Source organism: Rummeliibacillus stabekisii, from assembly GCF_007988965.1.
Taxonomy (GTDB): domain Bacteria; phylum Bacillota; class Bacilli; order Bacillales_A; family Planococcaceae; genus Rummeliibacillus; species Rummeliibacillus stabekisii.
In genome coordinates this window covers 57,672-115,342 of the sequence record NZ_BJVD01000006.1, presented here as the reverse complement: position 1 = coordinate 115,342, position 57,671 = coordinate 57,672, and the positions used below count along the sequence as shown (strand labels likewise).

Annotated in this window: 66 protein-coding genes (2 of these 66 cut by a window edge); 16 read left to right on the top strand and 50 right to left on the bottom strand. The window is 34.6% G+C overall.

Features of this window, described 5'->3' with window-relative positions:
- Positions 1-725 carry the 5' portion of a diaminopimelate epimerase gene (dapF, locus tag RST01_RS11340; RefSeq protein ID WP_147196888.1) on the bottom strand. Its footprint begins 247 nt before the window's first position, so 725 of the gene's 972 nt are visible here — the first part of the coding sequence; it begins with the start codon at positions 723-725; its stop codon lies off the left edge, out of view.
- Positions 726-1,331: 606 nt separating this feature from the next.
- On the opposite strand from dapF, the gene RST01_RS11335 reads away from it, so the two are divergent.
- Positions 1,332-1,880: a GNAT family N-acetyltransferase gene (locus tag RST01_RS11335; protein ID WP_066787918.1), complete on the top strand. Its 549-nt coding sequence runs from the start codon at positions 1,332-1,334 to the stop codon at positions 1,878-1,880.
- Between the two features lie 102 nt (positions 1,881-1,982).
- Here the strand turns inward: RST01_RS11335 and murG are convergent, their stop codons facing one another.
- Positions 1,983-3,065 (bottom strand): undecaprenyldiphospho-muramoylpentapeptide beta-N-acetylglucosaminyltransferase, encoded by a 1,083-nt coding sequence (murG, locus tag RST01_RS11330; protein WP_147196886.1) that lies wholly within the window; start codon positions 3,063-3,065, stop codon positions 1,983-1,985.
- A 75-nt stretch (positions 3,066-3,140) separates the two neighbouring features.
- Between murG and RST01_RS11325 the strand changes: the two genes are divergently transcribed.
- Entirely contained in the window at positions 3,141-4,499 is a 1,359-nt protein-coding gene (locus RST01_RS11325) for an MATE family efflux transporter (RefSeq protein ID WP_147196884.1), read from the top strand.
- 48 nt (positions 4,500-4,547) lie between these two features.
- Here RST01_RS11325 and RST01_RS11320 read toward each other — a convergent pair whose 3' ends face one another.
- The 7 genes from RST01_RS11320 to RST01_RS11290 all read right to left on the bottom strand — a co-directional run bounded on the left by RST01_RS11320 (position 4,548) and on the right by RST01_RS11290 (position 12,424).
- Positions 4,548-5,639 (bottom strand): Ger(x)C family spore germination protein, encoded by a 1,092-nt coding sequence (locus tag RST01_RS11320; RefSeq protein ID WP_147196882.1) that lies wholly within the window; start codon positions 5,637-5,639, stop codon positions 4,548-4,550.
- A complete protein-coding gene (locus RST01_RS11315) occupies positions 5,627-6,658 on the bottom strand; it encodes a GerAB/ArcD/ProY family transporter (RefSeq protein ID WP_147196880.1) in 1,032 nt (343 codons plus the stop codon). The genes RST01_RS11320 and RST01_RS11315 overlap by 13 nt, the downstream gene beginning before the upstream one ends.
- A complete protein-coding gene (locus RST01_RS11310; protein ID WP_147196879.1) occupies positions 6,655-8,073 on the bottom strand; it encodes a spore germination protein in 1,419 nt (472 codons plus the stop codon). Before RST01_RS11310 ends, RST01_RS11315 begins: the two co-directional genes overlap by 4 nt.
- 279 nt (positions 8,074-8,352) lie before the next feature.
- Entirely contained in the window at positions 8,353-9,159 is an 807-nt protein-coding gene (locus RST01_RS11305; protein WP_147196877.1) for a CAP domain-containing protein, read from the bottom strand.
- Positions 9,160-9,336: 177 nt separating this feature from the next.
- The gene (locus tag RST01_RS11300) at positions 9,337-10,236 is read right to left on the bottom strand and encodes a CobW family GTP-binding protein (protein WP_147196875.1); all 900 of its coding nucleotides are present in this window, start codon (positions 10,234-10,236) and stop codon (positions 9,337-9,339) included.
- A gap of 159 nt (positions 10,237-10,395) precedes the next feature.
- Positions 10,396-11,895, bottom strand: coding sequence for a lmo1851 family serine protease (locus RST01_RS11295; RefSeq protein WP_147196874.1), 1,500 nt, complete (start codon positions 11,893-11,895; stop codon positions 10,396-10,398).
- A 121-nt stretch (positions 11,896-12,016) separates the two neighbouring features.
- Entirely contained in the window at positions 12,017-12,424 is a 408-nt protein-coding gene (locus tag RST01_RS11290) for a DUF2512 family protein (RefSeq protein WP_184117463.1), read from the bottom strand.
- A 630-nt stretch (positions 12,425-13,054) separates the two neighbouring features.
- Between RST01_RS11290 and pgoN the strand changes: the two genes are divergently transcribed.
- Together pgoN and RST01_RS11280 are read left to right on the top strand one after the other, a co-directional pair.
- Positions 13,055-13,900, top strand: coding sequence for a glyoxal/methylglyoxal reductase (gene pgoN / locus RST01_RS11285; protein WP_147196870.1), 846 nt, complete (start codon positions 13,055-13,057; stop codon positions 13,898-13,900).
- Between the two features lie 156 nt (positions 13,901-14,056).
- Positions 14,057-14,851: an SDR family NAD(P)-dependent oxidoreductase gene (locus tag RST01_RS11280; protein WP_147196868.1), complete on the top strand. Its 795-nt coding sequence runs from the start codon at positions 14,057-14,059 to the stop codon at positions 14,849-14,851.
- A 410-nt stretch (positions 14,852-15,261) separates the two neighbouring features.
- Here the strand turns inward: RST01_RS11280 and RST01_RS11275 are convergent, their stop codons facing one another.
- From RST01_RS11275 to RST01_RS11250, 6 genes are all read right to left on the bottom strand, one after another.
- A complete protein-coding gene (locus RST01_RS11275; RefSeq protein WP_147196866.1) occupies positions 15,262-15,954 on the bottom strand; it encodes an aspartate/glutamate racemase family protein in 693 nt (230 codons plus the stop codon).
- 250 nt (positions 15,955-16,204) lie between these two features.
- Positions 16,205-16,642 carry a nucleoside 2-deoxyribosyltransferase gene (locus RST01_RS11270; RefSeq protein ID WP_147196864.1) on the bottom strand — a complete coding sequence of 146 codons (438 nt, stop codon included), beginning with the start codon at positions 16,640-16,642 and terminating at the stop codon, positions 16,205-16,207.
- Positions 16,643-16,837: 195 nt separating this feature from the next.
- Positions 16,838-17,335 carry a hypothetical protein gene (locus RST01_RS11265; protein WP_147196863.1) on the bottom strand — a complete coding sequence of 166 codons (498 nt, stop codon included), beginning with the start codon at positions 17,333-17,335 and terminating at the stop codon, positions 16,838-16,840.
- 135 nt (positions 17,336-17,470) lie between these two features.
- Entirely contained in the window at positions 17,471-17,620 is a 150-nt protein-coding gene (locus RST01_RS16020) for a hypothetical protein (RefSeq protein WP_184117462.1), read from the bottom strand.
- Between the two features lie 183 nt (positions 17,621-17,803).
- Positions 17,804-18,508 carry a purine-nucleoside phosphorylase gene (deoD, locus tag RST01_RS11255; protein ID WP_066788093.1) on the bottom strand — a complete coding sequence of 235 codons (705 nt, stop codon included), beginning with the start codon at positions 18,506-18,508 and terminating at the stop codon, positions 17,804-17,806.
- A gap of 101 nt (positions 18,509-18,609) precedes the next feature.
- Positions 18,610-18,831 carry a YozE family protein gene (locus tag RST01_RS11250; protein WP_147196859.1) on the bottom strand — a complete coding sequence of 74 codons (222 nt, stop codon included), beginning with the start codon at positions 18,829-18,831 and terminating at the stop codon, positions 18,610-18,612.
- Positions 18,832-19,133: 302 nt separating this feature from the next.
- On the opposite strand from RST01_RS11250, the gene RST01_RS11245 reads away from it, so the two are divergent.
- A complete protein-coding gene (locus RST01_RS11245; protein ID WP_147196857.1) occupies positions 19,134-22,097 on the top strand; it encodes an EAL domain-containing protein in 2,964 nt (987 codons plus the stop codon).
- 48 nt (positions 22,098-22,145) lie between these two features.
- Here the strand turns inward: RST01_RS11245 and msrB are convergent, their stop codons facing one another.
- From msrB to RST01_RS11185, 12 genes are all read right to left on the bottom strand, one after another.
- Positions 22,146-22,577: a peptide-methionine (R)-S-oxide reductase MsrB gene (gene msrB / locus RST01_RS11240; protein WP_147196855.1), complete on the bottom strand. Its 432-nt coding sequence runs from the start codon at positions 22,575-22,577 to the stop codon at positions 22,146-22,148.
- Entirely contained in the window at positions 22,570-23,103 is a 534-nt protein-coding gene (msrA, locus tag RST01_RS11235; RefSeq protein WP_066788102.1) for a peptide-methionine (S)-S-oxide reductase MsrA, read from the bottom strand. The genes msrB and msrA overlap by 8 nt, the downstream gene beginning before the upstream one ends.
- 14 nt (positions 23,104-23,117) lie before the next feature.
- Complete coding sequence (locus RST01_RS11230) at positions 23,118-23,699, bottom strand: YpmS family protein (protein ID WP_066788105.1); 582 nt, start codon at positions 23,697-23,699, stop codon at positions 23,118-23,120.
- Positions 23,692-24,507 carry a GDSL-type esterase/lipase family protein gene (locus tag RST01_RS11225; protein ID WP_147196853.1) on the bottom strand — a complete coding sequence of 272 codons (816 nt, stop codon included), beginning with the start codon at positions 24,505-24,507 and terminating at the stop codon, positions 23,692-23,694. Before RST01_RS11225 ends, RST01_RS11230 begins: the two co-directional genes overlap by 8 nt.
- A 74-nt stretch (positions 24,508-24,581) precedes the next feature.
- On the bottom strand, positions 24,582-25,421 hold the full coding sequence (locus RST01_RS11220; protein ID WP_066788113.1) for a DegV family protein: 840 nt from the start codon (positions 25,419-25,421) through the stop codon (positions 24,582-24,584).
- 223 nt (positions 25,422-25,644) lie between these two features.
- Complete coding sequence (locus tag RST01_RS11215) at positions 25,645-26,124, bottom strand: dihydrofolate reductase (protein WP_147196851.1); 480 nt, start codon at positions 26,122-26,124, stop codon at positions 25,645-25,647.
- Positions 26,125-26,136: 12 nt separating this feature from the next.
- On the bottom strand, positions 26,137-27,081 hold the full coding sequence (locus RST01_RS11210) for a thymidylate synthase (protein ID WP_147196849.1): 945 nt from the start codon (positions 27,079-27,081) through the stop codon (positions 26,137-26,139).
- Between the two features lie 414 nt (positions 27,082-27,495).
- A complete protein-coding gene (locus tag RST01_RS11205) occupies positions 27,496-28,077 on the bottom strand; it encodes a YpjP family protein (protein WP_147196847.1) in 582 nt (193 codons plus the stop codon).
- Between the two features lie 497 nt (positions 28,078-28,574).
- Positions 28,575-29,363: a class I SAM-dependent methyltransferase gene (locus RST01_RS11200; protein WP_147196845.1), complete on the bottom strand. Its 789-nt coding sequence runs from the start codon at positions 29,361-29,363 to the stop codon at positions 28,575-28,577.
- Positions 29,351-29,788 (bottom strand): BrxA/BrxB family bacilliredoxin, encoded by a 438-nt coding sequence (locus RST01_RS11195; protein WP_147196843.1) that lies wholly within the window; start codon positions 29,786-29,788, stop codon positions 29,351-29,353. The genes RST01_RS11200 and RST01_RS11195 overlap by 13 nt, the downstream gene beginning before the upstream one ends.
- Before the next feature lie 417 nt (positions 29,789-30,205).
- On the bottom strand, positions 30,206-30,745 hold the full coding sequence (locus tag RST01_RS11190) for an SMI1/KNR4 family protein (RefSeq protein WP_147196841.1): 540 nt from the start codon (positions 30,743-30,745) through the stop codon (positions 30,206-30,208).
- 525 nt (positions 30,746-31,270) lie between these two features.
- Positions 31,271-31,474: a hypothetical protein gene (locus tag RST01_RS11185; protein WP_147196839.1), complete on the bottom strand. Its 204-nt coding sequence runs from the start codon at positions 31,472-31,474 to the stop codon at positions 31,271-31,273.
- A 391-nt stretch (positions 31,475-31,865) separates the two neighbouring features.
- On the opposite strand from RST01_RS11185, the gene RST01_RS11180 reads away from it, so the two are divergent.
- A complete protein-coding gene (locus RST01_RS11180) occupies positions 31,866-32,105 on the top strand; it encodes a hypothetical protein (RefSeq protein ID WP_147196837.1) in 240 nt (79 codons plus the stop codon).
- A 75-nt stretch (positions 32,106-32,180) separates the two neighbouring features.
- Here RST01_RS11180 and RST01_RS16310 read toward each other — a convergent pair whose 3' ends face one another.
- The 4 genes from RST01_RS16310 to RST01_RS11165 all read right to left on the bottom strand — a co-directional run bounded on the left by RST01_RS16310 (position 32,181) and on the right by RST01_RS11165 (position 34,178).
- Complete coding sequence (locus RST01_RS16310; protein WP_221297961.1) at positions 32,181-32,318, bottom strand: DUF5776 domain-containing protein; 138 nt, start codon at positions 32,316-32,318, stop codon at positions 32,181-32,183.
- Between the two features lie 3 nt (positions 32,319-32,321).
- Positions 32,322-33,026 (bottom strand): glycoside hydrolase family 25 protein, encoded by a 705-nt coding sequence (locus tag RST01_RS11175; RefSeq protein ID WP_147196835.1) that lies wholly within the window; start codon positions 33,024-33,026, stop codon positions 32,322-32,324.
- Between the two features lie 457 nt (positions 33,027-33,483).
- Positions 33,484-33,657 (bottom strand): hypothetical protein, encoded by a 174-nt coding sequence (locus RST01_RS16015; RefSeq protein ID WP_184117461.1) that lies wholly within the window; start codon positions 33,655-33,657, stop codon positions 33,484-33,486.
- Positions 33,658-33,740: 83 nt separating this feature from the next.
- Entirely contained in the window at positions 33,741-34,178 is a 438-nt protein-coding gene (locus tag RST01_RS11165; protein ID WP_147196833.1) for a hypothetical protein, read from the bottom strand.
- Positions 34,179-35,210: 1,032 nt separating this feature from the next.
- Here RST01_RS11165 and RST01_RS11160 point away from each other — a divergent pair.
- The 3 genes from RST01_RS11160 to RST01_RS11145 all read left to right on the top strand — a co-directional run bounded on the left by RST01_RS11160 (position 35,211) and on the right by RST01_RS11145 (position 39,276).
- Complete coding sequence (locus tag RST01_RS11160) at positions 35,211-36,629, top strand: spore germination protein (protein ID WP_147196831.1); 1,419 nt, start codon at positions 35,211-35,213, stop codon at positions 36,627-36,629.
- Positions 36,626-37,654, top strand: coding sequence for a GerAB/ArcD/ProY family transporter (locus RST01_RS11155; protein WP_147196830.1), 1,029 nt, complete (start codon positions 36,626-36,628; stop codon positions 37,652-37,654). Before RST01_RS11160 ends, RST01_RS11155 begins: the two co-directional genes overlap by 4 nt.
- Before the next feature lie 1,091 nt (positions 37,655-38,745).
- A complete protein-coding gene (locus RST01_RS11145; protein ID WP_147196828.1) occupies positions 38,746-39,276 on the top strand; it encodes a GNAT family N-acetyltransferase in 531 nt (176 codons plus the stop codon).
- Between the two features lie 122 nt (positions 39,277-39,398).
- Here the strand turns inward: RST01_RS11145 and RST01_RS11140 are convergent, their stop codons facing one another.
- Positions 39,399-39,581, bottom strand: a complete 183-nt coding sequence (locus RST01_RS11140) for a hypothetical protein (protein ID WP_147196826.1) — start codon at positions 39,579-39,581, stop codon at positions 39,399-39,401.
- 282 nt (positions 39,582-39,863) lie between these two features.
- Here RST01_RS11140 and RST01_RS11135 point away from each other — a divergent pair, with 282 nt between their 5' ends.
- Entirely contained in the window at positions 39,864-40,097 is a 234-nt protein-coding gene (locus RST01_RS11135) for a hypothetical protein (protein ID WP_147196824.1), read from the top strand.
- Positions 40,098-40,228: 131 nt separating this feature from the next.
- On the top strand, positions 40,229-40,852 hold the full coding sequence (locus RST01_RS11130; RefSeq protein WP_147196822.1) for a LysE family translocator: 624 nt from the start codon (positions 40,229-40,231) through the stop codon (positions 40,850-40,852).
- Positions 40,853-40,968: 116 nt separating this feature from the next.
- Here the strand turns inward: RST01_RS11130 and RST01_RS11125 are convergent, their stop codons facing one another.
- Together RST01_RS11125 and RST01_RS11120 are read right to left on the bottom strand one after the other, a co-directional pair.
- Complete coding sequence (locus RST01_RS11125) at positions 40,969-41,481, bottom strand: DinB family protein (RefSeq protein ID WP_147196820.1); 513 nt, start codon at positions 41,479-41,481, stop codon at positions 40,969-40,971.
- Positions 41,478-41,729 carry a hypothetical protein gene (locus RST01_RS11120; RefSeq protein WP_147196818.1) on the bottom strand — a complete coding sequence of 84 codons (252 nt, stop codon included), beginning with the start codon at positions 41,727-41,729 and terminating at the stop codon, positions 41,478-41,480. The genes RST01_RS11125 and RST01_RS11120 overlap by 4 nt, the downstream gene beginning before the upstream one ends.
- A 567-nt stretch (positions 41,730-42,296) precedes the next feature.
- On the opposite strand from RST01_RS11120, the gene RST01_RS11115 reads away from it, so the two are divergent.
- Together RST01_RS11115 and RST01_RS11110 are read left to right on the top strand one after the other, a co-directional pair.
- Complete coding sequence (locus RST01_RS11115) at positions 42,297-43,286, top strand: zinc-dependent alcohol dehydrogenase family protein (protein ID WP_147196816.1); 990 nt, start codon at positions 42,297-42,299, stop codon at positions 43,284-43,286.
- Positions 43,287-43,319: 33 nt separating this feature from the next.
- Positions 43,320-43,499 carry a hypothetical protein gene (locus tag RST01_RS11110; RefSeq protein WP_147196815.1) on the top strand — a complete coding sequence of 60 codons (180 nt, stop codon included), beginning with the start codon at positions 43,320-43,322 and terminating at the stop codon, positions 43,497-43,499.
- Positions 43,500-43,647: 148 nt separating this feature from the next.
- Here RST01_RS11110 and RST01_RS11105 read toward each other — a convergent pair whose 3' ends face one another.
- From RST01_RS11105 to RST01_RS11095, 3 genes are all read right to left on the bottom strand, one after another.
- Positions 43,648-44,208, bottom strand: a complete 561-nt coding sequence (locus RST01_RS11105; protein WP_147196813.1) for a DinB family protein — start codon at positions 44,206-44,208, stop codon at positions 43,648-43,650.
- An 83-nt stretch (positions 44,209-44,291) separates the two neighbouring features.
- Positions 44,292-44,876: a GNAT family N-acetyltransferase gene (locus RST01_RS11100; RefSeq protein ID WP_147196811.1), complete on the bottom strand. Its 585-nt coding sequence runs from the start codon at positions 44,874-44,876 to the stop codon at positions 44,292-44,294.
- Between the two features lie 65 nt (positions 44,877-44,941).
- On the bottom strand, positions 44,942-45,331 hold the full coding sequence (locus RST01_RS11095; protein ID WP_221297918.1) for a VOC family protein: 390 nt from the start codon (positions 45,329-45,331) through the stop codon (positions 44,942-44,944).
- Between the two features lie 305 nt (positions 45,332-45,636).
- Here RST01_RS11095 and RST01_RS11090 point away from each other — a divergent pair, with 305 nt between their 5' ends.
- Both RST01_RS11090 and RST01_RS11085 read left to right on the top strand, forming a co-directional pair.
- Positions 45,637-45,936, top strand: a complete 300-nt coding sequence (locus RST01_RS11090) for a hypothetical protein (RefSeq protein ID WP_147196809.1) — start codon at positions 45,637-45,639, stop codon at positions 45,934-45,936.
- 147 nt (positions 45,937-46,083) lie between these two features.
- Positions 46,084-46,578, top strand: coding sequence for a GNAT family N-acetyltransferase (locus RST01_RS11085; RefSeq protein WP_147196808.1), 495 nt, complete (start codon positions 46,084-46,086; stop codon positions 46,576-46,578).
- Between the two features lie 191 nt (positions 46,579-46,769).
- On the opposite strand, the gene RST01_RS11080 is transcribed toward RST01_RS11085, so the two are convergent.
- Complete coding sequence (locus RST01_RS11080) at positions 46,770-46,961, bottom strand: hypothetical protein (RefSeq protein WP_147196806.1); 192 nt, start codon at positions 46,959-46,961, stop codon at positions 46,770-46,772.
- A gap of 228 nt (positions 46,962-47,189) precedes the next feature.
- Here RST01_RS11080 and RST01_RS11075 point away from each other — a divergent pair, with 228 nt between their 5' ends.
- The gene (locus RST01_RS11075; RefSeq protein WP_147196805.1) at positions 47,190-47,627 is read left to right on the top strand and encodes a VOC family protein; all 438 of its coding nucleotides are present in this window, start codon (positions 47,190-47,192) and stop codon (positions 47,625-47,627) included.
- 129 nt (positions 47,628-47,756) lie between these two features.
- Here the strand turns inward: RST01_RS11075 and RST01_RS11070 are convergent, their stop codons facing one another.
- The 12 genes from RST01_RS11070 to essC all read right to left on the bottom strand — a co-directional run.
- On the bottom strand, positions 47,757-48,266 hold the full coding sequence (locus tag RST01_RS11070) for a GNAT family N-acetyltransferase (RefSeq protein WP_147196803.1): 510 nt from the start codon (positions 48,264-48,266) through the stop codon (positions 47,757-47,759).
- Positions 48,267-48,605: 339 nt separating this feature from the next.
- Positions 48,606-48,842 (bottom strand): hypothetical protein, encoded by a 237-nt coding sequence (locus tag RST01_RS11065; protein WP_147196801.1) that lies wholly within the window; start codon positions 48,840-48,842, stop codon positions 48,606-48,608.
- A gap of 166 nt (positions 48,843-49,008) precedes the next feature.
- Entirely contained in the window at positions 49,009-49,260 is a 252-nt protein-coding gene (locus RST01_RS11060) for a hypothetical protein (protein ID WP_147196799.1), read from the bottom strand.
- Positions 49,261-49,427: 167 nt separating this feature from the next.
- Positions 49,428-49,820: a UCP033725 family protein gene (locus RST01_RS11055; RefSeq protein ID WP_147196797.1), complete on the bottom strand. Its 393-nt coding sequence runs from the start codon at positions 49,818-49,820 to the stop codon at positions 49,428-49,430.
- A gap of 187 nt (positions 49,821-50,007) precedes the next feature.
- Entirely contained in the window at positions 50,008-50,388 is a 381-nt protein-coding gene (locus RST01_RS11050; protein WP_147196795.1) for a hypothetical protein, read from the bottom strand.
- An 84-nt stretch (positions 50,389-50,472) separates the two neighbouring features.
- Entirely contained in the window at positions 50,473-50,868 is a 396-nt protein-coding gene (locus RST01_RS11045) for a UCP033725 family protein (protein ID WP_147196793.1), read from the bottom strand.
- A gap of 15 nt (positions 50,869-50,883) precedes the next feature.
- Positions 50,884-52,875 carry a pre-toxin TG domain-containing protein gene (locus RST01_RS11040; protein ID WP_147196791.1) on the bottom strand — a complete coding sequence of 664 codons (1,992 nt, stop codon included), beginning with the start codon at positions 52,873-52,875 and terminating at the stop codon, positions 50,884-50,886.
- Positions 52,875-53,183: a hypothetical protein gene (locus tag RST01_RS11035; RefSeq protein ID WP_147196789.1), complete on the bottom strand. Its 309-nt coding sequence runs from the start codon at positions 53,181-53,183 to the stop codon at positions 52,875-52,877. Before RST01_RS11035 ends, RST01_RS11040 begins: the two co-directional genes overlap by 1 nt.
- The gene (locus tag RST01_RS11030; RefSeq protein WP_147196787.1) at positions 53,180-53,848 is read right to left on the bottom strand and encodes a DUF5081 family protein; all 669 of its coding nucleotides are present in this window, start codon (positions 53,846-53,848) and stop codon (positions 53,180-53,182) included. The genes RST01_RS11035 and RST01_RS11030 overlap by 4 nt, the downstream gene beginning before the upstream one ends.
- Positions 53,845-54,150: a WXG100 family type VII secretion target gene (locus RST01_RS11025; RefSeq protein WP_066788226.1), complete on the bottom strand. Its 306-nt coding sequence runs from the start codon at positions 54,148-54,150 to the stop codon at positions 53,845-53,847. The genes RST01_RS11030 and RST01_RS11025 overlap by 4 nt, the downstream gene beginning before the upstream one ends.
- A 13-nt stretch (positions 54,151-54,163) precedes the next feature.
- On the bottom strand, positions 54,164-54,571 hold the full coding sequence (locus tag RST01_RS11020; protein WP_147196785.1) for an EsxC family T7SS substrate: 408 nt from the start codon (positions 54,569-54,571) through the stop codon (positions 54,164-54,166).
- Between the two features lie 2 nt (positions 54,572-54,573).
- A protein-coding gene (gene essC / locus RST01_RS11015; RefSeq protein WP_147196784.1) for a type VII secretion protein EssC crosses the window boundary here: on the bottom strand, positions 54,574-57,671 show its 3' portion. 1,363 nt of this gene lie beyond the right edge of the window; 3,098 of the gene's 4,461 nt are visible here — the last part of the coding sequence; its start codon lies beyond the right edge, outside the window — the gene reads right to left on this strand; the stop codon is at positions 54,574-54,576.

Below are 57,671 nucleotides of genomic sequence, written 5' to 3'. Positions count from 1 at the left end.
TAATTCAGTAGGCGAGATACTAATGCAGAAGCAGTCATAGCCGTGCCGCAAGCATTTGTAAAGCCTACTCCCCTTTCAAAAGTGCGTACATATATCTCGTCAGGTCCCATTGTATATACATAACTCACATTTACGCCATCTGGACAAATACTATTTGGGCCATTTAAAAAGGATGCCACTTTCTCTTGATGTGACGAAGTGGCTATTAAATCTTTTGGAACAAAAGAAATTAAATGTGGATTCGGCACTGAAATGGCAGTAAATTGTAGCTGCTCATCAAGTTCAACATTGATCTCATTAATAAGAGTTGTTTTGTTTTCATATTTCATTGGAAGTGAAGTGAGTTCGAAGGAAACAGGTGAAATTTCAACACTGTAAGTAGGAATACCTTCCGCTAAAGGCTGTTCTTTTGCAACATGTAAAATAGCTTTCATCGTTTCAATTTGGGCTTCCAAGAGATTATGTTTTTCTAATACATAGCGTGCAACACATCGAAGTCCATTGCCGCACATCGATGCTTCTGTGCCATCTGCGTTAAATACTCTCATTTTGGCTAATGCGATAGAAGATGGCGACACAACGAGCAGTCCATCTGCGCCATCTTCTATATCATTGTCGCAAAGCCATATGGCTAAATTTGCCCAATCCAGTTCTTTCTCATTTTTAGTTTCATATAAATAAAAAGTATTTCCTGAACCGTGGACTTTGTGAATGTCTAAAATCATATTTGGTCCCCTCTTTTCGTGTAAGTCTAATATGTAATTGTACAAGCAGCCATAGGACACTAATACATCATTATTTGTACTTTTATAAACATAATTGAATGCCCAAATTTCAATGAATAATTCTTGCAAAAATCCTTAAGCAAGAGCTACATTATACAAATAATCAGTAAAAACATAGGGCATTATAGTAAAAACTATCTATTCTTAACTCTATATTATACGCAATTTATATTAATTTTCCATAATTAAGTGAATATTAAAGAAAATAAGGGAATAACACTATACTTTTCATCCAATATTATGTTTCCCTCCAGCAAAAAAACGGTGTTCACAATTATCATTTTTTGTTCAAATTTTTTATTAAAAACTGTATTTTTTTCTTTGCAATTTGCGCAAATCTTAGTATAGTTAAAGAGCAAAATAATTTCATAAATGAGTCTATAATATATAGAATCAATAGGGAAGGCAAATGGTGCGCCACCAGTGATCGCTGGTTCTAGTGGGTTCGATTCCCACCCCGAAATTTTTTATGCAACATTAAATGAAAAATTTCGTTGGGGCTAGAACTGGGTTTTCGATGTTCACCCCCAAAAGGAGGCGTTCAATATGATTAAGCGACGTGAATTACAAGAATGTAATGAGCTTTTTGAGTTGTTAAGTCACCCATCTGTCTTCCCTTTTGTTCGTCAAAAGGCTAAGACAGCCGATGAATTCTGGTTTATGACAAACCAGCTTATGGAAGATGAAGAAAACGGTAAAGTAGTTTCTCGCACGATTTTAGACGATTGGGGCCAACCAATTGGCAGTATTACCTTGTATGATGTGCAAGACGGCGCAGGCTTCTTAGGAACATGGATTGGCGTACCTTATCAAGGTAAAGGCTATAATCAAAAGGCGAAAGAATTGTTTTTAGAAGAGTTATTTTTTGAACTCGATTTTCAATGTGTGTTCTTAAAAATCCGCAAAGAAAATACTAAATCAATTCGTGCTGCATTAAAGTTAGGTTATGCTGTAGATGCTAAAGAAAGCCACCCATCTCTATATAAGGAAATTAATCAAGGCGAGAAACAATTTGAGTTATTCAAAATCCAAAAGGATACCTTTTATTTATATATGGCTACCCGAAATGGCGAGTCCACAGAACAAGCCATGTAAATTACCGGTATTGCCAACAAAAGCCCCTCTATTCTATATAGAATGAGGGGCTTTTAATATTACTACAGAAATTATTCCTTTGAACTGCCTTGCCTGAGTATCTTATTCCGTTTTTGCATATTGAAGTATCAGATCCACCATTTCATCTGGTGTTTTTGGAGATTCTGCTTCCTGCATATTTTTGATTAGCGAATCACTATGTTTTTCTAACAATTGAAGCGCTTTTAAGAAGCTTTGTTGATTGACCTCTTCTTCTTGCAGTACTTCGGCTAATCCTTGTTCAAAGAACAGTTTGGCATTTAAAATCTGATCACCGCGAGATTTTTCTAAAGAAAGAGGGATTAATAGCATCGGTTTTTGAAGTGCTAAAAATTCAAAGATAGAGTTAGACCCTGCTCTAGATACTACATAATCAGTTGCATGCAGTAAATCTGGCAATTCAGTTGTTACATATTCAAATTGTTTATAAGATGGCAGGTCAACTAGTGCTGTATCGATATGCCCCTTCCCACATAGATGGATGATATTGTACTTCTTTAGAAGTCCCACTAAATTGGCACGAACCGCATCATTAATGAACTTAGAGCCTTGGCTCCCCCCCATGATCATGATGGTCTCTTTATCTGCCCCAAACCCACATAATTGTAGGCCCCTCTCCTTGCTCCCTTCAAATAAAGCAGGACGAATGATAGAACCTGTACATGCCGATTTCTCTGCAGGTAAATGTTTTAACGTTTGTTTGAAAACAGTGAAGATATGTGACGCGAATGGCAAAGCCAATTTATTGGCAAGGCCTGGTGTTACGTCAGATTCATGTGCGATAACTGGAATGCCTGACATTTTGGCCGCCATCACAACTGGCACCGACACGAAACCGCCTTTTGAAAATACTACTACTGGCTTTACGCGCCTCATAATAGACAAGGCCTGCGAAATCCCTGCTAAGACACGGAAAGGATCCGTAAAGTTTTTCATAGAGAAATAGCGTCTTAATTTACCGCTAGATATCGGATGATAAGGCAAGTTGGGAAATGCCTGGCCGATAATCTCTTTTTCTATTCCTTCTTTTGAACCTATATAGTGAACCTCATAGCCTTTTTCTAGAAAAGATGGTATGATTGCTTGATTGAGCGAGACGTGGCCTGCTGTGCCCCCGCCCGTTAAAATTACTGTTTGATTTGTCATTTTAAATCTCCTTAAAGTAAATCAACGTCTTATTATTCCTTTTAGAAACATTCATATTCAATGGAGTTGAACAAAATGCATGAAACAACAAAAGTAGGCACGAAATGGAAGAAAATGTCGACCATCGTGCTGCCAATTTTAATTACCCAAGTGGCATTATACCTCATGTCATTTTTTGATGTATTGATGTCTGGTAAATACAGTACACAAGATTTAGCTGGCGTATCAATTGGTTCTTCTATTTGGCTTCCTGTTTATACTGGTTTATCAGGCATCTTAACATCAATCACACCTATTGTAGCACAATTTGTAGGTGCAAAAAGAGAGAAAGAAGCATCTGCTACTGTTAAACAAGGTTTTTATGTAGCGATTCTGTTAGCTATCATTATCTTTACTGGATTAACGCTTAGCTTGAAACCATTATTGAAAGGCATGTCGCTTGAGCCAGATGTTTACCGTGTGGCCTACCATTATTTAATCGCCATGTGCTTTGGTTTATTGCCACTATTCATTTACAGTGTATTGCGATGCTTCATTGATGCACTCGGCCAAACGAGGGTTAGCATGTTAATTACATTGATGGCAGCACCCATCAATATTGTTTTTAACTATTTATTCATATTCGGACATTTAGGATTCCCCGAATTGGGTGGTGTTGGTTCTGGTGTAGCATCTGCCATTACCTATTGGCTAATCTGTGGTGCTGCCATCATTATTACAATGAAAAAGACACCGTTTGCAGATTTTTCACTTTTTTCAAAATTACCTAGGCCAAATCCAACCAAAACGTTTGAAATTGTTAAGCTTGGCTTGCCGATTGGTTTAGCTATATTTGCAGAAAGCAGTATTTTTTCTGTCGTAACAATGATGATGAGCAAATATAGTACAGAAGTGATCGGCGCACACCAAATTGCAATGAACTTCGCCAGTCTTCTTTATATGATTCCGCTCAGTATCTCGATGGGTGCGACCATCTTGGTTGGATTTGAAGCAGGCGCCAAGAGATTTCAAGATGCCAAAACATATAGTCGGTTATGTACAATCACTGCGGTTACTTTTTGTATGGTTTCTCTTACTGTTTTACTTATATTCAAAGGTCATATAGCTAGCGTGTACAGCAATGATGTGCAAGTGGTAAGACTTGCTGGCCATTTCTTAACATATGCTGCTTTCTTCCAGCTTTCAGACGCCATCCAAGCACCTATCCAAGGAGCACTGCGAGGATATAAAGATGTCACCATTACATTCATTATGGCACTCGTCTCTTATTGGATCATCGGCTTGCCTGTCGGTATATTACTAGCAAATATGACGAACCTTGGCCCTTATGGTTACTGGATTGGTTTGATTGCAGGGCTGGCAATGGGTGCTGTCACATTAAGTATTCGACTTCGGTTTGTACAGCGTAAGATGGAAAACGCACAAGTTTTATAGCTATATTAAAAAAAGGGAGTTCCATCAAGACGGGAACTCCCTTTTTAATTATCTAATACTTCCACTACGCACGATTTTAACATCTACCTTTGTTTCTATTTTGATGTCTTTATATATTTCTTTCCATTTGCCGTCTTTCCATAAATTTGGATAATAGGCTCGTATATCCTCTCCGATTCCAACTACATCAGACGACGCTTCTTGGCTTTTTTTAAACATCCTAGCTATATCCTTCTCAACTCTACCTTCAATAAATTTCTCTAATTCTTTTCTTCTTTTAGTTCGATCTAAATGATCTGGAGGATATTCCGTCATTACAATAGGCATATAAATGTTATATTTAACCTTTATGTTATTACCGACCTGTGTTACTTTCATATTTTTCTTAAATCTTATTGCATTAAAACCTACCGAGATATCTTTCCCATCTTTTTTCATTAGATACGCTAACTCAATAATATCTGATTTACCATATCCTATTAATGTTGCAAAAGTGGACTCTCTCATTGTCAGATGCTCACCCGTATAATTTTTACCATTAAATAATGCAATGCCTTCACCTTCAGGAAGTCCTTTATCACCACTCGCTTTTAGATATGGTAATGCAAGATCTCTCCCCTCACCAAACATCTTATTTGCCGCAATTTCTAAATTAGTTACAGGATATATTGAGGACTTTTCAAAGGACTGTATAAAGTCTAAATAGTATTCCCCAATCTCTTTTGGTAAGTTTTCTTTAAGCTCCAAGAATTTTTTCGTTGATCCATCCGTAATTACTACTTTTGCAGTCATTGGACTCTCAGCAGATCGATAATACACATCTAATAAAGAATATAAATCCTTCTTAGCAGTTTCTTCACTAACTAATATAGTAGTCAATTCAGCTATATCCATTGTTTGCTCGGTTTTTTTATTAGCATTCATCCTTACTTCTCTCGCTGTTTTGCCCACGCCCTCAAGCACTATATATTTTGTAGGGTCATCACTCGAGCTAGGATATGCATAGAAGGCTTTTAAATCTCCAATATGGCCATCTACGCCTACTACGGAAATAATAGAAAGCTCTTTATACAAACGTTGATCCCAACATCCGCTAAGGAATACAGAACTTAAAAGAAGAAAAACAATTATTTTGCGCATTTTGTTTCCCTCCTTTTATTTTTCCAAATGATGAATGCCGGTAAAATAACAGTAAAAGGAATATAGATATATTGAAAATGAGCTCTTAAAAATTCTACAGATCGTATATTCAAAAAAGCTATACTGCTGAAAAATATTAAGAGGTGTAATACGACCATGGGGATTTTTTTATGTTTACGCTCCTTTTGAAAATAAACAATTCGAATATTAAATACAATTAGGCTTAAGGAAATAATACTCCAACCGAGCCACATATATAGAAAGAAAATATCTAGTCTCTTAACAAATGTAACTTCAATGGACTTTAAAATATATAAGGTAGGCTCTGTGATGTATGGCAATGAAGCTGGCGCAAAATACATTTTTACAACTAACATCAAAAAACCAGAAAACACAGTTATGATGGTTTGATAAATAAGTATATCTTTGAAGCGCATTTTATCTTCAGTCAATACATATTTCCTTAATACTAAATAACCTTCTAAACCAGTAAACGAAGCTAACCCATAAAGCATCCCCATAATCCATTCGTGCCCTGAACTTTTACCAATTGGGAACAGTTGACTCACCCTTAATTCAGGTACAGCAAACAATAGAAAGAATACAAATACAAAGACGAAAGGAATAATGAAAACTGGCATATTTACAGCGGTTGATGGCCGACTGACACTAATGTAATAAGAAACTAAAAGCATCAGCAACAAGGTAACATAATTTGGGGTATTCCCAAGAACCCAAATATTTAAAGTATATTGTATATATACTAATGATAAAATTAATAAAATAACCCAACTGAAAATATAAATCCAACGTGTAATTTTTCCTAACTCGAAGTATTTATAACATTTTTCATATACACATAATTGTAGAAAAACAAAGGCAGCTGCAATAAAGAACATAATCCAAGCATCACGTCCACCAGCATTAAGAAGTGCTTCTGAATAAGCAATAAAGATTATTCCAGTCGTTCTAAAAAAAAGCATTACAAATAATTGGACTTTTGTTATAGTAAAATTCATAGTTTCTTCCCTCTCGGATCAAAACTGCTTGGCTGAGTACCTGACGTTGTATGTTTTCCACGAAATAGAATTTGTTTCGTTTTCTTTGGATCAAATGGAACGAGTGGGTAAATGTATGGGGATTTCAAAGAGCCTAAGTTGCATAAATGTACACCTAGTATCAGAGCGCCAATTAATATGCCAAAGAATCCCAACAATGCGGCTGCAAACATAAACGGAAAGCGCAGTACACGAACTGACGTATTCAGTTCAACCGACGGTGCAACATAGCTAGAAATCGCAGTCAATGCTACAACAATAACAACCATATTGGATACTAAACCCGCATTGATGATGACATCTCCGACAACCAAACCACCAACAATACCGATTGTTTGAACTAAAGCTTGTGGTAAGCGCACACTAGCCTCCCGGATTAACTCAATGATGATTTCAACAATTAAAGCTTCAAATATAGGTCTATACGGAATTTCACTAATATCTAGTTTTAATTTTTTACTTAATTCAATGGGGAGAACTTCATAATGAAAACTGACGATCGCTATATAGAATGCAGGCAAAAAAATAGCTGTGATAAAACTAAAAACACGAACCATTCTATAAAAGGAACCAACGATTACACGACTATTAAAATCATCAGGCGATTGATAAAATGAAAATAACGTAACAGGTGTAATATAAGCAGTTGGTGAAAAATCGGCCATCATTACAATTTTTCCTTCCGTAAGATTAGCAAATACTCTGTCTGGCCTTTCAGTATTCATAATTTGTGGAAACGGTGACATCGGATTATCTTCAATGAAATCATTCAATTGCCCTGAAGCATATAATCCATCTATTTTATCTTTCATATTATTAAGTCTGCGCTCTAAATCTGTGAGGTTTTCCTGATTTGCAAAACGAGCTAAATACATATAATAAACATCTGCTTTGTTATCTGTTCCCACTGTCACTTTTTTTACAATTAAATCAGGCACTCGCATCCTTTTACGAATAAGTCCTAAGTTTACGTCTGTATCTTCTATAAACCCTTCATGGGCACCACGTAAGATGGCTTCATTTGTCGGTTCATCAGGAGAACGATGAGGCAAGTTAGGCATGGTGAAACGAACCATTTGTTGAGAATTTAATAAAAGGAGCACAGTATATCCCTGACAGACATATTCAACTAATGTTTCTAGATTATATGCTTCTTTTTGAGAAGCGGTTGTTGCATCCCAATCTTTTTCGTTAAACGTTGTTTGCACTTTCAACACATTCACTATATCTTGTACATCTTTTTTATTCGCCATTGAACTGTAATAGCAAAGAATTGCATATTGATCTTTTGGAAACGAGATTTCTCTTGCTATAAAATCAACTGAATTATAAAAAGTGGCTTTTAATTTTTCAACCATCGATTCTAGCTGGAGCATTTCATACCTCCTCTTTCATTCTTGATGAATATGGTTGGCACCTTCTAGTTACCTTGTCATTCTTTCTCTTTTCAGTATGGAATATAAAATTACATTTCAAACAAAAAACCAGCCAATAAATGACTGATCCTTTATTTCCAATTAATTCATATATATGTTGCATATTAGGCTAGTTTTTGATTTATGAAGACATAAAAAAGCTCTCAGAATAATAAATATTCCGAGAGCCTCTTATCTTTTGAAATCAGGATGCTTTGATCTCAGTTCAAATACTTTATTCTATTTTTGAATAAATTGTTGTGTCCAGACATTTCCTTTTGCATCATAACCTACACCAATATGTGTATAGTTTTTGTTCATAATGTTAGCGCGGTGACCTTCTGAATTCATCCAAGCTTTCACTACTTCTTCCGGTGTTTTTTGACCTTTGGCAATATTTTCGCCTGCTGATTTATACGTGATACCAAGAGATTTCATTTGGTCAAAAGGTGAACCGTAAGTTGGGCTTGTATGATCGAAATAATTCTTGTCTGCCATATCCTTAGATTTAGCTTTCGCAGAGCCCATCAATTTTGTATCTGCTTGTAAAGCAGGCAGACCTTCTTTTGCACGTTCTGCATTAGTCAAAGTGATGACTTGTTTTTCAAATTGAGAAGCAGATGTTGCATTAGAGTCAGTAGATGGTTTGCTTGGTGCATCAGTATTGGGTTTTGACGGTGTTGTTGTGTTTGTATCTGTATTTGGTTTTGATGTATCTGTATTTGGTTTTGATGTATCTGTATTCGGTTTTGATGTATCTGTATTCGGTTTTGATGTATCTGAATTCGGTTTTGATGTATCTGTATTCGGCTTAGTTGTAGGTTTATGCGTATTCGCATTTGTACCATTTGTAAAGCAGTTATTCAACATAATATAACGATGTGTATTATATTTAGTTGATTGATAATGCCATGTATGATTTGACATTGAAGTTTGCTTCGTATGTTCTTTCGTAACGGTTTTAGCTGAAGCATCTATTGCTCCGCTGTGCACTCCTGCTGTTAAAAGTAAGCTGAATGGGATTGCCCATTTTGTTAGTTTGTTCATCTTGCATTCCTCCTTGTCGTGTTCCAAGCTTAAACGAAGAATCAAGCAAAAAAGTCGCCAAGGATTGCCACTTTCTCCAACAAGGAGCTGAGACCGCAGAGTTATAGGGTTTTATTTGGAAGATAGTTGAAGTCTATCACCTTATTGCTATTCTAAGAGGGTTGACATCTCAATATTTTAGGCTTTAGGCAGGTCTAATTCATTCACATTTTCTCCGATAATCACTAGATTTGGTTCCATTTTTACATACTCAGGAAGCCATTGTGTTAATCCATATGCATACTGAAACAGCATAGGATTTCTAATTCCCTCGATTGGTACAAAGCCCTTCATTCGATAAACAGAATTAGGAAGCGTTTTAATCCATTCTTCAAATTTTTCTTGTGTAAAACTTTCCTCAGAATTGAAAGTAACAAGACGAGAACCTAAATGCAAATGCTCCCCAATGGTTGCTTTTTGAATAGAAGCCGGCCTAGCTGTAGCTTGTAATCTTTGAAGATACTTAATCGGTAGAGAGGCATTGGTTGTTTGAATGATCAGCGCATGTGAATTAATATTCTGCATCTCAAAAGTAACTTTTGCCATTTCTGATTCTGTCAGTAAATCCATCTTATTTGCCAAAATCAAATGTGCATGGCGAATCTGCTCTAAAAATAAGGAACGTGTTTGGATTGACATACCTTCTCTTTCCAACCAACGTTTACTATCAGCGACAGTGACGATACCTTTAATATTTAACTCATTTGCAAATAGCGGTGAATATACTGCATCTAATGCTTCTACTGGATGAGCCGCTCCAGTGGTTTCTATAATAAGCACATCAAACTCAGAATCTGCTAACAGTGATTGAATTTGTGCCTCCGTTTTTTCGGCACCTGTACAACAAATGCATCCATTTAGCATTTCTTTTAAAGGTATATTTTCCTCGATTGCTTGTGAATCAAAATTTAAAGCCCCTAGCTCATTCATGATAATGGCTGGTTTTAAATTCTGTTCTTTCAATTGGCGAATGGTATTCATTAATAAGGTTGTTTTGCCGCTTCCTAAGAAACCGCTGAATAAATATACATCTTTCATTTTAAATCTCCTTCTATTTAACTGCTCTTTCAGCAGAGATAGTATTTCCCTCCCTAAAAGGGGCAAAAGTTCGTAATTGTATCGTAGATTAGTTTACTAAATAGTGATAGTGTCTTTTCAAAAAAGAGCTGACAAATGAATGCCAGCTCCTTAACTACTCTATTTCATTTCAGCTTTTACAATGCTTGCTGCTTTTTTCAGCTGTGGATCTTCTTTTTTGATTTTCAAGCGAATTTTATTCATTAATGCGTATGTTGTATCGCCTTTCAGAATACCTGTTTCCTTCAACTTGTTGTCTTTTTGGAATTGTTCCACTGCTAACTTCGTTAAGGCATCGTATAAGCCATCAATTTTACCAGGGTTATAGCCTGCAGCTTGAAGTAATTTTTCAGCAACTTTAACGCTATCAGATAATGCACCTTCCTTGAAGGTTTTGTCTGGGTCCAGATAAGGAAGTGATGCATAGCTTGGATAGTTCACTTTTACATTAGGCTTTATGCCTTTTTCATGAATCCAGTTACCTTTTGGTGTTAACCATTTCGCCATTGTGAATTTAAGATTAGATCCGTCCGGTAGATTCTCAGCTGTTTGCATCGTCCCTTTACCAAATGAAGTTTCACCTACTAATTTGATATGGGAGGACTCATTTAATGCTCCTGCTAAAATTTCAGAAGCTGATGCACTTCCTCCATCGATAAGAACAGTTGTTGGCACTTTTACCTTGCGGCCATCTTCTGCTTTATAGACTTGTTTATTGCCTGAACGGTCTTCGAATTGTACGATTGGTTGTCCTTTTGGAACAAATAGATTTGCAATATTCTCTACGGATTCAACCAACCCACCTGGATTTTGACGAACATCCAGAACCAAACCTTTCATGCCTTTTGCTTCCATATCATCTAATGCACTAAGCAACTCTTTATAAGTACCATCTGAGAAGCTTGTGATTTGGATATGAGCAATTTTATTTTTCATCATTTCAGCATATACAGTTTCAACAGGAATGTCTGCACGAGTGATTTTAAAAGTGGTTAGCTTACTAGAACTTCCACGCTGGATTTCAAGTGTGACCTCAGTCCCCTTCTTACCGCGAATTAATAATACGGCTTGTGATGCTGTCATTCCATCAATAGATTTGCCATCTACTTTTTTAATAATATCATTAGTTTTGATGCCTGATTTCTCTGCAGGCGAGTTTTTAATCGGTGATACGACCACAATATGGCCATCCTTCTCTTGCACCTCAGCACCTATGCCTTGGAAACTAGAAGAAATGCTTTCATTAAACGCAGAAGCTTCCTTTTTATTCATATAATCAGAATATGGATCTCCTAATGCGCTGATCATACCATCTACCGCACCGTTTACTAGCTTGTCTGTATCAATTTTCTTGTAATAACCTTTTGATAGCTGATCGTATGCATTAAACAACTTTTGAAATTCGCCATGTGCTGGTGTGCGAACTTCCACTACTTTATCTTCGCCAACTGTTAATGCAAAAATCGTTATACCTGATGTACCAAGAACCAAAACCATGATCATCATGATGAAAGCAAATGGCTTCATACGTATGTATTTTCCTGTGACTTTCCCATGATTAGCATCTTGTTCTGATTGTCGTTCATTTTGTTCTTGGTCTTGCTTTGTTTTATCATCCATATTCGTTCACCACTTTCAATCTAAGAGTGTATAAAACACACCTTCTATCATAATAGCAGGAATTAAAGCGAACGAAAAGAAAAAGACTGCCAAAAATTCCTTGGCAGTCTTTTCGCCTCACTTAATCAAAAGATACATTGCAACTCACTGGTTTTGGTTCAAGCACCTTTGTTTCCATATACTTGTGGAATAACCATTCTCCTACCCCAAGCACAATAGAGGATAACAATGATGCGGCAAGAGTATCCACCGTTTCTACATATAAAGCTGAACCCATGAAATAAATAATGACGAATGCTAAAACAGCATCCGAGAAGGTGGCAATAGTATTGCCCATTACATAGGCATAGCGCTTACTAAAGACGGTGAAGATAAGAATGTCTCCCAAAACAAAAGCAAAAATAGCAAGGACAAGGCTAATCCAGAGAGTCGTAGAAACATCCCCTCCATAAATGCCTGTATTGATGATTAATAGTATTGCCGCAGTCATAATTAGCTTTAGTATGAATGCACTCACATATTTCATCATTCTATCCCCCTTTCGCTGACACAACATATAAATGATTAAATGAGTTGATTGATTAGATCAATCAAAGGTTAGTATGAATTTTTTGGGTGATGATATACGTATTAATCCATTTATCCATTTTGTTTACTCGCATAGTCAAAAATTATTGTCCTCAAACTGAAACGCCACTTCTTATATCTTGCTCCAATTTATAGGCACTAAAATGTACCTTTGGAACCTGAAAGTATCTATAGCACTTATAAGTACGTACTTTTCTTTATGGTGAATATATTTCATAATAACTTTTGTACAGTAAGCTTTAACCATTATCAATTCGTTATGGATCATCTTGACGTCCAAGTCATGTATGACAATCGAACATTTTGAGTAATGGTTAACTTTATTGTTGGTAATACTATTAGTTCGTACAGGTTCTATAACTGCTCTTTTAAGAACATATTTGAAACATGCAATATGTTGCATAATAAGGTGTTTTTTCTGATTTAAAGGGAAGAGATATAAGCGTTAATATCAGATTTCTTCACTTTTAAACAGGATAAATAAACGTTATTTGACAAGATTGAGTTGGTTCCTGTATGACGAAAATATAATTAAGTCCATTTCAGTTTAAAACAATCAGGAGGTTTATTTATGGTAGCGAAAAACTTACAAGATACAACAACTTTGCATAACGGCGTAAAAATGCCATGGTTTGGTCTAGGCGTTTTTAAAGTAGAGGAAGGACCAGATTTAGTTAATGCTGTTAAAACAGCCATTAAACATGGTTACCGCAGCATTGATACTGCAGCTATTTATGGTAATGAAGAAGGAGTTGGCCAAGGAATCCGTGAAGGACTTAAAGAAGCCGGCATATCTAGAGAAGAATTATTTGTAACATCGAAAGTTTGGAACGACGACTTAGGGTATGAATCTACTTTAGCAGCATACGAAACGAGCCTTAAGAAACTCGGATTGGATTATCTAGACCTATATTTGATTCATTGGCCTGTAGAAGGTAAATATAAAGATGCATGGAGAGCTTTAGAATCTCTTTACAAAGATGGACGAGTTAAAGCAATTGGAATGAGTAATTTCCAAATTCATCACCTTGAAGATTTAATGAAGGATGCAGAGGTTAAACCGATGATCAATCAAGTGGAATGCCACCCACGATTGACTCAAAAAGATCTTAAGTCATTCTGTCAAGAACATGGTATTCAGCTGGAAGCCTGGTCTCCATTGATGCAAGGTCAATTATTGGATAACCCAGAGCTTAAAGAAATTGCCAATAAACATGATAAATCTATTGCACAAATTATTCTACGTTGGGACTTGCAAAATGGCATCGTGACAATTCCAAAATCGACTAAAGAACATCGTATTGTTGAAAATGCATCAATATTTGATTTTGAGCTAACAGCTGAAGATATGGAACAAATTGATAGCTTGAATCAAGATCATCGCGTTGGTCCAGATCCGGACAATTTTGACTTTTAATAAGAAATAAGGAGATATAGACGTTACTATTCGTCTATATCTTTTTTCTAAGGTATTTAAAGTATGTGGAGTGTTCCATAAGAAGAAAAATTTAAACAAAATTTATTCTATAATAGATAAGTTAATGTCTAAGAAAACAATCTGGGAGGGAACTGCATGCAACTAAATTTAAAAGGAAAAACGGCGCTAGTTACTGGATCTACTTCAGGTATTGGGAAAGCGATCGCTATGTCGCTAGTAGAAGAAGGTGCTACTGTACTGATTAATGGACGTCGTGAAGAAAAAGTGAATGAAACTATTGAAGAAATTAAATCAAAATATCCAGATGCAATTCTTTATTCAGCAGTAGCTGATTTAGGAACAGAACAAGGCTGCCAAAAAATTATCGAGAGCTATGCTGAGATAGACATTTTGATTAATAACTTGGGGATTTTTGAGCCTGCAGAATATTTTGATATATCTGATGAAGAATGGTTTAAATTTTTCGAAACGAATATTATGAGTGGCGTTCGACTTACGCGCTGGTACTTAAATCAAATGATTCAGAAGAAAGAAGGAAGAGTCATCTTTATTGCCAGTGAAGCAGCGATCATGCCATCACTTGAAATGGCTCATTATAGTGCAACGAAAACAATGCAGCTCTCACTCTCTCGTAGTTTAGCTGAGCTAACGAAAGGAACGAGCGTGACAGTTAATACGGTTATGCCGGGCTCCACTCTAACTGAAGGAGTAGAAACAATGTTAAACACGCTTTATCCTAACGAAAATTTGACAATGGAAGAAGCGGAAACTCGATTTATGAAAGAAAATCGTCCCACCTCTATCATTCAAAGATTAATCCGACCAGACGAAATTGCCCATCTTGTTACTTTCTTAAGCAGTCCCCTAGCCTCAGCCATTAATGGCTCTGCCTTGCGAATAGATGGTGGGTTAGTTCGTAGTGTATTTTAAAAATATGTATCATTAAACCGATTATAGTTTTAAAAAATATACCCCATAGGAGCAATCCTATGGGGTATAAGTTTCTTGATTTTGTATTGAAAAATAAAAATATTAGAGTTATGACTCACCGAAAGAAGCACCAAGCAGATGTAATATAAGTAACCAAAAATAGAATGAAAATTGTGAAATACATTAGCGAATTACCATAATGTACATCGAGAAATTCTTTGTTATGAAGATTAAGTATACAAGCAATTAGTGCATATTTGCCTGGAGAGACCCTTGCACTATTAATAAGCAACTGAAAATCACCAAGTTCTATTTTCCTTCTATTGGTACCTGATTTTTCTAAAGGTTTTATTCTTTTTGTACCTTTCCGATCCTACTTTCAAGATATTCGATAGGTAAAGAAGAAACTCTTATTTTCCAATTGCCTTATTAACTGATTCAAAAGCATGAATTACTGTTGTATCAAATATTGGAACTTCGGAATCCTCTTCTTTTATTAATAATCCAATCTCTGTACATCCTAATATAATCCCTTCGGCTCCTCTGTCAATTAAATTCTTGATAACTTTTTTAAAATATTCTTTTGACGCATGATTGATTTTCCCTAAACATAATTCTTCATAAATCACTTTATTTATAAGTTCTATATCCTCATGAACTGGAATTAATACCTTTATATCATTGGCTTCAATTCTTGATTTGTAAAAATCTTGGATCATTGTATATTTAGTTCCAAGTAATCCTACTGAATTCAATTTAGTTTTCTTTATTTCATTTGCTGTTGCATCAGCAATATGTAGAATCGGAATATTTATTTTTTCTTCAATATAATTTATTACCTTATGCATTGTGTTTGTACAAATAACAATAAAATCTGCTCCAGCCTTTTCTAAAGAGAATGCCACATCCCCCAAAGTGTGTCCGGCACTTTCCCAATCTCCATTAGCTTGATAACGTTCAATCTCTTCAAAATCTACGCTATATAAAATACATTTGGCTGAATGTAATCCACCTAATTTATTCTTTATTTCTTCATTTATTAAACGGTAATATTCATTTGATGATTCCCAACTCATACCGCCAATTAAACCTATTGTTTTCAATGTACTAATCCCCCCTTATAGACTGTAAGTGTAGGATAGAATATTATAATACCTACCGTAACATCCTATATTCTTTAATTTCTACATTTTAAGATCCTTTTCCTTCTTAGAGTATAGCACCTGTAATACTTTGTTATGCAAGTCAAGATCACATAAATCATAGAAAAATGATTCATATAGATTGCATTAAAATATAAAACAGCAAGTTTTGCCACAATAAAAAAGGTAAGGGCATTAGCCCTCACCTTTTTTATTTCACTTCTTTTAAATAAGGTTTACTTGGAAGAGTGTCAAAGTCATAACTTTCAACTTCATTCCAATCTTCAAAATAAGCATGTAAACTATCGGTAATCATCAAATTAATGATTTCCCCTTTTGGATTAAACAGTAAAACAGGTTTACCCATAGCATAAGCATAGCCTAATTCCCAAGCTGTACCGGTATCATCATAGTTTTCTCCGATAATCCCAAATATCATATCCGCCCATTTAATGTGTTCCATATCGTTTTTAAATACGAATGTTCTCCATTCAAAAGAACCAAATTCGAATTCAGGTAATTGACTTTCTCTTGGTGAGAAGACCGTGTGCCCTAATGCTCTCAATACCTGTTCTGCTTTTTCTACATGTACAATTTCCTCTCTACCATCTACATCAAAGAATGGACTTGCAAGATAAATTTTAGCCATTTTGTTCCTCCTATTTTAAACAACGATCAATTATTTATTATTCCTAAACATATTAGCATTAAATTTCATGTAAAATCATTAAATTACTATTCATATCACGAATTGGTCGCTTTTTGGCCGCCTGCTTGATATGTTTAAGCATTAACCTGCTAAAGTTTGGTATATTAACTATTTTTGTGCAAAACCTTTTATAATCTACTCACCTAAGCGAGATTCCAATAGCTTTCTCGTTTTTAAATCATAAATTTTATATTTCATTCCCCACATATGGTCTTTGGTCACTGTAACCTTACAATAATAAGGTATGGATGTGCCATAAGCATCAAGATCAGAAATCCCTTGAAACTCAAATTGTTCATCTGTATCAAGCACATTGATGGTTGTATCATTATTGTGTCTTCCAAATGTTGATGATGTTATTTCTATACTACATTTTCCTTTAACAACTTCAAAATCTCTCGTTAATACAGATTTTAAACTTGGAATAGTAATCCATAAAAGAAAAATGCCAATTAGAAGGAGTCCAAAAAATTTTAAAATTGTCCATTCAAATTCTCTAAAGCTATACATAAGGACAAAATAAGACAATGAAACTATTACTAAAAATGCCCCTAAACCACATAAAAAATAATAAGATAAAATAATAAGCGCTCCTATCAACAAATAATTACTATCTCTACGTAATTTAATCACAATAGTTTCAGCAGTATGTAAAAAATCATTACCAAAAATATTATCTTTATTCTAATGCTGAAATTTATGGCGATTTTTTTCGTTATCAAAAACAAAAACATAGGAAGATTGTAGACTCCTATGTTTTCATTCGCATTATTTTTCAGTTTGTTGTTGCTTCTTTTTCAAATACTCCGCACGTATTTTTTCAAGTTGCTGCTTTTTATCAAATTTGGCAGGTTTATTTTTTTCGTGATACTTAGTAACAGCTACCTGACCTTTGGTATCCAATTGATATTTCCCCACTTTGATCACCTACTTTCTTTGTCTTTAAAGAGAATCTATTCAACAAATATAATATGCTTTTTTTGTTGAAGTAAACCTTGATACTTTATTAGCAGTAAAAAAGCGACCAATGTTAACCACTTTTTTTAAATGGTTACTTTTGGTCACTTATTAAAAATGTATGGCTATAAACGATTGCTACAATTAGTCTTGAATAGCTGCTTCAAGAGCAACTACCATCATATCGTTGAAAGTAGTTTGACGTTCTTCCGATGAAGTAGCTTCACCTGTTAGAAGGTGGTCAGATACTGTTAGAACAGATAATGCTTGACGGTTGAATTTAGCTGCTAGTGTGTAAAGTGCAGCTGTTTCCATTTCGACTGCCAATACGCCATAATCCGCTAATTTTTCGTTTTGATTGTCTTCTCCGTAGAAAAGATCAGCAGTATAAACGTTACCGACACGCAAGTGTAAACCTGCTTCTTCGCCTGCTTTGTAAGCTTTTTTCAATAAATCGAAATCAGCTGTTGGCGCATAATCAATGCCTTTAAAGATAATTTCATTCATTTTAGAGTCTGTAGTAGCAGATTGAGCAAGAATTACATCACGAACCTTCACATCACGTTTTAGAGCACCGCAAGTACCAACACGGATAAGTTTTTGGCATCCGTACTCTTGCATTAGTTCTGTTGTGTAAATTGAAATGGAAGGTACGCCCATGCCTGTACCTTGTACAGAAACACGTTTGCCTTTATATGTACCTGTATAGCCGAACATATTACGAACTTCGTTGTATTGAGTAACATCTTCTAAGAAAGTTTCTGCAATATACTTTGCACGAAGTGGATCTCCTGGAAGTAATACGATCTCTGCGATATCGCCTTGTTTGGCATTAATATGAATACTCATTTTGTATCCCCTTTTCTTTTGACTATAACACATTTATTATAATCAATATTTATAATTCATACTCCCTCATTGTAGCAAGAACGTCTGACATCTGACAAATATTATTCTGAAAATTTTTCTTCATATAATTGCCATAATTCATCAAATACTGTGGCTTTTAATTGGTCACTATCGTTCTCCTCTATATATTTCGACAGAGCGTAGAAGTCCTCCTCTGCTTTAGGAAAACTATGATCATCAAATGCTGCTTCCGCAAAGTCTGCCTTTGGGTCATTTTTTCCGCCTCTAAATGTTAATACATATTGGTAAAATGAAGGTTTCACATGATTCCCCTCCGTTTCAGTAAGAATATTTATCATAATTGTACCCGTTCGTCTCTAATTTACACAGAAAGTTGAATTTTCAAGTGAGAAGTAATACACTCTGCGTTTCTAATTAAGGAAATAAGGGAATCTACTTTCACTAGTCTATCATATCATGCTAGCAATGCCATTTTTACTAATATAGCATGAAAAATATCTTTTTTTAGCCTTTAAAACTATTCACTTTCTAGTTCTTTGCACTTATAATTCATAATTATCAACTATTTTATATATTTAATAAAAAATAGAAGGAAGTGATTGAATTGGCAGATAAAAATTTTGAAAATTTAATTCATTTAAACTCATCTTTAATACCTAATAATAACCCTTTTTCTGAAGAAGAAAGTCCAATCACTTTTGATCTATTAAATATGCTTTCATCACTAGCAGAAAATCATCCAGATACTTTTCTAATCCTTTCGTCCAGTGGGAAGGTGATAATACAGAATAAAGAAACTTTCCCTATCCTGGGTGAGGAAATAAACGAAATACAAGATTTTGAATCTATTGCAAAGAAATCCTACAGAAATATCCATACAGCATTTTTACACGCTGTCTCAGGCAATACCCAAAGATATGAGATCGAAGTTAGTAATTATAAATATGGTGCACTTCATGTGTTATTTACATTTATCCCATTAATTTACGAAGAGAAGGTAGAGGCTGTATATTTGGTGATGAGTGATATGACTGAACAAGTGAAATTAAAAGACATCTTACTTTCCAGTCAAAAGCATTTAAACAACGCTCAGCAAATAGCCGATATTGGAAGTTTTGAATATTGGATAGCTGAAGACCGTCTTAAATGCTCAAAGCACTTTTTTAAACTCTTTGGGTTGCGTCAAACACCCAGCATGAAAATGGAAGAACCCTTTAAATTAGTTCATCCAGATGATTATAGATTAATTTATGATCAAGTGCAAAAGGCTATCAAAGGGAAAGATTACTCAGCTGAATTTCGTATTTATCATGGCTTATCGGGCAATCTCCGTTACATAAAAGTGAAAGCAGTCGTTCTATGGAAGAATGGTAAGCCTTATAAACTAAATGGCGTCATTAAAGATGAGACAGCAGAGAAACTGCTAGAATCGGAACTGAAGGATACTATTGCACGTTATGCCTTTATTTTTGACAATCTAACAGCTGGCATTTGGATGAGGGATGCAGAAACTGGGAAAATGATTTTTGCCTCCAAAGGAATGGAAGATATCTTAAAAATTCCGTTAGAAACTTTATATACAGATAAAGATATCTGGATAAATATGGTTCACCCTTGTCATCACCATGAAATCGGTCCTTACTTAGAGAAAAGCGCGAAAGGAGAAAGTGCAAAGTTTACCTATCGATTAATTGATGGTGCAGGTGATGTTAAATGGCTGTTCGAGCAAACAATCCCCACCACGAATGAAAAGGGAGATGCAACAATTCTTTTTGGATTTGTAACTGATATCACTCATGAAAAGTTACTAGAAGAGAAAATCAACCATCTGGCACGTTATGACGCTCTTACTAATTTACCAAATCAGCATAGTATCTACGAAGTGATGGAAAGCTTATGTAACAGAAACCACCCATTCGCTTTGCTTTATTTAGATATTGATCGGCTAAATATAATAAATGATTCTTTAGGCTATCATATCGGTGATGAGGCATTGAAAACTCTTGCAAATCGTTTTAGTAAACTAATGCCTCCAAACAGTTATTTCGGAAGGCTCAATAGCAATGATTTCATCGTATTACTTTGGAAAATCCACGATAAGGAAGATGTATACTCATTAGCAGAAATGCTTATTACTGTAAGTAAGAAACCATTAACCATACAGGAATTTGAAATGCATCTATCAACAAGTATTGGCATTAGCTTTTATGGTATAGATGGTACGGATAAGCAAACATTATTGGAAAATGCGCACTCAGCATTATATCATGCAAAACGGCAAGGTAAAGCAAACTATCAAGTATATTCATATACAGACAGTATCCATTCCTATAAAAAATATAATTTAGATCAAGATATGCGGAAAGCGATTAACAATGAGGAATTTGAAATTTTTTATCAGCCTCAAGTTGAACCGATCAGTGGTGCTGTATACGGAGCAGAGGCACTATTACGTTGGAATCATCCTGAATGGGGTTATGTTTCGCCTGGTGAGTTTATACCTTTGGCGGAAGAAAACCACCTTATAAATGCTATTACAGATTGGGTGATTGAAAAAGTATGCGTCCAGCTTAAAAACTGGAAAGACGAGGGAATTGATTTAAAACCAATTGCTATTAATATCTCCCCAACACGCTTTATGAAAAAAGGATTAGCCGAATATGTAAAAACTCTACTTTCTCGATATGATATTTCAGCAACATTTATTGAATTAGAAATCACTGAAAGTACGCTATTGCAGAATGAGAAAAATGTGTTGTCTTCACTTCAACAATTAAGAGATTTAGGGATTAAAATAGCAATAGATGACTTTGGGACAGGTTATTCTTCCCTTATGTCAATTCGGACTTTCAAACCGGATATTATCAAGATCGATCAAATTTTCACACGGCATATAACCAGTGAGGGTAGTGTGGATAAAGGCATCATACTTTCGATTATCCATTTAGCGAAAGAGCTGGGAATGACTGTTGTGGCTGAAGGTGTAGAAGAATATGAACAGTTACAATTCTTACTCCATAATGGCTGCCATTATATACAGGGTTATCTTTTTTCAAAGCCTCTACCCAAAAAAGATTTCTATCAAATTCTAAAAACAGGCTCTCTTTCTCCTAGTAGTGCCTGTAAACTCACTATAATTGACCAGGAACGGCGTGCATTTATACGTTTTCAATTACCTACTTACGTTCAAGCAGATATGACCTTAATAGAAATGCAAAACGAAAAAGTCGAAGTAGGTTCCAACAAGATTCTCATCGAAAATATCAGCTTTGGCGGTATGAAAATTATCTCTTCGATGAATTTGGCCATACAATCCCAGATGAAATATCAATTTTGTTTTAGCCTTTTAAATAAAAAGTTCATTTTAAACGGTGTGCTCAAATGGCAAAATGAAGTAAAAGGCTCTCTTTTTGCATACGGTGTTGCATTTCTGCTAGAGGAAGAGAATGAAACATCTCTTGCTTCTACGATACATCTATTAAACAAATTAAATGAATCCAGTAAACAGATCCCAGACACAGATTTTATCTGCACAAGCCCGGTAGAATTCTTTTCTATTTTTAAGTAACCAAAAGGCAACAACGCTGTATTGCGCTGTTGCCTTCTTTTATCGTGCTTATAAATCAAACAGCTTTTCATATTCGCTATAGCCTTCAGAAGCTAAATCTTCTTTTGGGATGAAACGAAGAGCTGCTGAGTTAATGCAATAACGAAGTCCACCTGTTTCTTGTGGCCCGTCTGGGAATACGTGACCAAGATGAGAATCTCCCTCTTTACTACGTACTTCTACACGCTGCATACCAAAGCTTGTATCTTTATGCTCGGAAACTTGTTCCTCTTTTATAGGTTTAGTAAATGCAGGCCAACCACACCCTGAGTTATATTTGTCTTTCGACGTAAAGAGCGGTTCTCCAGAAACAATGTCTACATAAATCCCTTCTTCAAAATGCTCATCATATTCATTTGTGAAAGGAGCTTCTGTCCCTCTTTCTTGAGTAACATGGTATTGCAGCGGCGTTAACTCTTTCAATTTGTCCTCTTTATTCATTATGAGACCCCCAATTTTGCTGTTGAAATGCTGTTCTTCCTGACCCAATGGAATAAAGCTCGTAATGAGTCGGGTTTTTTTTATAATAATGTTGATGATAATCCTCGGCTGGATAGAACTTTTTAGCTTCTAATATTTTCGTCGCAATGGGTTTATTAAATTTCCCTGATTCCTCTAGTCTCTTTCTAGACTCTTCTGCAATTCTCTTTTGATCTTCATCATGATAAAATATCGCTGTCATATAGGATTTGCCTCGATCATGAAACTGGCCGCCTGCATCGGTTGGATCGATAAGGGTCCAGAATGTTTCAACTAACTTTTCATATGGATAAACTTCTGGATCAAATGTAATTTGTACTGCTTCATAGTGACCAGTTAAATCTGTGCATACCTGTTCATAGCTTGGGTTTTCAACATAACCTCCTGTATAGCCTGATATGACGGATTCAATACCTGACTGTTCATCAAATGGTTTTACCATACACCAGAAACAGCCTCCTGCAAATGTTGCAATAGATGTTGACATATATTACGCCCTCCCTATTTAGTAGGAATGATTACATCAAGTATAATGCGATTCTTATCTAAATTGAATTCTTTTGCTTGTACATGCCCTATTAAGTTTTCACCAAGAGGGATATCAATATCCGTAAGATTAAAATAAATTTGTTCTTCTTTCGGCTGAATCACCATCCAGCTAGGCAAATCAACGGAGTCCTTCAATAGTTTGAGAGCTGTATTTGGCGGTATATCAAGCATGCCGACTTCCACAGTTTTTTGTTTCAAGAGTAAATTACCCTCTTCTAATGAAGGTTCAAACGTCATGGTAATGGGCAATTCCATTTCAAATACGGTCAATGTACTGTTTAATGTGACATCTTGATCAACTTCCATTGTGACTGGAATTTTAGACGTTTTCATCGAACTTTCAATCAATCGATTTGCCATATTTTCAAAATCTTTTTTGGTCGTTTGTACTTCTAAATGACTGCCATTGGGTAATTGCTTAACAGTTGGATTAGGTGTTGTATCAATCGGTCTTGTAATTAAATAGAAGAATGATACAATAGCTACAATCACAAGTGTAAAGAGCAATAGAAAGGCTATTTTCCATTTATTCATCTATACTATCCTCCTGAAAATCAAATTGTCCTTGTGATAGTTTTTTTAGATTTTCTTCTTCAAGTGTTTCGATAATGCGAGCAGTCATTTGATCATACCCTCTAGCATTGGGATGAAAGAAATCAGTATGATAAACCAAATTCGCGTTTGTATCAAATAAATCCTCTACATTTACAAAAACAGCATATGGATCATCATCCGCAAAGCCTCTAATATCAGAATTCCATTCATCCATGATCGTGTTCATTTCCGACTCTTCTTTGGTAAAGATCGTCAACGGATTATATACACCGATCAAGATGATAGGAGCTATGGGATTACGTTCCCTAATCATTTGCATTATGGTCTCATAACGCTGCTGAAATTTGGGTCTTCCTTTATCAAAGTCTTTCTTTTTTAATTCTGTGATATGTTCACGTACAATCTTCATTAAATCATTGCCGCCAATAGTCAACGTGATTATATTAGCTTTTCTCAGTGTATCATCAAGCTTCCCAGATTGTAATTGATCAATGAGTTGATCGCTTCTTCTACCTTTTTTGGCTTCATTATGAATAGTCACAGATTTTACGCCTTGCCATGTTTCCATATCGTTTTTTAAACGGCCAACATATCCTTCATTTTCCGCTTCATCGCCTACTCCCTCGGTTAGCGAATCCCCGAGTGCTACGTACTGGACATCCTTGGGTTTAAACATTTGTGTCACCAATATTTTTTTGGTTTCTTCTTTTATATTATGCACGGCGTCCTGTGTTTCACAGCCAGCGAGCATTACAACAGACAGCAAATAAACTATCCACTTTTTCATTATTTTTGCCCTCCTTTCACATCGGCTCTGTCGCTCAAAATGAAAGAAGGCAGGGAACTTCCCTGCCGCCTAAATTAATCAGTATAGTAAGAAAAGCCAATTGCACCTGGCCCTGTATGTGTACTAATAATTGGCGACGTATAGCCAAATTTTACATCATGATAGCCTGTCTCTTCAATCCTAGTTTTTAGAGGGTTTGCCATCTCTAAACCATTTGCGTGTGCAATGCCAACACCTCGAACAACACGTCCCTCTGTGTCTTGGATGTATTGATTGGTTAGATATTTGACTACTTGTTTATGGCTTCGCACTTTTGCTACAGGATTATAGTCGCCTGTCTCTAAGTTGGCAATCGGTTTAATGTTTAATAAAGAACCGATCATGCCCATCCCTTTTCCGATACGTCCGCCCTTAACCAGGTTTTCTAGTGTATCTACTACAACAAAAAGGTGGGTATGTTCTCGCACATAGTCGATTCTTTGTAAAATCTCATCCATGCTTTTGCCTTCTTTAGCCATCTGTGCTGCTTCTAGCACCTGAAAGCCAAGCCCAAATGAAGTAAATCGAGAATCAACAACGACTACATTTGTATCAGTCATGGTAGCTGCAGCTTCCGCAGATTTCACGGTGCCGCTCATACTTCCCGTCATAGTAATAACTAATACTTCATCGCCATTCTTCCCAATCTCATCAAATAACTCTTTAAACACCCCTACTGCTGGCTGAGAGCTTTTAGGCAATTCAGTAGACTCTGCCATTTTTTCTAAAAATTCAATCGGATTTAAATTAACACCATCTATATATGTTTCATTATTTATTTGAATTGATAGCGGTACCACATGAATGTTGTATAGTTCAATTTCACTTTTAGTTAATTCTCCAGTCGAATCTGTTACAATTTGAATTCGTCCCATAATGACACTTCCTTTTATTCCATCCACTGTTTTAAGTATTTATACTTTATTTTACCCGTCTACAGCTGTTCAAACATGTGACATTTGTCAATTGTTTGGGGGAGAATAAGAACTTTTTGTGAAGTATTTATCTATACAATATGCAGAGATACCTTGAAAGTTTAATAACACCATAATTAAATGATTACCCATATCCACTATAGATATTCTACGTTATTTTAAGTTATGATTTTTTATAGACAATATAAGAATATTTGATATGGTCTTCTGTTTCATGTATCTCTGACTCAGAAACTTTCTTCCATTCATCGCCATAGACCGGGAAGTATGTATCCCCTTTAAAGGCATGTTGTATTTTCGTTATATACAAGATATCTGCAACTGGAAGCGCCATTTTAAATAATTGCTCTCCACCGATTACCATAATTTCTTTGTTTTCTTTTTCTGCTTCTTTCAAAGCTTCTTCAAAAGAATGTACAACCGTTGCACCTTCTACTTGATATAATGGATCTCTTGTCACAACAATGCTTGTTCTTCCAGGCAATGGCTTGCCGATAGATTCAAATGTTTTACGCCCCATAATCATTGGTTTACCCATTGTTGTTTTTTTGAAAAATGCAAGATCCTCTGGCAAATACCAAGGAATTTTATTTTGATAACCAATCACTCGATTTTCATCATGCGCTACAATTAATGAAATCATAAATTCATCTCCTTAGACAGAAATAGGCGCTGCTATGCGCGGGTAAGGGTCATATCCTTCTATAGCCAAATCTTTGGTTTCATAATCAAAAATTGAATTCTTGTCCGTCTTAATAACAAGCTTTGGCAATGTCTTGGGTTTGCGTGAAAGTTGTTCCTTCACTTGATCCAAGTGATTTTTATATAAATGAGCATCACCCAGCGTATGAACAAAATCCCCAGCTTCTAGACCACATTCTTTAGCGATTAAATGGGTAAGAAGTGCATACGAAGCAATGTTGAAAGGAACACCTAGAAAAACATCTGCACTTCGTTGATATAGTTGGCAAGAGAGTTTACCTTCCGCTACATAAAATTGAAAGAATGAATGGCATGGAGGCAGCGCCATGTCCTCTACTTCTGCAGGATTCCAAGCTGTTACAATATGCCGTCTGGAATCAGGATTCTTCTTAATTGATTCAATGACATTTTGTATTTGGTCTATCGTTCCACCCATACCGTCAGGCCATGAGCGCCACTGTTTGCCATAAACAGGACCAAGATCACCGAATTCCTTTGCGAATGCTTCATCTTCTAATATTCTCTGTTGAAAATTGGCCATCTGTTCTTCATATTGTTTTTTAAACGTCTCATCTGTTAATACACGATGCCCAAAGTCTGTCATATCAGGCCCCTCATATGCATCACTTTTAATCCATTTTTCAAAAGCCCATTCATCCCAAATATGATTGTTTTCTTCGATTAGTGTACGTACATTCGTATCACCTTTTAAAAACCATAACAACTCGGTTGCAATTAATCGGAAAGAGGTTTTCTTAGTTGTCATTAAGGGGAAACCCTCTTGCAAATCGTATCTCATTTGATAGCCAAACACGCTAATTGTGCCAGTCCCTGTACGGTCACCCTTTTCGATTCCGTTTTCTAGAATATGGCGGCAAAGGTCTTGGTATTGTTTCATTAAGTATAGCCTCCAATTTATTTATCTATTTCATGATAACATTGACGAGAAATGACGTAAAATAAAACAAAAAGACAGATAGTATTAACTTTCAATTCTTTAGTTAGCACTCTATGTACATACATTTACTAAAAGATATCTATTATAAATAATATTAAAAGCCAGATGCATTTTTACTTTGCATCTGGCTTTTATTTAACAATTTAGCTTTTTGTTTTTTCTATTAACGCCAAATCTTCACAAGCATATCTGTGTTAAAGTACTTGTTTCCTTTTAAAAAAGAAGCCATTCACAAACTTATCTTTACTGACTAACTGTTAATACAAAAGATAAGATGTTTTAAAGTAATTGGTAGAAATATAGATAACGTATATTTCTATTGAGTTCATAAATATTTTCTTTAATATTCAGAATTTAACTTAACCATTTTGGTGGTGTATCTTTAGACCAATAAATCTCACCTAGATTGTTATGAGAAGCAAATTTGTCTTTATAGGTGTGATAATGAAAATTATAGTAATAGCCATCTACTGGTCTGCGTTCCGTACGTACATGGAAACGAATCATATCTTGTCCTGATGATGCTTGATAAATATGAAAAATCTTTTCAGAATAGTCGCCACTTGGTTTTTCAGTCATCGCCAAGTCACGCATCTCGTTGACATTCAGATGATCCACTGTCATATGAATAGCTTCCTCAATCTTGGGAAATATAATATGATCAAATTCATTGCTTATCTTAGGACCAATACGATTCCCAAATTTTAAATAAGATTGTTCTTTTGCTTGATCTATTAGCTGACCAGACATTGTGAATTGGTCTACTTCTGGCTGAGCATGTTGTATGTATTCTTTTGAAACATCTTTTGTATAAGGCGTTTTATGACTTTCGCCGTGTTCTAATAAGTTTTCCCAAATGGAGTGATTAGATGTGATAACACCTAAAGTCAGAACGGCGACTGTTGATACAAGGAGTTTTTGAAGTTTATTTCTCATACTTTTCACCTGCCGTTGAACAAATATTGTCTTTTCACTTATTAGTATATACGAAAATCAGAAGTAAAGGTTTCATCTTTTTCTAAATCATTGTACAATATAGTAGAAATAAAGTGACACTGCAATCTGGGACAATCAGATTGGTAGTAGAACCATTCGGGCATTTACGGGCTTCATTTTTAATTATTCACTGCCCTTAATGCAAAATAAAGCGTTCGTTTTTGTACAAAAGGAGGGCAAATTTTATGTCAATCGCAATGGGTATCGGATTTTTATTGCTATTATTCTATTTAATGTCTCTTTGTATTACAGACTAATGCGATTATAAAACAAACGCACTCAGTAAGGGATGTAAACCCTTACCGAGTGCTAGTTTTGGTCATTAGTTTAGAGTATCCTAATTTTTAAAACAAACTACAAACCTGAAATTCAGTAGAAAACAGTGGATAATTTCCACTGTTTTTTTGTATAACAAAAGCCTGCGAATAATCGCAGGCCTATAGTTCAATCACACCATAATGAAATTTTGCATTATAGCGAATGTCTCGTGTGAAATGAAATTGATCAAACAACGGAGAACGGAAATGAGCTTTTAACACAATTCGCTTCTTTGCTACCCTTTTTGCCTCTTCCACCCATTCATCTGTTAATGAATTTTGCAGTCCTGCAACACGCAACGGTGAAAAGTTTTTTGACTCCTCTATTGTCTCTTCAAACATAGGGTCCATATAAACGACATCGAATGCATTATCCTGTTGCTGTTTAAGATAGTCAATCGCTAAACTACTAACAACTTGTATGTAATCCATACAAGAAAGTAGAGGCAATTGCGCTCTGTCATACGACCGCATGCCTTCACGTACAATAAACGCTACATTCGGATTGCCTTCACAGCCAATGACTAATCCTATATCACCTACTGCATAAGCGGCCACAATACTATCCGAGCCAAGCCCTAACGTACAATCTAAAAAGGTATCTCCTTTTTGCAGTTTGGCTACATCCAAGAAAGGCTCATGCTCACCCCTCGCTATCCGTTTCAAGCGAAAGGCAGCTGAGCTAGGATGAAAGAAAAAAGGTTCCTCAGATTCAAATGGAAGATACTCATATGAGAGTTTACCCGCAACAATTAAATTTGCATGGTGTTCTTCCGCTATTTTTTGAAGAGACTTCTTCTTTCTTTCGATGAATGGTAATTCAAGTGCTTTACAGGCTTTTTCCGCTAATTCAAATGAATGCTGGTTGGGCCTTCCCACTGTTGTTACTATAGTTTTTATTCCGCACATATTTGATCAAGCACGCCTACTAAATGATCGCGCACCTGTTCCATTGCATGATCTTCAATTTGTTCACGCGGAATAAAGTAAGCCAACTGTCCATCTTTCCAAATAGCAATAGAAGGAGAGCTTGGTGGCACTTCCTCAAAGAAGCCCCTCATTTGCATTGTCGCTTCAGCATCTTGACCAGCAAACACTGTCGTTAAGTGGTCCGGCTTATACTCAGCTTGCTGTATAGCTTCAATAACTGCTGGACGTGCAAGACCGGCCGCACATCCGCATACAGAGTTAATAACAATCAATGAGGTACCTTTCGATTCTTGCATATGTTCAGCCACTTCATCCGGCGTTCTTAATTCCGTAAAACCGGCGTTCACTAATTCATCTCGCATTGGTTGTACAATGCCTTGCATATATTCTTCGTATGGGTTCATAATTTCGTCCCCTTTCATATTCCTTCATAATCCCTTGAATTATAAGGTTTGTGCTCTTCTATTTTATCTCGAATTACATATTTTTTCACGGATTTTCATTTTTTACGTGATTTTTTGGTGATTTTTATTTTTGGGTATATTTAATGTTATTCAATAGTGCTTTTAAAACAAACTTTTTCTTATTATAAAAACACGACTATCTCATGGTTTAGTAACATGGAAGGCCGTGTTGTTTTATATAGCTCATTAATTTCCTATTTTATAGGAAACATCGGTAATTCTTTTACTATGATTTTTTCGATTTGCTGCACAACAAGCATTAATTCTTCATCAATAATTAGCATTTCACTAAATGTATAAAATATCTTGATATGCAACAAGAGCAAAACCAGGTTTATTGCTTACATAGAAAGATTATTATACTGGAAGGTTTGCTTCTTCCCAGAAGAATTCACCTGTTTTATCTACAATGTTTTCCACAAAAGATACAAATGACTCGTTTGTTTCTTCTGGCGATATATGATTCACATATATAGCACCCTTTGATGTTTCTTTTTTAGCCTTGTCATTATCAATCATAATATATCCGACATCTGGAAATTCACCTATTGGGTAATTTTTTGTTAATTCAAGACCAAATTCTTTGCAATCTTCTTGAACAATCAAAAAATTTTCTCGCATCTCGTTTAAGCTAAAGAATTTAAATTCAGCAAGATAGCTTTTAAAAAGTGTCATTCCATCATGATATAAAAGGAAATCTTTGTAATCCTGTGGAATAGTTATCACCAACTCTTTTTCAAGTGAATAAATTTCTTCTATATTTGAAGGTGGGTTAAAAATGCATTCTTCACGTATAATAGTACCATCACGTCCAACTAAACCTTCTGGGACTAATCGAGTAAGATTTTCATCTAATTGACTTTTAAGCTTCTCTAATACCTTTTTTATTTCTGACATATTTCCCTCCACAATTCGTTTTTAATAATTATTAAACCATGAGGTGATTTTTTTATGTTTTTCTCGAGGAACTGCCTATAATTTGCTAATTTCGAACTTCCTCTAAGCTACTGGTTTTATATGATGCAAATCAATTTTATCCTTTTTCCAATTAGGTTTAACTTTGTATTTTTTCATACTGCTTTCTAATTGTATCTGTTACCCCTCTTGAATATTTTTTACTTTTTTTCAATCAGTACGGATATTAGAAGCAACTTTTCCAGACCATTTATCTGTAGTTTAAGATATTTAGCTTATTAGCTTATTAATTTCTAAATTTTTCTTCTCGGACATAAAGATGAAAAGACTCTTACTCTTTTATTATTTTTTGGAAATCTTTCTTAATAGATATAAAGCATATATTATAGCTGGTATTGCACCAACCATTAAGATTATTTTTATTACTCCAAATATTAGATATGAAGATGACACACTTACTTCCATGTTATTATTCTCCTTTCAGTTTTTAAATTAATACTAGCTAATTTAGTTTTTCCATTTAAACTCTTGATAAACACGTGCGTATTTTTTAGTTTTGTTTAAACCATCTAAAGTTATTTTGCTTGTGATAGTTGAGTAGCCATTATTATCGTCAATCTTCACTGGATTGATCTCTCTTACATCGCTATTAGTTCTCAATTTAAGACTTTGTCCTTCAGTCATTCGGATTTCCACTAGATATTTATACATAGACTCTCCCTCCTTTTTATATGTAAATTTATTCATTATTAGGATACTTCCTTCTTAATTGATTTGTCTAATCCGTGTCTAATTACCCGAAACTCTAGAAGGAAAGGCACTAAAGTTAAGGGTAGACATACTACTTATCAAAAGTCAAAAAAACTAAGAAGTTTGCCAAAAGAAGTTAAAAAAATTATTCATCAAGAGATTTTTATAAAGATGGGAAACTTAGCATTCGAAGATACTATGGTAAAACTGGAAAAGCAGATATGGATATACATTATACAAAACATGGGAATGGAAAATCACATCCAAAGGTTCCCCATAGACATAATTGGCATTATAAAAATGGGAAATTAGCACCTGGAGATGGGTATTAGTTTAAATAGGAGGTAAAAAAATGGATTCAAAGGAATGGGAAGATGTTAGAAGAGCTATTGAAGATGAGAATCAAGAAGTAAGCTTAGATTACAATGGTGAAGAATGGTGGATTAGTAGACTTTATAGTGAAGAGTTAAGTTTTTTACTCACGCGTTCTAAAGATTCCTACACCCAAAGATTTATAACTGCTCAAGAATTATTTAATAACGGTATAGTGGATGGTAAACCATTTATTGAAAGGGTAAAAGATTTCGATTAGGAAGAAATAAAATTAGACCAGGTGTTAATAGCCCTGGTCTTTTAACGTATCTATAACTGTATGGACAGTATGATATTACTTAACTGTATACGCCTTTACATACTTACGATTAGCCGTGCAATAGCCACCGCATACTATAAAACGTGGTGTACCATTTTTAGTACGAGCAATGTCGATGATATCAAGTTTAGTGCCCTTTTTATGGCTTTTCAGTTCTTACTTAAACTCTTTATCTTCATAGATACCAAAGTCTGTTAGAGAAACTAACCTGTCATATTTCTTGGTGTAATAACCTTGGTTTACTGGCTTTGAAACTGCCTTCACATCTTCTTTTCCCAAAAACCAATCTAAAGTTTTTGTTCCATTTAAACGGTTTAAATCAACATTGCCAGCAATGCCCGCAAACTTACCTTTATCTGTGTATTGTTGTAGATCACATGGATAATTAGGTTTAATCACTGAAACACCATAATTTGCATAGCGAGGAATCCACACGAAATCAGCTTTTGAATAGTCCAAATTAAATTCACTGTATAGATGATGTGCTACATAAACACCCACCTTTTTAGCTCCAAGGCGACGTAACTCTGCTATGAAGGCATTGGTTTCTGCTTTCATATCGCTCATTGTTTTATCTTCAACATCAGCAACAAAGAATAATGGTTTACGCGCATTAGCTGTTGCACGGCTATAAAAATCTCTTGCTTCAACCTTGGCATCTCCTACAGAAATAAAGCGTGTAAATGCATATACACCATCCGGAACTTTATATTGCTCACATCCTGCAGCATCCGTTTGATAGACCTTATCTTTTGTTGTAGAGCCATCTTGTACTCGTAAGATAGCCAAGTCTATCTCTGTTGCAAAAGTTTTATAGTTCACTTCTGGTTGCCATTTAGAAATGTCTACGATTTTACCCATAATTACTTACCCTCCTTACTTAAACCTTCTCGATAATTTGTGATTTCAAACAAACCTGTGTTTGCTAGACCAGCAATCCCACCTGCCCAAAGTCGTAATGTGACCTCAAGTTCTGTAAACGGAAATGAAACTATTCCAATAAAAATACCCATCACGAATGCGATGAGCGGATGTAATTCTTTTTAGTTGGTAAGGATCTTTTAACTAATTCACTAACGCTATCACAGTTGGCGCAATAATGGTCGCTAAAACTAATACTGCTAACATGGTAGCTCCTCCAATACCTTTTTTCTTCTTTCAGTTCTACTCTTTTTGCTAAATGCAAAAAGTCACTTTTAAGACCGGTATAAGACTGGCTTAATCCTTCAATCGCTTTTACACTTTCTCTTGAGATTCAGTAAGACTTTTTAAGTTGGCCATAAGTTTTTTTCTCGTTTGCGTGACTCTTCTTTCAGTTCTAGGTATCGGCGTTCTGATTCACTTTCTGCTCTTTTTGAGTTTCTTCTAACTTTTTTTCTCTCTCTTTGTTTTCGCTTTTTAAGTACAACAATGCAGCTACACACAATAGAATGCTGCATATAGTCCAAATAAATTGGCTCCCGGCGATTTGCTCAATTGTTGTCACGTCCACTGCAACACCCCATTTTCCCCAAAATAAAAAGCACACCTTTTAGGTGTGCTTAGTTACCCATCATAACTCCATATATTTGCTGATTAAAGAATAGTAGATTTTTTGCGATTTCTCATTATTAAAATGATAGAACAAAGTAGACTCCCCAAAATACTAAGTGTCACGTTGATTATTGCCTCCAACTTAACAATTCCAGATGTTTCGTTATCCGGGTTTTTTAATATATTTTGCCCCAAATCGTCTTGGAGTGAAAAACCACTAGCATCTAATCCCCAGAATAAGTAGCCTAACGCTACTCCAAGCAAACTACTAAAAAGAATAAGAAAAGAATTGGATATAAAATAAGTTTTCTCTTTTTTTACGGCCACTTTGTAATTCAATCTCAGTAGTAGGATGGGGGTAAATAGTTCAAAGAAAATTTTGACTAAATAAATAATAGGCCACGTAGTTTGTATTAAGAAAAATAATAAAACACGTATTATTATTACTGGTATTATATTAATCGATAATAGTTTAAGCATTTTTTTCCTCGAAGTTGTTAATTTAAAAACCTTTTATACTTTAACATAATTCTTCAACAAAATACCTTTTTATAGAAAAAAATCTATATTTAAGCGAAAAGATAACTTCGCCAGCTCAACTCAATATAAAGCACATTGCATACAAATTAAAAATTATTGTCTTATTGGACCCCATAAATCAAGGTGTTTTAAAAACAATATTTACATAGATAACCGAGTCTCAAAAGAAGAGCTATGGCAACAATTCGCCCATTAATTATGCCACGTACTTTGGCATACTGGAAATCAATTAGGCTTATATCCCCCATTTCGAGAATATCAGGAATGGACAATAGTTTTGCTTATCATTTTTGCTTTCCAACTTTTATGCTAGATAGTTTAAAGTTTGCTGATTACAAGCTGCTGTCCTTCAAGTGCAAGATACGTTCAATATTTTGCATGACTTCGCACTTAAACGATTAAATGATTATCTTACAAACCATCAAAATTATTCATTTGTAGACTCATTAACCGACCGTCGCAAATATATAAATATCATTGCGAGGAAAAACCAAAAAAGAGGCGGATTTTCATTTTAAATGTTAGTTTTCGGTTACTTTTTGGTTAGTTTTATTAAAAGTTGATTTTCTACATTTAAAAGATACCGTCTTAAATATACCTTTTATCTGATGTAACGCTGTGCGGTTCTTTTTATATTCTTGCAAGCAAGTTAACTGCCCATTCTTCCATTACTAGCCCCCCTTATTAAAGCAATAAAAAAGGAACACCAAATAAACGCAGTAAGTGCGTAAATTCGATGCTCCCGGTTGTTCGATAAGCCATTTATTAAACTAAGTATATTTAGCATGTTTGTGTTTTTTTGTATATAAAAACCCAATACTTTTTCTTTCTCATATTTGCATTTCTTATATATTTACAATAGCTTTTATTTGTTTGAAACAGAATAAGTTATCACATAATGAAAAATAAGATGTGTTAGAGAAACTAATGGTCTTATTGTATTCAAAAGCAAAAGACTAAGAGGAGGAAGTTATGCTCCAACTAGAATCGATGATTGAAAAATTAAAAGCCACTTTTTATAATTCAGTTGATTTTGTAGCTAGAGAAATCTCGTTCCCCAAAGATCAATATGCCATTCTTTGCTACTATAGTTCAATGGCCAATGTAAAAGATGTACAAGATATAGTGAATACGTTGAAAGTGCAAACAACATTTAATGAAAAAGACTGGGATGCGACAACCGCCACTCATAAAGAAAGTTATAACCTCGAAAAGTTAGTAGAATATGTCTGTCAAGGATACGCGGTGCTACTTTTATTGAGATCTCAAGAAATGGTATGTTTCACAATGCCAAATTTACCTCATAGATCTCCAGATGAGCCAATAAACGAAGCTATCCTACGAGGTGCTCATGAAGGTTTTGTTGAAGATCAGGACACAAATTTGGCGCTCATTAGAAAAAGAATGCGTGTGCCTGATTTAATCGTAAAAAAAGTGACTGTTGGAATAGATAACAAAGCAGATATTTATTATATGTATTTAGCCCGTTTTGCTAACCAAGACAATCTCTCTGCTTTAGAAAGAAAGTTAGAAGGAATAAAAGAACAAGCGGATGGATTATATACATCTGGCCAGTTGAATGATTTCATTGAGGATTCTCCCTATTCCCCTTTCCCTCAAATTATGAATACAGAAAGACCAGACCGAGTATTTGCTAATCTCTCTGAAGGAAAAATTGTTATAATGACCGATTATTCGCCTACTGCTTATATTGCACCTGTCACATTATTTTCTTTTTACCAATCGCCTGATGATTTTAATAGCCGTGTTATTGTAGGGTCCTTTTATCGAATGGTTCGAATCGCTAGCTTCCTTACAGCTGTTTATCTACCTGCCTTGTATATTGCTATAGTCAGTTATCATTATGAAATTCTCCCTATCGAATTAAGCAAGAAACTCAAAATAAATATAAGTGAAATTCCTTTTAAGCCAATAGTTGAAGCATTAATTGTTGAAATGATCATTGAGTTAATTCGAGAGGCTAGTATTCGGTTACCAAAATCTTTGGTTCAAACCATAGGTATTGTCGGTGGATTAGTGGTTGGAGATGTCATAATCAACGCTGGATTAGTTTCCAACATGGTAGTAATAGTTGTAGCATTGACTGCAATATCTAGCTATGTCGTACCATCGGTAGAGTTAAATACCTCTGTGCGAGTGTTGCGTTTCCCATTTATGTTCGCAGCTGCGCTCTTTGGTTTCTTCGGCATAATGGCTGGCTTCCTAATTCTTACGATACATTTATGTAATTTAAGCTCTTTAAAATCACCATATTTTTCGCCAATTGTGCCTTTTGAGCCTAAGAAAATTCCACAAATTGTATACCGCAAGAAGCATTCAAGATCAACTTCACAACCAAGCAGTTTTGATCCGAAAGGAAAGAAAACATGAAATTTACCATTACAAAAGTTCAGCTGTTTCTCATGCTCTTTTTTAGAACAACAGGTATTATATTTATTGCATATCCAGAAATAATTATTAATGCTGGCGGTCGTGATAGTTGGATAATGTTCTTAATCTCTGCAGTAATTATTTTTATTCAGTTATGCTTATATGAAAAATTCTACAAATACTTTGAACCTGGGAAACTAACACGGTGGATTTTTATTTTAATTTGGATATTTTTACTGATCTTCTCTTTCATTTATATGCAATATACCTTGAATATATGGGTAGAACAGAAAACACCTAATTCGATTACATTAGTAATAATGTTGTTTATTTCTTATTATATCAGCGTCAGTAGACCCTCAACTGTTGTAAACATGCCCGTTTTTTTAATACCTTTTGTCTTTATATTTGTATTTTTTTTATTTTATACTTTACCACAGTTATCTTTTTCTCAAATATTTCCTATTGGAACAAGTACTGGTCACCAATGGATAAAGGGGACCCTTTTTGGCTTATCTTCATTTACAGGTTTAGAGAGTTATTTAATATTACGAAAATTTGTATTGACCGAAGATAAGGTGCGTTTTAAAGATATCTTAATTTACCAACTTATTATTACACTATTTGTCGCTTTTATAATTCTTATTGTAGAAATGTACTTCGCCAAAGCATCCTTGCCATATATTACTGAGCCAGTATTATACATTTTGAAATCAATTGAAGTTACTTTTGTCAAAAGGCTAGATGTTTTCTTTCTATATATGTGGCTCGCCTGGAGCATTATTTCATGCAGCTTAATTATTTTAAATATACGAATAATATATTTTCAAAAAGAGCGGAAGCATCCAAAATTGGCGATGGCTTTAGTGCATATTATTCTTTTTTTCGGAAGCATAGGCTTTATAAATATCCGTGTTGTAGAATTTCTTAGAGATCATTTCCAGTATTTATATATACCGGTCACTGTATTATTACCATTATTTATTATCTGGAACAATAAAAGAAGAGATAAATATGTAAAATAGTTCTTTTTCCTTGTTAGTTTCTTATTGTTTAGCAGTTGTTAGCTACTTTAAATGTGAAAATCGTTGTCGTATAAGTATTAAATAAATATAAAAAGGGAGTTACTGGCGTCTTTGACTAAACTCCCTTTTAATTTATTAGAATATCTACCGATAATTAATTTCCGAATGCGTCGGCTCACCATTATGCCAACTAATCTCCTGCTTGCCATAATCACTTGGCGGTGGATCTACTTGTATAATTCAGCCTCCAGCAACAACATAACAGCATTATCATGTAAATCAATTTCTACAGTCATGTCAGTTTGAATTTTTTGACCATATTACTCCTTCTTCGTTCTAATGTTTTTTGTAAAATGAATCCCAATTTGAGTTCGGTTATTTTGAAATTAAGTTGAATATAATATTGTTGGACGGATAATAACCGTCATCACCGCCTATCTTATCGCACGTTTGAGTACCCTCAAGCCTGTTTTATTTTGCTTTCTAATTGCATCAAGACTTGATAAGCATCACCATTCTTAATTCTTTAGATTTGGCAACGGATGAATATGTGAACTCAGAAATAAAAACAGCAAATACTGATACTATTTTTATTATTGATGGAACTTTCTTATTTTAAAAAGATTTGTATAAACTATTTGATTTTAAGGCTTTTGTAGAAACTGACTTTGAGATAGTCCGAAAAAGAGGAGCCAAAAGAGAAGAACAAGTATTTGGAAGTTTTACAAAAGCTGAGGGAATTTTTCTTAAAAGGTATCACGTTGATTCGAAACTCTATTTAGAACAACACACTGCTCAACTAAATGCAGATATAATCATTAATTTATTATTGAATTTCGGCTCTCGATATCATCCTTTTGATTCTCTTTTCTGCTCTTTTTGTGTTTCTTCTAATTTTTATCCCTCTCACTTAATCGATAATCCCGCAAATTATAAATAACTCTAAACCTCTTGGTGATTATATCTTAAACATACTTGTGTCAATATATGTGAACTATTACAATAAAATTGATATTACAAAGAAGGGACTGAACTATGCGCAGATATCAATATCTTTCCCCCATAATAAAATAAAATCGGAGGTAAAAATATTGATTAAAGAACTATACACAGAAAGATTATTTTTAAGGAAAATGACAACTTCAGATTCAGAAAGCTTATTTAAAATTTGGTCAGATCCAGAAGTGACGAAGTTTATGAATATCAATAGTTTCAATAATATAAGCCAAGCGAAAGAAATGATTAATTTACTTGATAAGCTATCTCAAGAAAAGAGAGCTATTCGTTATTCAATAATTGAATTGGAATCAAATCAAATTATCGGATCATGTGGTTATAATTCTATTGATTTTGAAAACGCAAAAGTAGAAATCGGTTACGATATTAGTAAAGCATATTGGGGCAAAGGGTACGCACCTGAAGCCATTTCTTCTTTAATAGAGTACGCATTTAATTCATTAAATATAAACAGGATAGAAGCAAAGGTAGAACCAGAAAATATTAACTCTATAAAAGTCTTACGAAAATTGAACTTTACATTTGAAGGAACAATGAGAAAGTGTGAAAAATCAAATGGGAAATTTATTGATTTAAGCCTATATTCAAAATTAGTTACAGATTAACTTTTTCAAGCCTACATAGATTGAACTGTAGGCTTTTAACATGCACTCATAAGGCTTTTCGGAATACAAAGAGCCAGAACCTTTGGAAGACAATGATGAATATGAGGATGACGATGAAGACTTCAACCGGGCGGGTTATCACCATCATAATTACGATAATCTAAAGCTACCCAAGAGTGACCATCAACGCCTAATAGAATTAGTCCTTTCGGTAGTTCCCATTCTTTAAGTAAATAATTATTTTCACCAATTCCATCATCTATAGCAATTCCATTTAAAGTCTGTATTAAAAGCTGAAGTTCCACTGTTTTTATTTCTTATTAATTCTACATATGTAGATGGCAGCTTTACATCTAATGTTGATTCTATTTCCTTCGAAATAGCATCATTAAATGGTTCTAATTCTTTAATATCGAATGTTTATACAACATCTATTCGTACTAACCAATAGACTATACGCATGACTTTTCTTTAATTGAGTCAGCTCGCCCAAAAACATCCGCTTGCTAAAGGGGAATCTTGCCATTAATGAACAGTAATAATGATGAGATACAAAACTAATACTACCTATAAAAAGGAGACTTAAAATGAATTTTGGGGATATTGGATTTATTTTAGCAATGGCGATGCTTGTAGGGCTTGCCTTGGCACTAATCGGTATAGTTGCTATTATTTATTGGTTATTTGCAAGGACTGAGAAGAAAAAAAGCATAGTGAAACATCGAAATAATTTCAACCAAAAAGTCCAGCTAACATTTACTGTTCTCTGGTCTTTTTCATCCATTTTTGTTTACCTTTTACATTTAAAATCTTCCTACTAGTTTTTCATACTAAAATTACACCATTCTTAAAATAACATGTCATTAATCTTGTCTTATTTTTCCCTAGACTGGTTGAAATAAGAATATAAATACGTTAGTATAAACTATTACTTTTCAATGGGAGATCAAGTATGAACGACTTTCTCGGATATTTACTACTAACGATCTTTATTGTTATGTCTCCAGGTGTAGACTTTGCATTAATCACAAAAAGAACAATCAGTACCGGAAAGAATGATGGACTAAAGATGGCTCTTGGTTTAACGAGTGGTTCAATAATCCATACCTTGGCTGCCGCTTTTGGACTTTCTATTATTTTAATGAAATCAGCAATTACATTCGAGATTATTAAATTTCTAGGGGCTTTTTATTTGATTTACCTAGGAGCAACATCGTTTATTAAAAAGAAAAAAGGAAATGCTTCCGAAAGTGTAACGAATGTGATTCCTCAAAAAAAATCTGCCTTTAAACAAGGTTTAATCTCTAATACATTAAACCCTAAGGTTGCTATTTTCTTTTTAACATTCTTACCTCAATTTGTATCACCAGGTCTCAATACAAGCCTCCAATTTATAATTATGGGCTGTGGTTACGCACTTTTATCAATCCTATGGTTTACTGCAATAGTTTTCTTATTAGGTTATATAAGGCAATGGCTCATGTCTACTAAAGTTCAGAGTACGATTGATAAAATAACAGGTATCGTTTTAATCGGATTCGGTGCAAAGTTGCTATTTACTCGTCCAAATCATTAGAAGCGCTTCAAGTTTAATAATTGTTGATTAAGGACAATGATATTTAACGGATGCTAATAAAAATACTAAGCGAAAGAAAAACTTCGCTCCTCCCCAAATATGGGAAGGAGCTTTAATTATGAAATAATACCTTTAAAGGTTATAAACCTATCCTGCTTTTCTTTCCTTTTCTTTCCTATCTCAGCTATTTGCTTCATATGATGTTGATCGTGCCAAATAAAATCTTTTAAGTAGTTTTTGATAACGAAATTATTTCCTTGAGCATCTTTATTCTGCCTTGTAAACTTTTCTGCCGGTTGTTCCTGAATAGAGTTTATAATACATTTACGATATTCTTTTGCTAGCTTGGCCAACTCTTGGTTGGTTTTTGTTTTAGCAAACTCACGTGCCTCTTGATTAAAGAGATCAAAATCTAGGTGTTCAACCGTTACTGGCTTTTCTTCAGCAATTGGTTTAATAGCTTCTTCATAAAAGTATTTATCCCAAAGTAAGATATGGCTAACTACATCACAGACTGCCCATTTACCTTCACCCAGGGGTTTATCCCAGATAGATTCATCAATTTGTTTCACAAAATCAAGCCAGCTACCAAACTCTTTCAATAGTATTTCTTTTTCACATTTGCTCATAATTTGCCCCTTTTAAAAGTATTTAAAAACCTTAACGATGATGCTTTTGTTAATCCCGTTAAAAGTACAATGGCAATCGTCAAACCTGTCAATGTTCCTGAGTATAATGTATTGCTAAACAACAATTGATAAAGTGATTGAATTCCATATTTAACAACTACTATTACAAATAAAAATTCGAGCAAAAGAAGTAATGTAAATTCCCTCCATGACCAAGTGTCATACTGTTTCCATGGTAAAAGTTTCAAAGTGTAAATTCCTCTCGATAATTATTTAGTCCATCTCCTCTTCAGTTTCATTTATAAAGCTTTGTTATAGATTCGACAGAAAGAAATAATTACCTTTATCATCGTATTTATTTTTTCAACTGAGAATTTATATAGCAATGAATAGGTGAATCCTAGACCATACATAAACACAAAAAATAAAGAAAAAAGCAAAAAGAAAAAGAGCTAAATAAGCTCCTTTAAAAGATAATATTTTCTACTGAATATACTAAGTAAAAAATAGGTAGAAAACATGGACTGTTATGTATTAAAACTTTCAAGTACCTCATAGATTTCTCGTTTTAAATTATTCAAATCTACACTTAGTGCCTGAAATTCCATCTTAAGTTGTTCAATATGATTTTCCATTCGCCCCTCCTACAGTTCTATAAAAATAATGATTTAAAAAGTACCTAATGGGTATTTACCCAATCAAACAAAAAATAAACCCCACAATCTTCATTTTGTGGAATAATTTTTTATGACAACAGACTATTTTTACAATGATATAATTAAACAAAACTAATTTATCTCAAGGAGACATTAATATTGGAAGGAAAATGTATTAAATTCTATGATTTTGGTAGTCCTAAAAATGTATTAAAAGTTGAGTCTAAAAATATCGAACCACCCAAGGATCATGAAGTCCTTGTTCGAATGTTAGCCCGGCCTATCAATCCTTCTGACTTAATACCAATTAGAGGGTCATATTCTCACCGTATATCTTTACCTAATATTCCAGGCTATGAAGGAGTGGGCATTGTAGAAGAGGTAGGCTCTTTAGTTTCTACCAATCTCATTGGTAAACGTGTGCTACCTTTACGCGGGGAAGGTACATGGCAAGAGTTTGTAAAGACGTCATCGGAATTTGCCGTCCCTATACCTCATTTCATAGATGATTTTACTGCCTCACAAATGTACATTAATCCCATTACTGCATGGTTGGTTTGTACAGAGGCTTTAAAATTAAAACCACATGATGTTTTATTGGTTAATGCTTGTGGTTCAGCAATTGGTCATATTTTTGCTCAATTATCAAAGATTTTAGGTTTTCGGTTGATTGCAGTAACTCGAAACAATAAATATACAGATGAGTTACTTCGTCTCGGTGCCTCTTATGTAATAGATACTTCTAAGGTTCCCCTATATGGAACAGTTATGGAATTAACAAACGGACTGGGGGCTGATGCTGCTATAGATTCTATAGGAGGTTCATCGGGAAACGACCTAGCTTTTAGTGTACGTCCTAATGGAGATTTCATTACCATTGGTCTTTTATCAGGTGAACAGGTAAACTGGGCAGATATTGTAAAAAAAGCAAAAGTGAATGCAAATTTATTTCATTTGAGAAATTGGAATAAAGATGTATCAGTAGATAAGTGGCAAGATACTTTTAAACTTTTAATATCATTATTAGCTGAAAATAAATTGCGTTTGATGGAGGTAGATTCTACATTTGACTTATTAGATGTACAAAAGGCTATTGATATTGTTGAGACTACTAAAATATCTAGAGGAAAAGTATTCTTAACGAGCTAAGGATATAGTATGAGAAAAAAAGGGGGGTTTTTAATGGGGATGGGAACTGGAGTAGCTGTGTTCAACTTATTTATTTTTATCCTACCAATCATTTTTTACTTAATTCCAGTTGCATTTATTATTTGGTTTTTAGTTAAATTACTTAAAGTTCAACAAGAAAAGAATGATTTACTGCGTGTTATTATTAACAAGATTGATAAGAAAAATGATTAGACAGGTAAACCTGTCTTTTTTATTTTGCTCTCAACTTTCTCCCCTGTAGTGACAACTCTCTCAATAACGTGACTAACTATAATGAAGGTGGAATATGATGTCAACTAGGAACAAAGAGAGCTGCTTTAGGCTACTCTCTTTTAATAATTCACTGTCTATGCTCTTCTGTTTTTAAAGGCTGATGTTTATTTAGCATCTGCTGAAGAAAATCTTCTGATTTACCTACCGGGATGCTTAGAGTTTTCCAATTTTCACTTTTTATTTGTTTACCAATATAAACAATCTGTCCCACATGATAAGAATAATGAGCCATTTGTCTCTCAATTGCTGCTAACACAGTGTGTTTTTCTCCGCGAATGATTATATTTTTTAATAAATCTGGGCTCTCTAATTCTTTTAATGTATTTAGTAGGGTATCCCATCCTTTTTCCCAAATTAAGATCATTTCTTGTTTACACGAAATGTCATCAGTAAATTCTTGATCACGATTTCTGTTAGGTTTTTCACCATCTGACGTTAAAAAATCGGACCATCTAGATATCATATTTCCACTTACATGTTTAACTATTATGGCAATACTATTGGAAGATTCGTTTACTTTCCAGTGAAGGTCTTCTTCAGATAATTGACTTATCGTTTTATCTGCTAAATCTTTTACTCTTTTAAATCTCTCTTTAATAACTTTCAGATATTCATTTCCAATATCCATTCAATCCCTCCTAGCTTTGACCTACAATGTGATAAATCGCTAAAAATGAGCCAATCTAAACTTTTCCTTTAAAAAATGAGAACTTAAACAGAAGTAGAGTGATTACCTATTTCCTCTTTTCTTTTAAAATCCTGGTTCAGCAATGAATACATATAAACATCATCGAATTTCCCGCAAGTAAACTCGTAGCCCCTCAGAAGTCCTTCTCTTATAAACCCCTTTCTTTCCAAAACTTTTTGAGAAGGTAAATTAAGTGGTTCAATTAATGCTTCTATTCTATGTAAATTTAACTCTTTAAATCCATAATTAATAACCGCTTCTATAGCCTCACTTGCTATTCCTTTTCCCCAGTGTTCTTTACTTAATTCATATCCGATTTCAGCACGGTAATGCTGTGTAGCCCTATTTAGAAAACCGCAACTACCGATTATCTTATCCTGCCCTTTTAACGAAATTCCCCATCTCATTCCTGTTCCCTTTTCAAATATTGACTTATACCACGCAATTTCATCTAATGCATCCTCAACAGAATTAAATGGCTCTAGCCCCATATACTTCATTACTTCCTTATCAGATAAATATATTAACAGATCATCCGCATCATCCTTGCTAACCTCTCTTAAGATCAATCTATCCGTTTCTATTAATGGAAAATTATTTGTTCTCATCAAATTTGGTCTCCTTTATTATTTTAGTTAAAGAGCCATGTGCAAAAACCATGGCTCTTTGATATTTAGTTATTACAAATCATTAATATATTGCCATCTAAATCGCTAAAGTTAAAATAAGCGAAATCATCAATACGCTCAATTTCTTTTGTAATGGTAATCTGTTTGCCCACAATAAAATCGTACGCTTCATTAATATCCTCTACGAAAAAATTAAATAATACATGATCTGAGGGATTTAATTTAAATCCAGGGTCAAAACTATGATCATCCAGTGTAAGTCCAGTCTCTGAAGGAAGAGGAATATTGAATACAGGTGATTCAATATGATCTTCATTAAATGGAATACCAAGTAAGTTACAGTACCATTCTGAAGATTTTTTCAGGTCACTAACATGAATGAAAACATTATTAATCTTACAAGAAATTGGAGATGCATTTGTATTTATATTCATAACAAAGACCACCTTTTTTAAAATTACTAATAACTTCTATAGAAAACGTTTAAATCCCTTTTTATTTGGTGTTCCTTTAATTAGTGGATAATAAAGACTTTTATACAAGTTAGCTGTATCAATCATATTATCTCTCTTCTAGTATAGGCTTTAACTTTGGACAAATATTTAATTCAAGTGGTAAGTAGACTCCGAAAAGCTCCCTTTAAGCTCGCCTAAGTTCGAGGCAGATTAATTTCTCTAGTATAAACCCCTGCCTAGATGGAAATATTGTAAACAAATATATTTATGCAGTGAGGTGCGCAATGGAACATTTTCCAACGATACATACAAACTTTTGGGATGCAGTGATTGCAGTCCCTGTTGTTATGATTATTACACAGATTTTAAAAAGATTTTTTCATATAAAGCCTTTCTGGGTTCCAACAGTTGCTCTCGTGCTAGGATTATTTATTTCAGTATTTATTAGTCATAGAGGCGATTTACTTGCTGGCCTATTTATGGGATGGTTTTATGGTTATTCTGCCATCGGAAGTTACGCATCATTAAGAACTTCTTATATAACTTACAAACAGAAAAAAGCAAAGAAAAAAAAGAAGACATAAACTCGTCTCAAAAAGCTAACTATGCTTTCGCCTAATTAAGTTTCGTATCATTACTTTAGAGAGAAGTTTTATCCATCCTCTATTTTTATTGTATATAACCTATTATTAGATTATACTGAAATAACTAAATATTAGGAGGTCGACTGGATGCAAACAGAAACCTTAAAAAATTCAATTGAATTGGTTGAATACAAAAATACATATGAGAAGCAGTTATCAGCTTACCATTTATCAACAGAACAATTGGAATTCACAAGTATGCCATTAGATAAGATTCAAAACCTCAGAGTTTCTAATAGCGTTAAACATATATTAATTATGGAAAACCATTTACCTGTAGGTTATTTTGCTTTAGAAGACGGAAAAAAGCTTTCCAAGTACAGCAACAATTCTAATGCCCGTTTACTCACTGCTTTTTCAATTGATTCGAGAAATCAAGGAAAAGGTTTAGCAAAAATGGGGCTCAAGCTATTGCCTAAATTTGTGAAAGAAAATTTACCAGAAATTAATGAAATAGTGCTTGGTGTTAATAAGAAAAACATTCCTGCTTACAACCTTTACTTGAAGACAGGGTTTGAAGATAAGAATGAATTTTATGAAGGTCCTAAAGGCCCTCAGCATATATTGCATTTAACAGTTTAATACCCTACCAAATAAATTTGCCCCTTGATAGAGTTTGAATTTCTGCCATAGGGGCTGCTAGTACTTACTTCTTTTTATTGAATTATTTAAATAGTACACTCGACAGCATTTCACGGTTACAAACTTTTTAGTGTTTTTCATATCCTTAATCTCTTCTTTTTTAGCCCAGGACCAACCACCTTTATTCCCGCTCACTTATCTATCTTTTTCCCAACGCCTTTTCTAGTTCTTCTATTCTCTTTTTTTAATTCCTCGTAGTATGTGATAGTTAACTCTCCTTCCTTAATGTTTTCTGGATTATTATTTTTAGGTTCGTCCTTCTTGGATTCTTCACCTATATACCAAGCTAGCGTCTTTTTGCCAGCTAAATGATTTAGATCCACTTTTCCAGTTGCTTAATGCAAAATAAAAAAGGGCTGCTCCAGGCCCCCCTTTGAATTTATTTTTGCGGTTTTGCAGTCAACTGATACCCAATAATTTGCCTATGTGTAGAATAAAAGGAATCTGTTTTCTAATTTAAAACTAAGTTCAATCGAAAGTTGTATATCAAATAACATGAATTATCTTTATATTAAAAATACAATTACATAAATGAAAGCAGGTAAAATCCTATGATTAAAGGACTGTATGAAGCTCATTTGCCAGTTAGTAATCTGGAAAGATCAGTTGAATTCTATCTAAAATTGAATCTAGAGATTGCCTATCAATCAGAAAAAGTAGTGTTTTTTTGGATTGATAAAGGAAAAAGCTGGTTAGGTTTATGGGAAACAGAAAAAGTGAGAACTCCTTATCATCCATCGCTAAGACATGTTGCATTTCGAATTGACAGACCAAATATGAATGATATTAAAAATTGGTTAGAAGAAAGAGGCATAGCTATAAAATCAGCTTTTGGGTTTTCTGATGAGGAGCAACCCCTAGTATTAAATAATATTCCACAAGCTCATGCAGCTATATATTTTGAAGACCCAGATGGAAATAGTCTGGAATGTATATCACCTCTTAGATTGGACTTCGAGGAGACTTTTGAAAACGTGGGAACAAATTAAAGTAAAAGATAAAATTGATCTGTGAATAATTAAGTAAAAAACGGATTATAATTGAACTAGACGGTCTGCCAACTGCCTAATTACCTCCATTTACTTACACGTTTGAATTCTTTCAAGCGTGTTTTTTTCTTATTTTTCCAACGAGATTTTATATAAATTAGCAATTTTCCCATTCAATATTATCTCTTTTTCTTTTTTCATGCCATTTTTAAGGGCTACTTTCTCAGAAGCAGCATTCCCTTTCTGAATGAGAGCAATTAATTCGGGGAGTTTCAAGTTTTGTAAACCATAAGTTATCAAAGTTCCAGCAATTTCCGATGCATATCCCTTTCCCCAATAAGTTTCTTCTACCCAATAACCTACCTCTACAAATTCCTTTCCTTCAACGATTTGTGGGACGAGTCCTGCGTGACCTATATTTTGACTAGAAGTTTTATCTTTAATAATTTTAAGACCATAATTTTCATTCACCTTATACTGCTCAACAATCCAATTAAAGAAATTTTGTGTTTGTTCCCTACTTCGTACTTTTCCATTTCCAATGTATCTCACCATATTAGGATTACTAAGTAATTTCTCTAAATATCCTATCTCATCTTCTGTATATTTAACTAGAATTGTCCTTTTGCTTTCTAACATGTAACTAATTCTCCTATCTGTTTATTAATAATCTTTTAATAATTAAACTTACCTACCTGATATGTATTTTCTTGTTCTTGTAGAATTTATTTAATATGAATTCATAAAAATAATCAAATGCTTGGTTTTCTTCTTCAAAATCTCTTATTACATAATGACCTCCTCGCTCATTTGATTTATATATTTTCCAAACACCTTGATCGAAGACACAACCAATAATATATTGAGCATCCGAGATATGATCTAGTACGAGTAAGTATTCACCTGTTTGTATTTTTTGTGTTTTTACTTACTTATTTACTAAGTTAGGCTCATATTTTAGAGGTACTTTCAAAGAATTTAAGCATAGAATAATATTGTTTCATAGAAAAAATCAAATGCTTCATTTTCATCATTAAATTCCTCAATTATAAAATGCCCGCTCCGTTCTTTTGTTTGATATATCTTCCATATATTACTTTCCCATACACACCCTAACACTAAAGGCGCATCCGTTATTTTATCAAGTACTATACAATATTCACCTGGTCTGATACTTTCTTTTTTTAATCGTTCAATAAATTCGAATTTCGTCACTTTTATCCTCCTGACATATGATATACCCTTTTAAACCGATAATATAAAATTGAGTCTCATAAACGTTCAACTTGCTGGTTATTTAGCTGTATGACGAAATAAATCGACCTTTGTGCCAATAATAATTGTTGCTGTTAAGTTAACTTATGGTTTTAAAAATTGTAATCTAGCCTTTGAATTTTTCAGATATTCTGCGGACTAGTTCATAAAAATAATCAAATGCTTCATTTTCATCATTAAATTCCTTAATTATATAGTGACCTCCACGTTCAAAAGTTTCGAAAATGTTCCATTTGCCATTATCATGTACACATCCTAACACTAAAGGCACATCCGTTATTTTAGTTAACATCTTTAGATAATCCCCGGGTCTAATATTTTCCTTATGGATTCGCTCAATAAATTCTTCCTTAGTCAACTTATTCACCCCCATCCCCTTATAGTCAATTCAATTAGAGGAGTTACAATATGGTCAATAGCATTTCGTTTCACTATTATAAATTATTCCTTTACCTTATAATTTACACACCGGAGGGGGTATAGCGGTATTATTTTAACGTCAATGCTAGATTATATAGAAGATAATTACGCTAAATCAAAAGGATTAAACGGTTTCTTTTCTTCAACAAAGGTTACATCAAGCTTTGAAACCCAACCTTTCCATTCATCTCTATCTACTCTCTGTAAATTCAATTGTGTACCAATTAGTAAATCGCTTGTCACGATTTGAAATTCATTTTCTCTCTCATTTGATATTTCTAATTTTTTATCCATTATGATGCCATAAGGTTTTATATTGATACACTCTGTAAGTTCTTCAGGTTTTACTATTTTACTAAAAACCCCACTGTTATAAGTGTCTTTAAACGTACCATCTATTTCAGTTTTATCTTCAGTTATAATGATTATATTATTATCTTCATCTTTATTTATCTCATATTCAATATTCATATACTTTCCGTATACTCCATATTTCATCTAAAAAACTCCTTTCATACCAGTCTTTTGTTAATAAAGTCTCAAAGATCTTACTTGAAATTATAGGTTTTTTCTTCTATTAAAGTAACTTCACACTTTTAATTATGATATTGAATTACAAAGAAGCGCCAAAGAACAATGAAGTGTCTTTTGGCGCAAGATGAATTATTTACTACATTGTTTAGTTTTAATTAGCAATACTTTCAATTTCAAGTTTAAACCAACGTTTTGTAGAATAAATAACTGTAATCACTATTCCAATCAAACCTATTAAACTTAAAGGAATGATACTTGTAAAGCCACCTGCAAATACAATAATTAGTGAAATAACATATAATAATAAAGCTGTATTATTTATTTTAATGTTTACTCTGCTGCCACTCTCTATTTGTTTTTCTTCACTCCCAAAAAACCATTGATTTGCTTTAACTTTTACTTTCCCTTCATCTGAAGATATTGAATACTCTTCATTGTTTTTCAACTTTTTTACCAATTGACTGTTTACTTTTAAAGCTACGGGAGTTGCTCCCCCCATTACGCCAGTGTCTCTTTTTATTTTTATACTCATTTCTTTACCACTCCAATCAATAAAATTAGTGTAATTTAAGAATTTTATATTGTAAGATATCATCATCAATTCACTCTAATTTAGTTACAATAACTCATGCAAGTTAATTTTTCTCTTTTCTTCAACTAAAGTGACATTACATTTTGGAACCCAACCTAGCCATTCATCTCTATCTATTTGAGGTAATTTTAATTTTGACCCGATTAGCAAGTCCCCAGTCCCTATTTGGTACTGGTCTTCTCGTTCTTGTAAAATGTCTACTTTTTCATCTTCTATAATTCCATAGGGAGTAATATTTATACATTCTGATAGGTCGTTAGGGTGGACTAATTTTATAAATAGGTCTCCACTTTTAGTTTCTTTAAAAGTTCCGTCAATTTTTTCTTTATTTTCAGTCATAATAAAAACATTTTCTTCCATATCAATAGTTATTTCATACTCCACATTCTTATATATACCGTATATTCCTCTTCTTAGCATAAAAACCCCTCTTAATTATTCAAATTTTCTACCATTGAATACTGCAATAACTTTATCTTCTCCCTCAAACACTTGATGTAATTTTGCACCTCTTTCTAAATTAATTGGATTTTTTGTTGCCCACTCTGGAATTACCTCTCCGTTTCTTGATGAAGTAAAACCATTCCCACTCCAAGGCCATTCATTATTTTTCCATGCACTGTAAGGCTGACTCATGTTTTTTCCATAGGGTATTTCAAATAGCTCTGGAGAAAGGCTTTCCGTATTATACGTTTTAAACTCAATGTACCCATACGCGTTTCCATCTTCAGGATAAGGCCTAATAACTTTTTCTTTAAAAACATCATAATAAGAGTAATCTAATCTCATAGATTCTCTAACATTTTTGTAGTCATGTATATGGGCACTATCCTCAGCCTTTGCTATAAAACCGCGAACTGTTGGTTCGTAACTTCCATCTAGATATTTCTGAATATCATTCGCATGTATATTCTTAATTAGTATTGTTTTAGTATCCGGACGAACAACAGAATCCCGAATATCCTGCATTATTTTTTGTTCAATTTTACTATATTGGTAATCTGGTTTTAATCGGAGGTTTGTAAATTCTTCATAACTCAGATTATGTTCTTTTAGTTTTTTCGGAAGAATACTGTTTACAAAGCTAGTTGGACTTTGTATGCTGGTTGCAACTCTTTCATTGGTACTCATACCAATTTCAGTTTTCTCCCAAAATTGATTATATCTCTTGGCATCTTCTGCATCCATAAAATTGGCAAATGGTTTATAACTATGTTTATCTTTCTCTTCTTTAATCCTAGCAACATAATCATCTGCCTTCTTCGAAACTTCACCTGTATTCTCACCCCGCTGAAGTCCTGCGACTACTTTCTCACCTGTTGTTGTCTGTACTGTCTTGATATGTACTGGCCGCAATGCTTCGTCGATGAATTTAGCTGTTTTCTTGATGGTCGTTTCTCCTGCTTTGGATGTTACTGCTGCGTTCACTGGATGCTTCAGCATATATTTTAGCTGGTTGGCATGTTGTCTTCCCAGATGATTCGCATTTCGAATGGCGTTTGCTGCAGTTTGTTTTGTTTTCAATGCGAGATTATCTACAGAATTTTTGATAGGCTTGGCAGCTTTATCCAGAGCTTTCGATGTTTTAACCACCACATTAGCAAGAGCGGGAACATTTTTGAGAGTCGTACGTATAGCCAGTCCGCCTGCTGCGGGAGCAATGGCAAAAACGCCTCGCATGATTCGTTCATCGTCCGAGAGCTTTCTTCCCGAAATCAGATCTTCCCCTTTTATGGCTCCTCCCACATCAACAGCAGTGTAAATACCACCGGCTACTAGTCCTGCTGGGGGACAGACAATCGTCAAACCTATAACAAGTCCCGCAGCAATAAGGTTAAACCAAAATTCCTTCTTCTCTTGGCCAGCTCGTAAGCCTTCGTATTCGAAGGCTCCTGTATTAAGAGCCGCAGTACGATAATCTTCTTCTGAAACATCTTCTTGATCTTTATTTTGCAGTTTCCATTGATTGTATTCTTCTTTAAGATTTTCTGAATAAGTGGTGTCTGCTTCATATAGATCATCTATTGTAATGCTTGCTTTATCGGTTTTGAACAACCAGCCTTCTTCAACATGTATCGTGTTGGTTGTATTATAAGAAGAAATATTTAGATCAGCCATTGATTGAATATACCCGTCTATCGATTTATAGAAGGGATCATCTACCTTTTCATCAATTACTTTGCCAATTCCCTTAGCGTAATCATATAACTTTTTATAATCTTGGCGAATGGGTTTCGCCCCTGGTTCATAGGTTTTGGGTTTAAAAGAAATGGCATGATCTATATCCTTTTCTGATATTTCAGCTTTAGAGTCTTTGAATAGATCATCTGACTTTTCATATTTATTATCGTATTTGTGGGCTTCATTAACCTTTTCTAAAGCGCTAGCAACTTTTGTCCACTTGTCCGCTTCGTATAATAGCTTCACTATTCGATCAGCCCCAGTCCTTTCGCTATTTCTGTGGCAAGGGCTTCATCTTCTTCTATCATGCTATTCATAATGCCGTTGACTACAGAGAAAGCACGGCTGTATAAATTGTTTAACTCCAGCATCCGATTATTCGCATCCGTATAGGAACCCATATTCTTTTTTGCCTTGCCATCTAGGTAGAATTGAATATTATTTAAATTTTCGATAGCAGGTTTCATATTGACCTCTAATTCTGTAATAATTTTTTCAATATATTTCAGAAAAGACACCATTTCGTCTACACTCATCTTTATTTCTTGACTCATTGGATGTGGGCCTCCTTATAAGGAAAACGATAAAAATCGTAAATTTTCTTCACAAGAAAATATTGGCTTAGCTGATAGGCTATATTATGTTCGATATCAATACCTTGCAGCTGCCCATTATTTTCAAAAAACATCCATTGCTCAGCAGTTGAGGATTGTTCTTCATAATTGATAGTAAAGCATTCTAATTGAACAGTCGGGTTCCCTGATTCAAAGTATTCTTCAGTCTCTTCCATTTGAATTTGCCTCTTTAAATAGCTCGTATCCTCCTGTAAGGGTTCGCGATTAAAGATTGGGTAGCCTTCCATAATTCTCTTTAGAAAGGCAATATCCTGGTGAACAAACAACTGGAATTTCCCCTCTTCGAGCCATTTGATAGTAATGAGGTGCTCATCCTTGCCAAAGCCTGTCATCAGGTTATCAAGCCTTATATAACGGTCGCTTGAAGCATATTGCTCTAAAAACTGTACAAGAGTGAAGCCATCCTTCGTTAACTTACCTTCAACATCCATAATATTTTTATCAACAAGGCCTTGTTTTGCCTCATCAAAGCCTTGTTGATTTTTCATTACTAGCAATTGCCTATCCGGCAAGCCAAAAAGCATGCGGCAATCAAATGCAGAGGCAAGGAGTAGTAATTCCTCTGCAGTAAATTTTGCTGTCATCCAATCCCCTCCACTTCAACAACAATGTCCTCTTGCATCAACTCATCCATATGTTTTTTTAATTTCTCTAGGGATTCCAGATTTTTTTGAGCTGCCCCACAAATGTCATCATGATATTGGATGATGATATCCAAAAAAGCTGTGAATTCATCTTTGGCACGCCCCGACCATTCTGAACCGCTTAATGTACTGGAAAAACCTTCAGCACTTGCTTTTGCGTCGTAAAGTGCTCTTTTGATTACTTTTGCTTGAGCAATAGCTTCATTTAATTGGCTGCCATTAATTTCAACATCTTGAGACATATTGACCCTCCTATTACTTTTTTTGTTTTTCTAGTTCTCTTTCTCTTTCTCTTTTTTCTCGTTCTCTTTCTCTTTCTCTCTCTTCCTCTCCCAACCTTTGATAATGTCCAGCTCGTTCATTGGCAATATTAATCGCTGAGGTATAGGATTTTTTTTCACCTTTTAACTCTTCCATTAGCTTTAGCATCTTCTGGTCAACGAGTGATTGTTTTGTCTTATATAAATTTGCAGGAAATCCTTCGCTCTTTAACGATGGATGTTCTTGCTGATATGCATCTGTAGAATCTTCTATATCATCTATGCGGCTTTCCAACCTTTCCTTATCATTAGTTAGAGCACGGGATAATTGACGATATTGTTTAGCTTTGATTTCATTTCCATTTAAGAACCAATTAAAGAAATTTAAATCTTCCCACGCCATATCTACACCCCTACTTTCATTGTGGATAATAGTTTCACTTTCTCAACATGATTACCTTTTATCATATAGCCTTCTGAAGCATTCAACTCTTTTTCACGATATGGTCTTTGTACTTCTAAAACGGATTGATCATTTAATCGGACCATTGATAATGCTGTACTTAATTTCTTCAAAGCCGTTGAGGCTTCATCATAGCTTCTTGTCATTTGGCTATTCATACCGAAAATTAGATGCAGGCCGTAAGTAGCCCCTTCTGAGATAACCTTCGCTAATTGAGACTGCGATGTGGATGACAGTTGATTAATAATTGCCTCCATATCAGTAAACAACACAACAATAGGACTTAGTTGTTGTACAAACGCTCTTAAAGAAGTAATGCCCTTTTCTCTTTGTTCGATATAAGATTGTTGTCTCGCCTGCTGTGCTTCAAGTAATTGTTCAATTAATGCAGCTACATCATCATTGTTTTGGACATACTGCGATTGGCCACTATGCAAGGAACTATAGACGGCTGTTACTTGGTCGACTATTAGTAGCTGAGTAACAATATTCGATTGATCCATTGCATATAAAATGGTTTCAAATGCTTGCATAAATCTTCTTTCAGTATCCGCAATAACTAGTAAATGCTGATGTGAGTTAAAGTCAATTGACACCGCTTCTACCTTTTCCATATCCACAGCAATTGGCCATTTATTATTTGCTAAAGCATCCTTAACAGACGGCAGTGCACAGAAGAAATCTTCTGTTACGATTTCTGGTACCATTGGAATTGGTGCAGGCTTTTTACCATGCCACTGATTTTGAATCTCATCAATTGCCTTACGTAGGTTTTCAGCAATTTGTACATCATCCAAACCTTCTGCAGGTAGTGCTACTTGCATGAGTGTGACCTCATCTAATTTAATCAACGCACGGCCTGGCATCTCTTCAATGGATACATCTGCTTTCCCCATAATTCCTCTGCTTTCAGACTGATCAATCATATACAGTACGATTTGAGTTTTGATATTAATCAAGATTGGTGTACGAATAGCCAGTTGTCTACTTGCAGTTAGAATAAGGAAGATGCCTAGGCCTGCCCCATCTCGTGCAATGATAGTCATCAAACTATCAAAATCATCTTTTAATGGCGATTCATTTGCAGCATCCATTACATCTACGAAAATCAGAATATCAGGTAGTTCTTCATGCGTTAATTCCTTATACATCGCAGCGTTTGAGACACCGATTTGACTTAAAAGCTTTTTACGTGCCTTGATAAGCTCTGACATGCGTTTCATCCATTTTTGTAGCTTTAATTCTTCATCTAAACGAATCATATCTGCTGTATGCGGTAGTTTACGAAGTGGCAGTAAACCATTTGTTCCAAAATCGAGTAAATAAAAATGGGCTTCTTCTGGTGTATAATTCTCCGCTATTTGCATGGCTAGTGTTTGAAGCATAGTGCTCTTCCCATAGCCTGGGCTTGCAAAAATAGCGACATGACCATCTCGTGCAAAGTCCAGTGCAAATGGTATTTGCGATTGTTCATGAGGCAAGTCAATCATGCCAATTTTTGCTGTTAAACGTTGCTTTTCTTTCACTACATCGCCTAATTCATGTCGGCTAATTCTATCTTCTAGCGGTGGCAGCCAAGGTCTTGGCAGTGCTTGAATGCTCTGTACTATTGCAGCTTGATGAATTTCTTCAACTACTGCCTCTAATTCTGTGGATTGCCGTTTTGGTACGTCCTGTTGTGATAAGCCACTTAAATCCTCTGTTAACACCTCATACTGACCTAGCTCGTTAATTGTATAGATAGTAAAATCTTCAACATCCTCTGCTGTCTGGTTGCCTTTGTAGGTAGCTCCACTCCATGCACTTTGGAAAAGCTCGTAGATTTCATTGTTCCCTACCTGCAAGTAAGCTCGCCCTGGCTGTGTAATCTCAGCTGCATCTTTCGTTTTGAGGACTTCGTTTGAGTCGCTTTCATTTTGTACTTTAAGAGCGAGTTTAAATTTCGAGTTTGACCAAATTTGATCATCTACAACGCCGCTTGGCTTTTGAGTTGCTAATATTAAATGAATACCAAGAGACCGTCCAATCCTCGCTGTTGATACTAGTTCTTTCATAAAATCAGGCTGTTCGGCTTTTAATTCTGCAAATTCGTCCGAAATAATGAAGAGTTCAGGCATTGGATCCTGTACCTTATTTTCTTCATACAATTTTTGATACTGATGAATATGGTTAATCTCATGTTGACCAAAAATATGCTGGCGTTTTCGAAGCTCGGCTTTAATCGATGCTAACGCTCGCATAGATTGAGCACCATCTAGGTTAGTAATCACGCCAAGTAAATGCGGCAAATCTTTGAATAAATTTGCCATACCCCCTCCTTTATAGTCGATTAATAAGAAACCGATATCATAAGGATGAAAGTTAGTTGCTAAAGATAAGATATATGACTGGATGATTTCCGATTTACCAGAACCTGTAGTACCTGCTACTAAACCATGCGGTCCATGTGCTTTTTCATGAAGGTTAAGATAAACCACATCATCCTTTCCTCTAAGTCCAAGCGGTACAGCTAGACTTTTATACGGTTTATGTTTTTGCCAGCGTTCTAATACTTGCAAATCTTGAACTGTTTGCACACCGTACATTTCCATGTACGTTATACTCTCAGGAATACGATTTTCTAGACTTTGCAGATGTTCATAGCCTGCTAACCTTCTCGTCAACTCTTCAAGCAGACTATCTGAAACAACAGAATCCAATTCAAATGATTGCTTTTTCAATTTATTATTTTGAATAAATAATTCCCCTGTCGTTGAATCTTTAACTCGTACAATTGTTGATACATGCTCAGGTAGCGATTCTACAACATCTTGCACGTATACAACAGAAACACCCAGCTGACGGCAATCATCTTGAAGAATTTCCATTATGGTATGATCCATAATAATGGTTTCATCTGTAATCACTAAAACGATTTGTGGAATGAAAACTTTTGCTTCTCGGGTATTCTTCTTTTCCGTTTCCAATTTGCGTTCTTTTAACATTTGATAAAGTGAGTTCATTACTTGCTCTCTAGAACGTTCGTGATAAACAAATGTAC

Bases quoted from the DNA above. Each gene is read 5' to 3' on its own strand.
- RST01_RS11105 (WP_147196813.1), bottom strand. From the start codon at position 44,208: ATGGATATTGGAAATGAATATCTGAAAGTTATTAAAGAGAGATTTAAA.
- RST01_RS11100 (WP_147196811.1), bottom strand. From the start codon at position 44,876: ATGAGAACAAATAATTTTCCATTAATAGAAACGGATAGATTGATCTTA.
- msrA (WP_066788102.1), bottom strand. From the start codon at position 23,103: ATGTCAACATCTATTGCAACATTTGCAGGAGGCTGTTTCTGGTGTATG.
- RST01_RS11050 (WP_147196795.1), bottom strand. From the start codon at position 50,388: ATGAGTATAAAAATAAAAAGAGACACTGGCGTAATGGGGGGAGCAACT.
- RST01_RS11180 (WP_147196837.1), top strand. From the start codon at position 31,866: ATGGATTCAAAGGAATGGGAAGATGTTAGAAGAGCTATTGAAGATGAG.
- msrB (WP_147196855.1), bottom strand. From the start codon at position 22,577: ATGAATAAAGAGGACAAATTGAAAGAGTTAACGCCGCTGCAATACCAT.
- murG (WP_147196886.1), bottom strand. From the start codon at position 3,065: ATGACAAATCAAACAGTAATTTTAACGGGCGGGGGCACAGCAGGCCAC.
- RST01_RS11210 (WP_147196849.1), bottom strand. From the start codon at position 27,081: ATGAAACAATACCAAGACCTTTGCCGCCATATTCTAGAAAACGGAATC.
- RST01_RS11110 (WP_147196815.1), top strand. From the start codon at position 43,320: ATGGGGATGGGAACTGGAGTAGCTGTGTTCAACTTATTTATTTTTATC.
- RST01_RS11070 (WP_147196803.1), bottom strand. From the start codon at position 48,266: ATGTTAGAAAGCAAAAGGACAATTCTAGTTAAATATACAGAAGATGAG.
- RST01_RS11090 (WP_147196809.1), top strand. From the start codon at position 45,637: ATGGAACATTTTCCAACGATACATACAAACTTTTGGGATGCAGTGATT.
- RST01_RS11315 (WP_147196880.1), bottom strand. From the start codon at position 6,658: ATGAATTTTACTATAACAAAAGTCCAATTATTTGTAATGCTTTTTTTT.
- RST01_RS11225 (WP_147196853.1), bottom strand. From the start codon at position 24,507: ATGAAAAAGTGGATAGTTTATTTGCTGTCTGTTGTAATGCTCGCTGGC.
- RST01_RS11085 (WP_147196808.1), top strand. From the start codon at position 46,084: ATGCAAACAGAAACCTTAAAAAATTCAATTGAATTGGTTGAATACAAA.
- RST01_RS11215 (WP_147196851.1), bottom strand. From the start codon at position 26,124: ATGATTTCATTAATTGTAGCGCATGATGAAAATCGAGTGATTGGTTAT.
- RST01_RS11165 (WP_147196833.1), bottom strand. From the start codon at position 34,178: ATGCTTAAACTATTATCGATTAATATAATACCAGTAATAATAATACGT.
- RST01_RS11025 (WP_066788226.1), bottom strand. From the start codon at position 54,150: ATGTCTCAAGATGTTGAAATTAATGGCAGCCAATTAAATGAAGCTATT.
- RST01_RS11295 (WP_147196874.1), bottom strand. From the start codon at position 11,895: ATGGATGATAAAACAAAGCAAGACCAAGAACAAAATGAACGACAATCA.
- RST01_RS11325 (WP_147196884.1), top strand. From the start codon at position 3,141: ATGCATGAAACAACAAAAGTAGGCACGAAATGGAAGAAAATGTCGACC.
- deoD (WP_066788093.1), bottom strand. From the start codon at position 18,508: ATGAGTATTCATATTAATGCCAAACAAGGCGATATCGCAGAGATCGTA.
- RST01_RS11290 (WP_184117463.1), bottom strand. From the start codon at position 12,424: ATGATGAAATATGTGAGTGCATTCATACTAAAGCTAATTATGACTGCG.
- RST01_RS11030 (WP_147196787.1), bottom strand. From the start codon at position 53,848: ATGACAGCAAAATTTACTGCAGAGGAATTACTACTCCTTGCCTCTGCA.
- RST01_RS11220 (WP_066788113.1), bottom strand. From the start codon at position 25,421: ATGGGACGAATTCAAATTGTAACAGATTCGACTGGAGAATTAACTAAA.
- RST01_RS11075 (WP_147196805.1), top strand. From the start codon at position 47,190: ATGATTAAAGGACTGTATGAAGCTCATTTGCCAGTTAGTAATCTGGAA.
- RST01_RS11335 (WP_066787918.1), top strand. From the start codon at position 1,332: ATGATTAAGCGACGTGAATTACAAGAATGTAATGAGCTTTTTGAGTTG.
- RST01_RS11125 (WP_147196820.1), bottom strand. From the start codon at position 41,481: ATGAGCAAATGTGAAAAAGAAATACTATTGAAAGAGTTTGGTAGCTGG.
- pgoN (WP_147196870.1), top strand. From the start codon at position 13,055: ATGGTAGCGAAAAACTTACAAGATACAACAACTTTGCATAACGGCGTA.
- RST01_RS11320 (WP_147196882.1), bottom strand. From the start codon at position 5,639: ATGCGCAAAATAATTGTTTTTCTTCTTTTAAGTTCTGTATTCCTTAGC.
- RST01_RS11280 (WP_147196868.1), top strand. From the start codon at position 14,057: ATGCAACTAAATTTAAAAGGAAAAACGGCGCTAGTTACTGGATCTACT.
- RST01_RS11200 (WP_147196845.1), bottom strand. From the start codon at position 29,363: ATGTGCGGAATAAAAACTATAGTAACAACAGTGGGAAGGCCCAACCAG.
- RST01_RS11190 (WP_147196841.1), bottom strand. From the start codon at position 30,745: ATGTCAGAAATAAAAAAGGTATTAGAGAAGCTTAAAAGTCAATTAGAT.
- RST01_RS11175 (WP_147196835.1), bottom strand. From the start codon at position 33,026: ATGGGTAAAATCGTAGACATTTCTAAATGGCAACCAGAAGTGAACTAT.
- RST01_RS11195 (WP_147196843.1), bottom strand. From the start codon at position 29,788: ATGAACCCATACGAAGAATATATGCAAGGCATTGTACAACCAATGCGA.
- RST01_RS11160 (WP_147196831.1), top strand. From the start codon at position 35,211: ATGCTCCAACTAGAATCGATGATTGAAAAATTAAAAGCCACTTTTTAT.
- RST01_RS11305 (WP_147196877.1), bottom strand. From the start codon at position 9,159: ATGAACAAACTAACAAAATGGGCAATCCCATTCAGCTTACTTTTAACA.
- RST01_RS11310 (WP_147196879.1), bottom strand. From the start codon at position 8,073: ATGCTCCAGCTAGAATCGATGGTTGAAAAATTAAAAGCCACTTTTTAT.
- RST01_RS11300 (WP_147196875.1), bottom strand. From the start codon at position 10,236: ATGAAAGATGTATATTTATTCAGCGGTTTCTTAGGAAGCGGCAAAACA.
- RST01_RS11055 (WP_147196797.1), bottom strand. From the start codon at position 49,820: ATGAAATATGGAGTATACGGAAAGTATATGAATATTGAATATGAGATA.
- RST01_RS11185 (WP_147196839.1), bottom strand. From the start codon at position 31,474: ATGTATAAATATCTAGTGGAAATCCGAATGACTGAAGGACAAAGTCTT.
- RST01_RS11130 (WP_147196822.1), top strand. From the start codon at position 40,229: ATGAACGACTTTCTCGGATATTTACTACTAACGATCTTTATTGTTATG.
- RST01_RS11045 (WP_147196793.1), bottom strand. From the start codon at position 50,868: ATGCTAAGAAGAGGAATATACGGTATATATAAGAATGTGGAGTATGAA.
- RST01_RS11155 (WP_147196830.1), top strand. From the start codon at position 36,626: ATGAAATTTACCATTACAAAAGTTCAGCTGTTTCTCATGCTCTTTTTT.
- RST01_RS11230 (WP_066788105.1), bottom strand. From the start codon at position 23,699: ATGAATAAATGGAAAATAGCCTTTCTATTGCTCTTTACACTTGTGATT.
- RST01_RS11035 (WP_147196789.1), bottom strand. From the start codon at position 53,183: ATGAGTCAAGAAATAAAGATGAGTGTAGACGAAATGGTGTCTTTTCTG.
- RST01_RS11095 (WP_221297918.1), bottom strand. From the start codon at position 45,331: ATGAATATAAATACAAATGCATCTCCAATTTCTTGTAAGATTAATAAT.
- RST01_RS11270 (WP_147196864.1), bottom strand. From the start codon at position 16,642: ATGGCTAAAATTTATCTTGCAAGTCCATTCTTTGATGTAGATGGTAGA.
- RST01_RS11205 (WP_147196847.1), bottom strand. From the start codon at position 28,077: ATGAGAAATAAACTTCAAAAACTCCTTGTATCAACAGTCGCCGTTCTG.
- RST01_RS11020 (WP_147196785.1), bottom strand. From the start codon at position 54,571: ATGGCGTGGGAAGATTTAAATTTCTTTAATTGGTTCTTAAATGGAAAT.
- RST01_RS11135 (WP_147196824.1), top strand. From the start codon at position 39,864: ATGAATTTTGGGGATATTGGATTTATTTTAGCAATGGCGATGCTTGTA.